The organism is Marinobacter sp. C2H3 (assembly GCF_037080155.1).
GTDB lineage: Bacteria > Pseudomonadota > Gammaproteobacteria > Pseudomonadales > Oleiphilaceae > Marinobacter.
Map to the genome: position 1 here is coordinate 114,451 of NZ_JBBBNZ010000005.1, position 57,504 is coordinate 171,954.

Sequence of the window (57,504 nt, forward strand, 5' to 3'; positions counted from 1 at the left end):
CCGAACAGCCGCTGGCGGAGCGGGATCGGGTGCTTGGGGCCGTGCGCCGTGGCGAGCTGGTGGTCTGGTTTGACCCCGTTGATAACGCGGCCGGCCTTGGTGTTCCCGCCTGAACCGCTCAGGCGCTAGCCACTCGCGGTGAACTGACACGCTGGGTTTGTGAGGTGAATCTTGATCAGGGTCCTGGTGGTTGATGACCACGAACTCGTCCGTTCGGGCATTACCCGTATGCTGGCGGACAACCCGGATATCGACGTGATTGGCCAGGTGGCGTCCGGCGAGGAGGCCATTGAGGCCGTTCGCAAGAACCCGCCGGACATTGTGCTGATGGACATCCGCATGCCCGGCATCGGCGGGCTGGAAGCCACCCGTCGCATCCTCCGGATCGACGACGCCATTCGCGTGATCGTGGTGACCGCCTGCGCGGACGATCCCTATCCCACCCGGGTGATGCAAAGCGGCGCCAGCGCCTACATCACCAAGGGCGCGGACATTAAAGAAATGGTCCGCGCCATCCGCATGGCGCATTCCGGCCAGCGCTACATCAGCCCGGAAATCGCCCAGAAAATGGCGCTCAAGCAGATCAGCGGCGATGGCGCCGAAGACGGCGAGCTGTCGAAGTTCGAGCGGCTGTCCGAGCGGGAAATGCAAATCGCCATGATGGTGGTGGACTGCCAGAAAGTGCAGGACATCTCGGACAAGCTCTGCCTGAGCCCGAAAACCGTCAACAGCTACCGCTATCGCATCTTCGAGAAGCTGGAGATTTCCAGCGACGTGGAACTGGCCCTGATGGCCGTCAGGCTTGGGTTGCTGGATGCCGATAAAGCCTGACGCCGAGCCCCGCAGCGAGGGGACGTTCGACAGCAAACACTTCCTGAAGCAACTGACCGAGCGCCCGGGCGTGTATCGGATGTACGATACCGCCGGCGAGGTGCTGTACGTGGGCAAGGCCCGCAACCTGCGTAATCGGGTCAGCAGCTATTTCCGGAAGTCTGGGCTGGCGCCGAAAACGGAGGCGTTGGTGGCCCGCATTGCGTCCATTGAGGTGACCATCACCGGCAGTGAGACGGAAGCCCTGCTGCTCGAGCAGAACCTGATCAAATCCCTGCGTCCGCCCTACAACATCCTGCTGCGGGACGACAAATCCTATCCCTACATCTATCTGTCCTCCCACACCGATTACCCCTCGCTGACCTTTCGCCGGGGGCGCACCAAAAAAGGCGGAGGCACCTGGTTCGGCCCGTTTCCAAGCTCCGGGGCGGTTAAGGAAAGTCTTAATATTCTGCAGAAGATTTTCCGCATAAGATCCTGTAGCGAAAGCTATTTCCGTAACCGAACTCGCCCGTGCCTGCAGTATCAGATTGGCCGTTGCACGGCGCCCTGCGTGGAGTACATCACGCCGGAGGCCTACCAGCAGGACATCCGCCACGCCACCATGTTTCTTGAGGGCAAGAACCCCGCCATCCTGAAAGACCTGATGGCGGACATGGAGGCCGCGGCGAAAAACCTCGAATTCGAAAAAGCCGCCGCTTACCGGGACCAGATCAATCACCTTCGCCACGTTCAGGAGCAGCAGTCGGTGGACAGCGATGGCGGCGATGCGGATGTGATCGCCATTGCGCAGGACGCGGGCATTGTGTGTATCGTGGTGATCATCGTGCGAGGCGGCCGGGTATTGGGCACCAAGGACTATTTCCCGCGTTACTCCATTGAGCAGACGGAGGGGGAGCTGCTCAGCGCGTTCCTGGGCCAGTACTATTTCGGCGGCGATACCCGGCGGGAGATTCCCCGGGACATTCTGGTACCGGTGGCGGTGGACGGGCAGGAACTGCTGGCCCAGGCGTTGACCGAGGCCGCCAACCGGGAGACCCGGATCCGGGGTAACGTGAGGGGCGAGCGCCGGCGCTGGCTCGAGCTGGCAATGACCAACGCCCAGCAAACACTGCTGACCCACCTGGCCAGCAAGGAGACCGTGTATCGCCGGCTGCTGGCGCTGCGAGATCTGTTGAAGCTGTCGGACACGCCTGCCCGCATGGAATGCTTCGACATCAGCCACAGCCATGGGGAGAATACCGTCGCGTCCTGCGTTGTGTTTGACGAAAGTGGGCCCCTAAAGAGCGATTACCGGCTCTATAATATTGAAGACATCACCGCCGGCGATGATTACGCCGCGATGCGCCAGGTGCTGACCCGCCGCTACCGCCGGATGGTGGCGGGTGAGGGCAAGCGGCCGGATCTGGTGTTCATTGACGGTGGTAAGGGCCAGTTGAACATTGCCCGGGAAGTGTTTGATGAACTGGGGATTTCTGACATACCGCTGATCGGTGTGGCCAAGGGTGTCACCCGTCGGGCGGGGATGGAACAACTGATCAACGCCATGACTGGCACCGTGTTCCGGGTGCCCGCTGACTCACCCGCGCTGCACCTGATCCAGCATATCCGGGACGAATCCCACCGGTTTGCCATCACCGGGCACCGGGCCAGGCGGGACAAGAAGCGTCGCCAGTCGACGCTGGAAGGCATTGAGGGCGTCGGGCCCAAGCGCCGGCGGGAGCTGATCCGGTATTTCGGGGGGCTTCAGGAAATCCGGAAAGCCAGCATTGAGGAAATGACCAAGGTGCAGGGCATCAGCAAAGCTCTGGCCGAATCCATTTACGCAGCACTGCACGACCAATAGGAAACCCATGAACCTGCCGAACCTGCTCACGCTGTCCCGTATCGTTATGATCCCGGTGTTCGTGGTGATTTTCTACCTGCCAGTGGAATCGCGGTACCTGGTGAGCGCGGTGATTTTCGCGCTGGCAGGGATCACGGACTGGCTGGACGGGTACCTGGCCCGCAAGCTCGACCAAAGCACCCCGTTTGGCGCCTTCCTGGATCCGGTGGCGGACAAGTTGATGGTGGCGGTGGCGCTGGCGGTACTGATTGAAGAGCACGCCACGGCGCTGCTGACCATTCCGGCCATCATCATCATTGGCCGGGAGATCGTGATTTCCGCGCTGCGGGAGTGGATGGCGGAGATCGGCAGCCGGGCCAGCGTGGCCGTGTCCTATATCGGCAAGATCAAAACCACCGCCCAGATGTCCGCCATTGTGGGCCTGTTGGCGTTTCCTCCCGGGGTATTCTGGTCTTACGTTGCCATGGTGCTGCTGTACATCGCCGCTGGGCTGACCCTGTGGTCCATGGTCCTCTATCTGCGGGCCGCCTGGCCGGATCTGTTTCCCAAAGGTAGCTGACGCCCGTCAACCGGCGGCGGGCGGTAAACCCATCAGTTGTCCGCCCGGTCAGCCAGGCACTCGGTCAGCCACGGCCGGGTGCTGTTGGCCAGGGTGGCCGCCGCGCCGCCAAAGGCCCTGGCAAGATCGTCGGCACCCTCACCACCGGACCGCTGGGTCGTTCTGAAATCCCGATTGCACAGAATCGACCGGCTGTGATTGTCGATCACCTGGGCGTGCCAGGCGATGACGATCTCGACGCCGTCGCCGGTCTGCACCGCCTCAAATCGGCTCAATTCGCTGATCAGCGTCAGGTCCGTCACGGCCGGGCTGGTGTCCGTCACCAGTGTCTTGATGCCGCTGCGGGCGCGCAGGGATTCGAGCAGATAATCCCGAAGCAGGACCGGCGCCGTGTCCCGCCAGCGGGCATCTGGCAGGGCGCCCAGCTCGGTGTCCTGCGGGCGAATCAGCACGTGGGTGCCGCTGACCGGCTCGGACGCCTGGGGCGTGTCCAGGCGCAGGCTCACCGGCAGCGCATGGGCAGAAGGGGGCGTGCTGCTATTGATCGCCGGCGGCAGGTCCAGAATGCGAGGGGTGTCCGGTGTCGGAAACAGCGTGCAGCCGCCAAGCGACAGCAGGGCGGCCGGGCCGACAAAACGGCGCAGCATGGTCATCATCATGGTTCCATTTCCTTCAGCGCCGGCGTGCCCAACAGGGCCCCGGGCGGATTGGTTTCCAGGCGCTTGGCGAACCGGTTGAGGTTGCGCAGCACGCTGCGCAGCTCCCGTAGCGTGGGCCCCAGCTCACCGAGCCCCTGCATGCCCGCATCCAGCGCGCCTTCGTTGGAGGCGGTCAGGGACTCGAGGCGATCCAGGGTTGGCTGCAGGGTCCCCAGGGCCCGGTCCATGGCGTTCAGCACCGGTGCCACCTTGCCGATCAGAATGCGGTTGGCGTTGTCGGAGGTGGTCGAGACTTTGCGGGCCGCCTGTTCCGCCCGTTGAGCGGCGGCATTGAACTGTTCGAGCAGGTCCAGCAACTGCTGGCGCTGGGACAGCAGGGCGTCGGTGGCCTCCCGGCCGTTGGCCAGAAGTCCCGAGAGGTTGTCCAGATTGTCTTCGCTGAACACCCGGTTGGCCCGCGTCAGGAACTGATCGGCCTTTTCCAGCAGGTTGGAACCGTTACTCAACAGGTTGGTAAACGGCGAGGGGTCCGCCATGATCAGCGGCGGATCGTCCCGGCGGCCTTTGAGCCTGGGGCTGTCCGGGGAGCCTCCCCGGAACTGAACGTTCATGCTGCCGGTGATGTTTGCCAGTACCAGCCCGACGTGGGTGTTTTTCCGAATCGGAATGGTGTCGTCCACCCGGATGCGCACCCGGACATGGCTGGGGTCTTTCGGATCCAGCGTGAGGCCGAGCACTTCGCCCACGGGCACCCCGCTGTATAGCACAGGGTTGCCCTTGGCGAGCCCGGACACCGGGTGGTCAAAGCCGATTTGGTAGTAGGCCCACTCGCGGTCCGAGCTGGATTTGGCCAGCCACAGCGCAAACAGCAGCGCGGCGGCCGCGGCCAGGACGGTAAACAGGCCGATGATCACGTGGTGGGCTCTTGGCTCCATCAGCGATGCGCTCCCTTGTCTGTTGTGTGGGCCGGGTCCGTCGTGGATGCCCGGTTCGCCGCACGGCCCCGGGGACCCTGAAAGTACGCCTGGATCCAGGGGTCGTCCGTGGCGGCCACCCGTTCCAGGGTATCCGCCACCCGCACTTTTTTGTTGGCCAGCACTGCGACCCGGTCGCAGGCGGCAAATAACGTGTCCAGATCGTGGGTGACCAGGAATACCGTCAGGCCCAGGGCGTCCCGCAGGGTGACGATCAGCCGATCAAAGGCCGCCGCACCAATCGGGTCCAGGCCGGCGGTGGGCTCGTCAAGAAACAGGATCTCCGGATCCAGCGCCAGGGCCCGGGCCAGCGCCGCCCGCTTCACCATGCCCCCCGAGAGCTCCGCCGGATACTGGGTGGCCGCTTCCGGTCGCAGCCCGGCGAGGGCAAGCTTTATCCGGGCCAGGTGTTCCGCGTCGGGCCTGGCCAGGCCCGCGTGTTCGATCAGCGGCAGGGCAACGTTCTCCGCCAAAGTCAGCGAGGTAAACAGGGCGCCGCCCTGGAACAGTACGCCAAAACGCTGCTCAAGGGCTGACCGCTGCAGCGGAGAGAGTGCGCCGAGAGCGTTCCCGAGCACTTCAATGGTGCCTCCGGCGGGGGGTTGCAGGCCGATCAGGCTGCGGAGCAGCACCGATTTTCCGGTGCCCGACCCGCCCACCACACCGAGAATCTCGCCCCGGTACAGCTCAAGATCCAGGCCGTCGTGTACGGTCTGGGTGCCGAAGCGGTTGATCAGCCCCGTCACCCGGATGACGGCCTCGGCGGTTTGGCGGGGTTCGGCCTGGCCCAGGTTTTCCGTCCGTTCGCCGCTCACCAGCCCATCTCCATGAAGAACAGCGCACCGACGGCGTCCAGCAGGATGACCGTGAAGATCGACTGCACCACGCTGGCGGTGGTGTGCTCGCCCACCGACTGGGCGCTGCCGGAGACCTTGAAGCCTTCGAGGCAGCCGATGACGGCAATCAGAAACGCGAAAATCGGCGCCTTCGACAGGCCCACCAGGAAGTGGCGAAGGGCAATGTCCCGCTCAACAATCGCCAGAAACTGGGTCACGCTGATGTCCAGCGACACCACGCATACCAGCGCGCCACCCAACAGGCCGGCCATCATCCCGACAAAGGTGAGGATCGGCAGGCTCACCATCATGGCCAGAACCCTTGGCACCACAAGCAACTCGATGGGGCTGAGGCCGAGGGCCCGGAGGGCGTCCAGCTCTTCGTTCACCTTCATGGCACCAATGTGTGCGGTAAACGAACTGGCTGTGCGACCCGCCAGCAGGATGGCGGCCAGCAACACGCCGAACTCACGGAGGAAGGAAAAGGCCACCAGGTTGACGGTGTAGATGGTGGCGCCGAAATCTTCGAGAATCGTAGCCCCCAGAAACGCCACCACCGCGCCCACCATGAACGTGAGCAGCGCGACGATGGGCAGGGCGTTCAGCCCCGTGTCCTGAACCGCCGCCACGAAGGCCGTCACCCGCCACCGGCGTGGGCGCAGCGCGATGGAGCCCAGGGTGGCGAGGGTCAGGCCGATAAAGCCCAGCAGTTGCCACAGCAAACCGCCAAACGCTTCCATCTCACGCCCGACCCGAGCCAGAGCCTCCCGCAGGCGGGATCGTTCGGGCGTGGGCGAGGCGGGATAACGGGCCATCGCATCGGCGACCGCCTGAATCAGCCGCCGGGTCTCGTCCGCCAGCTCCCTGGCCTCTCCGGCCAGACGTCCCAGGGCGTCCGGCCCGAGATACTCCGAGAGCAGGGAAGCGCCAGCGGTATCGATCCTCCCCAGCGATGCCAATGAGAGCGAGCCTGGCGTACGGGCCGGGTTGCCCAGCGCCGCCAGTTGCTGTTCCAGGTGTCGATAATTGGGAAGCGTCCAATCGCCGGAGAGCGTCAGAACGCCGTCCTCATAGGCGGCGTTTCCGGCAGGGGGTGCACCGTCACCGGGTGCCTGGCCGGAAGGCTTGGATGAGGAAGGAGATGGGGTCAAAAACCGGTTCCTTGTACCCGTGAGTCATTACCTTGCAGCTTAGAGACTTCGCCGGTAGTCCGCCAGTGCGCTGATCCGTCGCCTCTGGCTAAAAAACATTCACAAAACGAGGAAAAACAGAAACTTGTAAAAAAGGTATTGACGCGGTAACCGGAATCCGTAGAATACGCAGCCGTTGATGAGGCACGGCCTCGCAACATCGAGCGGGAATAGCTCAGTTGGTAGAGCACAACCTTGCCAAGGTTGGGGTCGCGAGTTCGAATCTCGTTTCCCGCTCCAATTTCTCTCCGGTTCACCGGTTGGAAATCACAATCCAAGTCTCTCAATGCCTCCTGAGAGCAAAAGGCCGATGTTCCCAAGGCTTTCCCGGCGCGGTGGCAGAGTGGTTATGCAGCGGACTGCAACTCCGTGTACGCCGGTTCGATTCCGACCCGCGCCTCCATTATTTCTTGAGTTTTACTCCGTATTTGGCACCCCGTTACCGGTCTGTGCTCGTCGTCCTTTCGTCAAATCCCGCCCTTTTTCCTGAGCCCCCGGTCGTCCGAGTTGTCCACGACCTCTGTAAACTCGCCGCCGGTAGTCTAGAATAACGCGAAAATTCCTCGTTCTCTCAGGACCCTACCATGCCCACGTTTTTGCACACGGCCGACTGGCAGATGGGCCGGGCGTTCAGCCGTTTTGACACCGAAGACGGCGCGGCCCTAGTTGAGGCCCGGTTTGCGGCCATTGAAACCCTCGCGCGGCTGGCCAATGAACATCAGTGCGATGCGGTGTTGGTCGCCGGGGACGTTTTTGATGCACAAGGGGTCTCTGAACGCACCATCCGAAAGGTGTTCAATGCCACCAGGGGCTTCGCCGGCCCCTGGGTGATGCTGCCCGGCAATCACGACGCAGCACTGGCCGAGAGCGTCTGGACCCGGGCCCTGCGCCTTGGCGCGGTGCCGGAAAACGTCCATCTGGCGCTCGAACCGGGCGTTATACACCTGGAACGCCAGCGCCTGAGCATTCTCTGCGCGCCCCTGACTCAGCGCCATACGTACGGTGATCTCACCGAGCCTTTCAGCCGCTACGAGTCACCTGAAGGCTTCCTGCGGATTGGCCTGGCCCACGGCAGCGTCCAGGGCGTGTTGTATGAAGGGATCGACGCCACCAACCCCATCGCACCGGATCGCGCCGAGGCCAGCCAGCTGGATTACCTGGCCCTCGGTGACTGGCACGGCACCAAGCGGATTAGTGATCGCAGCTGGTACAGCGGCACCCCCGAGCCGGAGCGGTTCCGCAACAACGACGCGGGCCAGGCCCTGATCGTCGAGATTGCCGAACCCGGCGCTACACCCAACGTCACCCCGATACCGACGGGGCGTTACCAGTGGCATCAGTGGCGGGAGACGTTGGCCGTCCAGTCGGATCTTGATCAGTTGCTGGCGCGGCTGGAGACCTTGCCCGAGTCCGCCGTGGTAGACCTGCGTTTGGAAGGCTCGATCACTCTGGCTGGCGAAGAAGCCCTCCTGAAGGCCTTGTCCGTCGCTGAAGCCCGGTTTCGCAGCCTTCGCTGCGAGCGCGCCGACCTACAGCTTGCCCCCACGGATGACGACATCGCCGCCCTGAAAGCCGACGGTTATGTAGGCGAGGTGATCGAAACGCTCCGTGAGCGACAGGAGGCCAATCAGGACGATGCCGCCCGGGATGCCCTGGCGATACTCGCCGGCCTGCTCAGGGAACGGGAACAGGGGGCCAGTCAATGAACCTGCAGCGCCTGCGCATCGAGCAGCTCCGCCAGTTCCGCAAACCGTTCGTGCTGGACAACCTGCAACCCGGCCTCAACCTGATTCACGGCCCCAACGAATCCGGCAAAAGCACCCTGGTGCGGGCCATCCGGGCCGCCTTTTTCGAGCGCTACCGCTCAACCGCGGTCGACGACCTGCGCCCCTGGGGCGACTCGGCGGCGGCACCCACCATCGAGCTGGATTTTGAACACGACAGCCGGAACTGGCGACTCATCAAGAGCTTTCTGCAGCGCAAACGCTGCGACCTGACGGTCGGCACCGAGACGTACAGCGAAGACGACGCGGAGGAAAAGCTGGCGGAGTTGCTGGGCTACCAGTATCCGAAACGCGGCGCCAGCAAAGCCGAGCACTGGGGCATACCCGGATTGCTGTGGGTGGAGCAGGGCACCGGGCAGGACGTCGAGCAAGCGATCGAGCATGCCGGAGATCATCTGAAGTCTGCCCTGAACGCCATGGTGGGCGAGGTCGCCAGCTCCGGCGGTGACGACCTGATCGACACCGTCCGCCGCCAGCGGGACATCCTGCTGACCGGCACCGGTAAGCCCCGCGGCGACTACCTGCAACTGGAAAAAGACAAAGCCCTCTGCGAGCAGGACATCGAAGCACTGACGGAGCGGGTGCAGAAATACCAGGAGCAGGTCGATCGCCTCGGCAAGCTGGCGCAGGAGCACGATCAGGCGGAAGCCGAGCGCCCCTGGGAAGAGGCCCAGCGCCAGTTGGAGGAAGCCCGCACCCGCTACCAGCAGGTTGAGCGCCTGGAACAACAGCAATCCCAGGAAAACGCCACGCTTGCCCAGTTGCAGGAGAACCACCGGCTGCTGGCGCAGAACCAGGAACACCTGGAAGGACTGAGCCGCCAGTTACAGGGACGAAAGGCCGACCTGGAGAAGGCCGAAGGGGACCTGCGATCCGCTGAAGCCCAGACCGCGGCGATTGCCGGCCGATTGGCCGAGGCCAAAACGGCCTATGAGCGGGCGGAAACCCAGCGCAAACTCGCCGGACTCCGGCAAACCCGGGAACGGTTGGCCCAGGATGTCCGTCGGCTGGAGCAGCAGGCCCAGGCGCTGAGGCAGAACCTTGGCAAAGCCAGGGATTACCACCAGCAGCTCGAGCAGGCCAGGCAGCAGGTGAGGGACAACCGCATAGAGGCCTCGGCGGTCAACACACTCAAAACGACCGCGAGCCAGCTGAACGAGGAAACCATCCGCTCACGCACCGTTGCTACCCGCCTGAGCTGGCAACTGGACGACAGCGCTTCGCTCACGCTGAACGATGAGCCGCTGATCGGGCAGGGCGAACAGCAGCTTCTGGATGCCTCCACCCTGGTGATTCCCGGCGTGGGCACCCTGGGCATTACGCCCGGCGGCGAGGAACTGGCCAGCACCCGCCGGAAACTCAACGCCCTTCAAGACCGTTTTTCCGAGCAGTTGAAGACCCTGGGCGTGGCCTCGGTCGAGCAGGCGGAAGCGCGCCTCTCCGCTTTTGAACGCGCCGGACAGACCCTGAAACACACGGAAGAGTTGTTCCGATCCGTGGCCCCGGCGGGCATCGAGGCTTTGGCGTCCGAACTGAACGAGGCTGAAAACGAGCTGGAGAAAACAAAAGCCCACCTGGCCGAAACGCCCGAAACGAGCCCCGATGCACAGGTTCCGACCCTGGAAAATGCGGACGCCGCGCTTGCCCACGCAGGCGCAGCACTGGATAAGGCCGAAGCCGACGACCGCACGCATCAAGCCCGCCTGTCTGCGCTAAAACAGGCCAGGGATAGCGCCAACGCCGAGTGGCAGCGGCTGGCGGACGACGCACAGCGCCCGGAACGTCAGCAGCAGCTTCAGCAAATCGCCACAAACCTGGCGAACCTCGCCAAACAGCAGGCCGAACTGGCCGCCCGCCTTGAAAACCGCGAACGGGAAATCCGGGAGGCTCGCCCGGACTTCCTACGGCAGGACATCGAACGCTACCAGAACGCCGTCAACAACCTGCGCCAGGCCCAGGAAAACCGCGCCCGCGAGCTACGAGACATTCGAGTCAGGCTGGAGGCCTGGGGCGCGGAGGGCCTGGAAGAACAGCTCAGCGAGAAGGAAGCCGAGCTGGACCAGTGCAACCGCCGCTATCAGGAACTGCACCGCCGGGCCCAGGCGCTGGACCTGCTGCTGACCCTGCTTACCGAAAAACGCCAGGCCCTCACGCGCCGCCTGCAGGCACCGCTGCAAAAGCACCTCAACCACTACCTGTCGGTACTGTTCCCGGACGCCTCCCTGGAAGTGGACGAACAGCTCCGCCCTGGCACCTTCAGCCGTGGCAGCGAACTGGGGCAAATCACGGAACTGAGCTTCGGCGCCCGGGAACAAATGGGCCTTATCAGCCGCCTGGCCTACGCTGATCTTCTGCGGGAAGCCGGAAGGCCAACGCTGGTTATTCTGGACGACACCCTGGTGCATAGCGACAGCGAGCGACTGGAGGATATGAAGCGGATACTGTTTGATGCGGCCGGTCGGCATCAGGTGCTGCTGTTTACCTGCCATCCGGAGAAGTGGCGGGATCTGGGGGTGGTGCCTTTGGATCTTGAGGCGTTGAAGGGGTGAGCGGATTGGCTCCTGCGCACATGCGCAGGCAACGATTGCAACCAACAAGTCAGTTGGCTGGCTGGTGTCCGGCTGGTAGGCTGACGCAGATAAAGTTTAGGCTTATCATGCGCAAGCAAACTAATTTGCTGGCTTTTTAAAACAATAATTCCGATGCGGGGACCGGCTCACAGTCTTATCGCACTACCCACCTCCAAGCAAAGCAATCATTAGGAATATACATGGAAGGTTCAACCTCAGCCGCTGAAGCTTTTACTGTCATTGTTACACTTCTTATTTTCTTCGCTCCAATCGTGATCGCGTGTCTTTTCTGGCGAAGCCGAAACGCCATGAAGAAGCGATTGTCCGAGGCTATGAGGGCTCAGAAGCATGCTGAGGAAAAGAAGATAAAAGCCGAAAAATACAGTGCCGCCCTCGATGCCAAGTACAGGACCATCACCGATATGGAGCAGCACGCCCAGCTGTTACTTCGTGATGCCGAGACTCAGGCACAGGCAATTAGGAACGATGCCGAACGAGTGTATTCCGAAGCTGAAAAGGGACTGAGTGAGTCCAGAGCAGAAGCAGCTCAAATCGGTGCTGAAGCAAAGGCTGCACTCAAAGAGGCCAGGCTGAAGGCCGATCAGATTGAAGCTGACGGACGGGCTGAGGCTGAAAGGGTGCTCGATTTCGCCAAACGACAGGCGGAAGAAGTTGCTGGTGACGCGCTTGCTGCCAAGGGCAAGGCTGACCTGTATGAAGCCACGGTGGTCGCCATGCGTAACACCATCGAAGGCTATAAAGACGACTATATCATTCCCAATCATGCTGTTCTGGATGAGCTAGCGGATGAGTACAGCCATAAAGAAGCGGGCGAGCAATTGAAGCGAGCAAGAAAGCGCGTTCGCGATATGGTAAAAAATGGCAATGCTGGGGCCTGCGATTATGCCGAGGCGAACCGGCGAGCCTTTGCAATACACTTCGCCGTGGATGCGTTTAACGGTAAAGTCGATTCGGCGTTGGTGAAAGTGAAACATGATAACTTCGGCAAAATTAATCAAGAAATTTTGGACGCTTTCGCCCTAGTGAATCACAACGGTATGCCGTTTCGTAACGCTCGCATTAATCAAGAATACCTTGAGGCTCGTTTGGAGGAGCTTAAGTGGGCGGTCGCCACTCACGAGCTGAGGCAAATTGAACGGGAGGAGCAACGCGCCATTCGGGAGCAAATGCGCGAGGAGGAGAAAGCACGGCGCGAAATCGAAAAGGCGATTAAAGAAGCTGAAAAGGAAGAACGTCTGCTGCAAAAAGCCATGGAAGCTGCACGTAAAGAGCTGGCATCTGCGCACGGTGAGCAGCGTGCTGCATACGAAGCCGAGCTAGCTGACTTAGAGTCAAAGCTTGCAGAAGCTGAGAGCCGGGCTCAAAGGGCGATTTCGATGGCACAGCAAACCAAGCGCGGCCACGTTTATGTCATCAGCAATATTGGCAGCTTTGGTGAGAATGTATTTAAGATCGGTATGACTCGCCGGCTGGAGCCTACAGACCGCGTTAAAGAACTGGGCGATGCTTCTGTTCCGTTCGATTTCGATGTGCATGCAATGATATTCAGTGACGATGCACCAGCTTTGGAGAAGGCTCTGCATCGCCGATTTGATGGTGATTCAGTCAACAAAGTAAATCCCCGCAAAGAGTTCTTCAGCCTGAATCTTGCAGAGATTCGCCAAGCCCTCGAGCAGCAGGGCATGAACGAAATACATTGGACCATGAAAGCAGAGGCTGCAGAGTATCGCGAATCGTTGAGTATCTCTCGAAAACAGGCTTCTGAGACTCCGGTTTCAGCATGAGTTTGAACCACCTCTTTCCGTAGAACTCAGCTTCGGTGATCGCCATCGATCAAGGTGATTGCTGAAGCTGAAACCTGACGATCAGCTATTCACAGGTTCCGTCGGACGATGTCTTGTTCCCAAGAGCCTCCGCTGAACAGAGTGAGGCACAAATCGAGTAACAAAAGCCGCCAGATAAGTCTGCGGCGTCACCAAATACCTAGGCTTGGGCCGTGCCGCCTCAGCAGCCCTGAATATCGCACTGGCAACGTCCGCCGCATTCGCGGTAAAAGGCTTCACCTTGGCACCCGGCGCAAGCGCGGCCGCCATAGCCTCGTATTTTTCCCTGTGTGTAGTGCCCGCCCGGCCAATCACCGGCTTCAACGCCGCCAAAGCATGCTCCCTAAACCGGGTCGCCACGGGCCCCGGAAGCACCAGCGAAACACTGTCCAGGCTTTTGCTGCCCTGTTCATCAAACCAGAAGCTGTCATGGGCCGCGTTCATCGCGGACTTGGCGGCGCAGTAGGCGCCTTTCATGGCCTGGGGGACCAGGGATAAGACCGAGCTAACGGCGATCACCCGTAACGTTACGCCGTGCTGCTCGCACAGCCGGAGGCACACGGCCGCCAACTTGATCGGTCCGAACACGTGGGTGCTGAATTGCTGCTGCCACATAGATTCGGACAGGTCGCGAAGCGCGCCGAACTGCCCGTAGCCGGAGTTGTTCACCAGAATAACCCGCTCCGCGCCCGCGATTTCGCCGTCCAACTCGCCGGCAAGCCCCTCAATCTGCTCAAAGGACTCAAGATCCCGCGGCAGCTCCCGATCGGCGGATGCAACGCCGGTCGGCTGCCGGGAAAGGGCAATCACCCGATAGCCATTCCGGGCAAAGAGGGCGCAGGTTTCATGGCCAATGCCGGCACTGGCGCCGGTGACCAGGGCGAGTTTGGTCATTGCGTGTGTCTCCTTTCCTGGGCTGTCCGTCAGCGTTAAGGCACCCACTGTCGACGATTTTGGGCATTCCGTACACCTCCGGTTATACTCAATCCCGCTCAGGACGAGCCCGGATACACCTACTTCAAGGACTGAAGACATGCCCCAGCCAAACGGACTGCAGTTTACCGCCCGTATTGCCGATTACCCCGCCGATCATTTTGCCGTCGTTGGCTTCTCGTTGACAGAAGGCCTCTCCCAACTGGTTGAAGGCCACCTGGACCTCGCCAGTACCGACCTGGGCGTTTCCGCCGAACAGATGCTGGACCAGCCGGTGGATCTGGTCATCTGGCAGGACGGCGAGCCGCTGCGGCGCTTCACCGGCATCGTCACCGAGATGGCCCAGGACGGCATTGGCAACCGGCTGGCCCGGTATCAGGTGGTGTTCCGGCCGCCTCTGTGGCGGCTATCGCTGATGCACAACAGCCGCATTTTTCAGGCTCAGTCGCCGGAAGCCATCGTGCGGACCCTGCTGGATGAGCGGGGCCTGGTCGGCGTGACGTTCCATTATCGGCGCACACCCGAGACTCGCGAATACGCGGTACAGCACCGGGAAACCGACCTGGCGTTTGTGGAACGGCTGGCGGCGGAGGAGGGCTGGCACTACCGGTATCAGCACGGCAGCGTTGATGGCACCGAGCCGCCGGCGCTGGTGTTCGCGGATCACTACGGTGATGCGCCATCGTTGGCGCCGGTTACCGTTGGGCCCCGGTCTGGCCCCGGGATCCGGGCGCCGCGTGCCTATCGCTTTGAGACCATAGAGCGGGTTGCAGTGGCCTCGGTGGTGACCGCCGATTACACCTTTAAAAATCCCGCGAACACGTTAACCGAGGCTGCCCATGCCGCGGATCTCCCGCACCGCGACGATTACGAGATCTTTGATTACCCAGGCCGTTATAAAGCAGGGGTAAGCGGTCGCGCTTTCACCCAGGCCGCTCTGGATGCCCGGCGGTGCCAGGCTTCGGTCGCGGAGGGCGAGAGCCATCGCTGCGATCTGGTGCCCGGCGCCCGGTTCGCGATGGAGGGCCACAGGGACGCGGCCATGAACCGAGACTGGCGTCTGGTGGCGGTTACCCACGTGGGGGAGCAGCCCCAGGCGCTGGAGGAAGGCGCCACCGACGGTGCCACCCGTTATCACAATCGGTTTGAGGTGATGCCCGCGGACCGGCCCTGGCGCCCGGTGGTGCCGGCCCGGCCGACGATGGATGGCCCCCAGATGGCCGTGGTGACGGGGCCGGCCGGGGAGGACATCCACTGCGATGGGCATGGTCGGGTCAAGGTGCGCTTCCCCTGGGATCGCTACGCCGGAAACGATGAACACAGCAGCGCCTGGCTGCGGGTGAGCCAGGCCTGGGCGGGCGGTCAGTACGGGGTTATGGCGTTGCCCCGGGTCGGCCACGAGGTGATCGTCTCATTCCTGGACGGGGATCCGGACCAGCCCATCATCACGGGGCGTACCTATCACGCCGTCAATACCGCGCCGTACCCGCTGCCTGAGCACAAAACCCGCACGTTGCTGAGAACCCATACCCACAAAGGCGAGGGCAGTAACGAGCTGCGCTTTGAGGACGCGGCAGGAGCAGAGCACGTATTCCTGCAGGCGTGGAAGGATCTGGATCTGGTGACCGGAAAGAACCACACCGAAGTGGTAGGGCAGGATAGCCACCGCGCGGTGGCCAGAGACGCCCTCAGCCACATTCAGGGCGATGAGCATCAAACCACCGATGGCCACGTGCGCCAGCACGTTGGCGGCGATGTCAGCCAGTCGGTGGGCGGGACCCTCCACCAGAGAACCGGTGACCGGTATGCCTCGGAGGCAGGTTCGGACCTGCACCATCGCGCCGGGGACAGCCTGATTCTGGACGCCGGCGCCGAGCTGACACTCGCCGGCGGCGGCAGCTTTATCACGCTGGATGCCGGCGGCGTCACCCTCAGCGGCCCGGCTATCCGCATCAACTCCGGTGGAAGTGCGGGAAGTGGCGGCGGCACGTCGGTCTCAACGCCAACGTTGCCGACTTCCCCAGCGGCGAAGTAGATGCTGTTGATCTGTACCGAATAAGCGAGAACGGTCGCCTTGGCTCGGATCGCTGAGGCGTCGTTAATGCCACGTGCTGTTCCCGGTGGACCGGGTCTAGGTAGAGGTCTCATCTATCCTTTCAGGGCGTTCATACGTATAACATACGGGAGGCGCTGGCCTGTCGCTGGCGCCTGGGGTACGGTGACTTCACACCGGCAGTCTCGAGGCGATACGTTGACCACGGCAAAGAACCATCTGGAGAAGCGGCGGCTTGCCGCCCTGAATCGGCTTGGCATTCTGGATACCCCGCCGGAGGAGCGCTTTGACCGGCTGATTCGGATTGCCCGGGCTCATTACCGGGTGAAGAGCGCGTCGTTTTCGGTGATTGACGAAGAGCGCCAGTGGTTCAAGGCGCGGGAGGGCATGGACCAGACGGAAACGCCCCGGTCCGTGGCCTTCTGCGATTACGCCATCCGCCAGGACAAGGCAATGATCGTGGAAGACGCGCTGCTGGACCCGCGTTTCCGCGACAATCCACTGGTCACCGGCAAACCCTACATCCGGTTCTACGCCGGCATTCCGGTGCGGGAGCCCAGCGGGTTCAAGATCGGCAGCCTGTGCATCATTGATGATAAACCCCACCAGTTGCATGAGGTGGATCTCGATGTGCTCCGCTGCCTGGCGAGCATCATTGAGGACGAGCTGGAACGTTCGTTCCTGTCCGTCAGTTCCGATTACATCGAAGTCTCCCACATCAACCGGGCCATTCAGCGTGCCCAGAACGTGTTCCTGACCAATGAGAACGAGCGGGCGGCCTTTGAAGTTCTCCTGAGCGATCTGCTGGCGCTCACCGGCAGCCAGTTCGGTTTTATCGGCGAGGTCCACCACCGGGACGACGACACCCCCTACCTGAAAGTTCGAGCCATCACCAACATCGCTTGGAACCCGGAAACCCAGGCCCTGTATCAGGAGGTGGAGCGCCGGGGCATGGTGTTTGATCGGCTGGACAACCTGCTGGGCTCTGCCATGGTCTCCGGTGACGTGGTGGTGTCTAACGCCGTCGGTGAGGACCCCCGGCGGGGCGGCCTGCCCAAGGGGCATCCGCCTATCCAGTCCTATATTGGCATACCGGTGTACACCGGCGATGAGATGATCGGCCTGGTGGGCCTGGCCAACCGGTACGATGGCTACCAGGCCGGGCTGGCGGAAGAGCTGTCGCCGTTGCTTCAGACGGTGGGCACGCTGATCGAACGCCGCCGGCTCTACAACGAGAAGCTGGAGCACCAGAAACACCTGGAACGGGCCGCCAATTTCGATGCCCTTACGGGCCTGCCCAATCGCCGCCATATGACCGAGTTGTTCGAGCAGGAGCTGGTTGAAGCACATCAGCGCGGTGGCACGGTGTCGGTCTGCTTCATTGATCTGGATGGATTCAAGGCCATTAATGATACCCATGGCCACGCCGTGGGTGACTCGGTACTTCGGTCGGTGGCCAGCCGTCTCACCTCCATTGTGCGGGAACATGATGTGGTTGGCCGCCTGGGGGGCGATGAGTTTGTGGCGATCCTTCGGGACGTCAAGGATGAGCGGGTCTATGCCCGTATCCTGGAAAGTTTGCGAAAACCCATCAGTTACCGGCACTTTGTGCTGCAGCTCTCCGGCAGCATGGGGGTTACCGTGTACCCGGAGGACGATGCCGGGGCCGACCTGCTGATCCGGCATGCGGACCAGGCCATGTACGCCGCCAAAGAGGCTGGCAAGAACGCCTATGTGATGTTCGATATGGGCGTCCACCAGAACCGGAAAGAGCGGGTTCGGGTGCTCGAGCAGGTGGGCCGGGCACTGCGGGAGCAGCAGTTCGTTCTGCACTACCAGCCGAGAATGAATCTGGCCAGTCGCCGTGTTGAAGGCTTCGAAGCGCTGATCCGGTGGCAGCATCCGGAGGATGGCCTGCTTGGCCCTCATCACTTCCTGGACCATCTGGAATACACCGAATTTGCCCGTGCGGTCGGCCTCTGGGTGATTGCCGAGGGCGTGCAGCGGTTGCAGGCGTTCGAGGCCGCCGGGTTGCCTTACACGGTGAGCGTGAATCTGAGCCCGTCCCACTTCCTGAGTGCCGGCTTTGTATCCGATCTTAAGGGCGCTCTGGCACCGTTGTCCTCCGAGCTGCGCTCTCGGCTGATTCTTGAGGTACTAGAGACCACGGCCCTGGATGACCTGGAGAATGCCATTCACACGGTGCTTGCCTGCCAGAAGCTTGGCGTGGAAGTGGCCCTGGATGACTTTGGCGTGGGCTATTCCTCCCTGGATTATTTTCGGCGGATCCCGGTTCAGGAGATCAAGATTGACCGATCCTTCGTCAGCGACATGCTGGAGGACCACGACGGTGAGATGGTGGTCAACGCGATTGTCGGCCTCAGCCGCAGTTTTAACCGGCGAGTGGTGGCCGAGGGCATTGAATCAGGTCCGGTGGCCGATCGCTTGCTAAGCCTGGGCTGCAGCATCGGCCAGGGCTTCCATTACGCCCGGCCAATGCCGCTGGAAGACGCGCTGGCTTGGGCCGAGGCGACCAACCAGGGAGAGCAACCGGGCGGCGGGGACATTAGCCCGGATAGCCCGTAATCCGCCGGATGTTCCGGTACAAGGGCTGGAGCCGGCGATACATCTGAAGGTAAACCTCCGAGTACAGCCGGTCGTAGAGCGCGTGGGCGGCCGGGTCTGGCTCAAACCGGTCCCTGACCCGGGTCATGGCGCGGGTGGCGGAGGCAAAATCCGGGTGAAGCCCCAGACCAACGGCGGCATCGATGGCGGCCCCCAGGCCTGACGTTTCATACGTGTGGGGCCGTTCGGCGGGCAGGCCGAAGATATCTGCCGTCAGTTGCAGGGCCGCATCGCTCTGAGAGCCGCCGCCGGCCACGCGCAGTCGGGTGATGGCCACGCCGGACCGCCGTTCTATCCGCTCCTTGCCCTCCCTGAGCGCGTACGCCAGCCCCTCCAGGATGGCCCGGTACATGTGGGCCCGGGTATGCACATCCCCAAAACCGATCATGGCGCCCTTGGCTTCCGGGCCCGGCTGCCGAACCCCGGGAGACCAGTAAGGCTGCAACATCAGCCCCATTGAGCCCGGGGGCACGGATCGCACCAGCTCATCGAACAGCGCCTCGGGTTCAATGCCCCGCTCGCGTGCCAGGGACTGCTCCCGCAGGCCGAACTCCCGCTTGAACCAGCTCACCATCCAGAAGCCACGGTAGATCATGACCTCGGTGGCGTAGAACCCGGGGATGGCGGACGGGTAGGGTGGCATCAGGCGCACCGGCTCCACGTAGCGGGGGCTGGTGGTGTTGATGGTGGCGGTGGTGCCGTAGCTGAGGCAGCCAATGTCCGGCGTGAGGCCGCCGGAGCCCAGAATCTCGCAGGCTTTGTCCGAGGCGGCGGCCAGCACCGGGAGCGGGTGCGGCAGCCCGAGGTGGTCCATGGCTTCTGGCGTCAGGTGGCCGACCACGTCGCCGGGGCGAACCAGCTCCGGCAGCATGTCCCGGTGCACCGCCAGGGCCTGCCATTTAAAGTCCCTCGGCCCGGCCCAGCGGTGTCGGCGATAATCGAACGGCAGATAGCCCACCTGGCTGGCGGTGGAGTCCCGAAACTGGCCCGTGAGGCGGTAGTTCAGGTAGCCCGAGAGCAGCAGAAATTTATGGGTTCTGGCCCAGATGTCCGGCTGGTGGCCGGCAATCCAGTTGGCCTGGGCGTTCTCCCGGAACCGGTGCACCGTGTCCTGCAGGCCGGCGACCTTGAACAGCCAGCCCCAGGGGCCGGGCAATGGGCCGTCCACGGTGGCGTGGCGCTGGTCCAGCCAGATGATCGCCGGACGCAGGGGCTGGCCGTGTTCATCCAGATTGATCACAGTGCCCCGCTGGGTGGTTACCGTGACCCCCGCCACCTGATCCGGGCGGGCATCGGTGCTGGCCCAGAGTTGCTGGCAGGCCAGCCGGAGGTTGTCCCAGAAATACTCAGGCCGCTGTTCCGCCCATCCGGGTTGCGTTGAGAAGTAGGGCTCAATCTCCTGCTTGCCTTTGCCCACCAGGTTGCCCTGGGCGTCAAACAGCAGCGCTCGAACGCTCTGGGTGCCGTTGTCGATGGCCAGGATCAGCGGGACGGGCCCGGTGCCGGTGGTCATCCCGTGGCGCCCGAATCGTCGGTGCGCGGATGCGGTGCCTCGTTGGCTGGCACCTGATACGCCTGCTGGTAAATCGTCCGGTAGCGCTCGGTTTCCCGCTGCCATTGGGCATCGGTCCAGCCCAGCGCCGGCTGGCAGTGGCGGCGCAAGTCATCCAGGCAGGCTTCGCCGCCCCGGGGCAGGATCAGCCCCAATCGGCTGCGGCGCAGCATCAGATCGTCCAGGTGGCGCACCTGCTCTTGCTGGCAGGCCCAGACGAGCTCAGCCCAGAGCACGTCCGTGCCTGGTACCGGTGTCATCGGCGCGGTATCAAGCAGGTCCGCCAGGCGGGCCCCGTAGTAGCCCTGCAGACGTTGCCACTGCCGGTGGCCGAGACCTTCCGGGCGCCGAAGTTCGGCGGACGCGGGCCTGAACACCGGCAGCGCCTCGGGCCGGAGCGATTGCGTCGATTCGCTCAGGCTCCCAAAGCCCTTGCGCAGCGCCGCCCGGGCGATGCAGCGGAAGGTGGTGAGCTTGCCGCCGGCAATCGTCACCTGGCCGGGGGAGACCTGCAGCACGTGCTCACGGTTTTCCCGGCTGGGAGCCTTCTGCTGGTCTCCGTGGGCGGACGTCCGAGTGACGACCGGGCGCACGCCGGCCCAAGTGGAGAGGATGTCCCCCGGAGCCACGGGCGGGCCCGGGAACAGACGGTCCGCGATGGCTACCAGGTAGTGCACTTCTTCTGGGGTAATTCTGGGCTCGTGTTCCAGGCTATCGCGGTGGTCCAGATCGGTGGTGCCCAGCACCGTCGTTCCGTGCCATGGGAAGGCAAACACCGGGCGGCGATCGTCCGGGTGCAGCAGGGTAACGGCGCAGGTCACCGGCAGCCGGTGCCAGGGCAATACCAAGTGGCTGCCCCGCAGCGGGCGGATGGTCAGGCCCGGGTTCCCTTGTGGGGGATTCTCCGAATCGTGCGGGAGGCCGCCCCAAGCACCGGTAGCCTTGATGACCAGCCGGGCGGCCACCTCGGTCCTGTCGCCGGTATCGACGTCCTCAAGCACGACCCGTCGACGCCCGTCCGCCCCAGGGGCAGCAACCGACAGGGCCCGGGTGTAATTGCGGGTGCGGGCGCCGTCCTGGCGCGCTTCATCCAGCACCCTCAGGACCAGCCGGGCGTCGTCGGTGACCGCATCGGAAAACACGCTGGCGCCGGCCAGCGCCTCGTCCGCGAGCCCCGGCACCCAGAAGGCGCGGCATTCGGCCGGGGTCAGCCGGCGCCGGGTGCGGGTGTGCCCCAATCGGTCGTACAGGCGCAGCAGCCCCTGAAACAGGCCCGGCCCGGGAAACTCGCCGGCCCGGTGTGCCATCACAAAGGGCAATGGGTCCACCAGCCCCGGTGCTTCCGTCAACAGGCGCTGGCGCTCCCGGACCGCTTCCCGGGCCAGTCGCCACTGTCCACTGCCCAGGTAGCGCAGGCCTCCGTGCACCATTTTCGAGGAGCGGCTGGAGGTGCCCCAGGCAAAGTCGCGCTGTTCCACCAGTAACGTATTCAGGCCGCTTCCTGCCGCTTCCCGGGCGACGCCGGCGCCGGTGATGCCGCCACCAACCACCAGCACGTCCAGAGCCTGGTCGAGAGTGCCCCCGTTGGTGCTCATGGCTGGGCTGCCTCCTCAGTCACCGCGAGCGCTTGGGATTGCCCCAGCAGCGTCCCCGGGTTCAGCCGTTGGTCCGGGTCGAAGTGCCGGAGCAGGGCGTCCAGCGCCGTCATCCCGAGCGGCCCTTTCTCCACCGGAAGGTAAGGCGCGTGGTCCTTACCCACGCCGTGCTGATGGCTGATGGTGCCGCCGTTGTGAACGATGCAGTCCGAGGCCGCGTGCTTGAGCCGCTTCCAGCGATCCAGCGTTTCTTCGTAACTGTCCGCCACCCGGAACACGTAGGTGGTGTAGATGCTGCAGCCTTCGCCGTAGAAGTGCGACAGGTGGGTAAACACGTGGTTGCGCTCATGATCCGGCGCCAGGCCCGAACGCAGGGTGTCCTCAATGCGGTTCATCAGGCGATCCACGTTCGACCAGTCGGTGGCGGTCTCCAGGGTGTCCACCACGTAGCCCATTTGCCAGAGGGCGTCACGCAGGTAGGGCATGGTGAAGCGTTTCTCTGCCCATTTGCGCCCGAGGGCAGCGCCCAAATACACCCCGCCAAAGCGCCGGCTCATGGCCCGTGCCTGGGCCAGGGTCTGGCGGCAGGGCCGGGCGTTGCCGGTAACGCCAAAGGTCATCATGCATTTGCCCTCCGCGGCGCCCCGGGCGGAGAGGTACCGTTCCAGCAGGTGAATCATGCGAGGATGCCCCGCCAACGCAAGCTGGGTCTCGGTTTCCGTAGCGTTGCTCAGGCGCAGCATGGACAGCGGCACCCGCTGCTGGACCAGCTCCCGGCAGGCATCCCGGGCCTGTTGCCACGATGGGAACACCACCACATAAAATCCTTCCTGTTCCGGTAGGCGGCTCACCCGCACCTTGGCTTCGGTAAGAATCCCGAGCCGCCCTTCGGAGCCCAGCACCAGCTCCCGCAGATCCGGCCCGGCGCTGGAGGCGGGAAAGGTGGGTATCGACAGCGTGCCTGCCAGGGTTTCCACCCGGCCGCCGGCGAAGAGCTGTTCAATGCGACCGTAGCGCAGGGACTGTTGGCCGCTGGAACGGGCAGCCACCCAGCCGCCAAGGGTGGACAGTTCGAACGATTGCGGAAAGTGGCCAAGGGTACACCCGTGGGCTCGAAGCTGGGCTTCCACCAGAGGGCCGGGGGTGCCGGCGCCGAACGTCGCAATCTGGCTGTCCCGGTCCAGGTCCAGCAGCCGGTCCATGCGGGACAGGCTGACCGTCAGCACCGGTGCCTCGCCGTCGCCCGGGTTGATATGGCCCGCCACGCTGGTGCCGCCGCCGTAGGGAATCAATTGAACCGGGTGCTCCCGGGCGTAATCCATCAGGCGCCGGACATCCTCTGCGCTGTTGGGGAAAGCGACACCATCCGGCACCCGGCCCAGTTCGCCGCTGCGCAGGGCCAGCCAGTCCGGCAGGCTCTGGCCACGGGCGTGGCGAACGCGGGTTTCCGGATCGGTGCGCACCAGGGGTTCGAGGCCCGGCGTCAGCGATAGTCGGCTGGCGGGCACCCGCGCACAGACCGTGTCCAGGGTGGCGTCCGGGAGGGGCCGGGCCTCGCCGATGCGCGTTTCCAGAAAGGTGGTGCCCTGAGGCGGAAGCGCCAGCGAAAACGCTTCGTCTCCCCATCCGTTCCAGCGTCGTGTCGACATGGTGCCTGTTCCTCTCTGGATGAACCGTGGTATCGATGGTTAGCGGATTGTCTGAGGGCAGTGTAGCGGTGATGGCGCCGTTGGCCGTGTCCCCAGGCGACACGGCCGCTGTCATTTGGCGTCAGCGGGCAGGGCGCGGCCGGCCAGGGTCCGGTCGAGGCGCTGGTTCAGGTCCTTCCAGTGTTCCAGGCCGGCGGCGTCGCCGATGCGTTTGGTTCGCCGGTCGGACTGGTTCAGCCACAGGCCGGCTCCGTTGAAGCTGTAGACCGGTTCCAGGTCCGTGCGTTGGGACGCGGGTTTGATGTCGTTGATCAGGTTGTCGAGGATCAGTGGGTCGGCGTCCGGTTCCCGATACCATGCCAGCACCATATGGGCCTGGTTCAGGGACAGCGCTTTGACGTAGACAATCCGCATCTGGTCGTCGGGGACGCCCATGGATTTGAGGGTGAGGTACTTGGCAATGGCGAAATCTTCGCAGTCTCCGCCATTGGTGGCCAGCAACTCCACCGGCGTTGCCCAGTAGTCCTCCTGGCCCCAGTGTTCCATGTCGCTGACGAAACGGGCCCGGTTAAAGAAGCTGTTGACCAGGGTGAGCTGTCTGTCGATGGGGGCATTTCGGGCCAGATTGGTCAGGCGCTGCCAATCTTCCAGGCGCTGGTAGGCGGCGTTGCCAAAGGCGTCGCGCACGTAGTCCAACAGACGATGGCTGAGTTCGAAGGCGCCGGCCAGGGACACCACCAGCAGCAGCGGCAGCCAGAGCTGGCGGCGGGCGGTGCAGGTCCCGGCCAGCGTCATGGCGGTTTACCCGTTGTTCCGAAGGCGTTCCCGCAGCAGTTCCAGCCGGCGGCGGATTTCCTCTCGACGCTGGTCGTCGTTGAGGTCGCCACCCGAGGCGGCGGGCGAGGGCGTTGGTGCCTCGGCGGCCGGGGCTGGCTCTGAATCTGGCTCACTGGTGGTCATGGCCAGGCCTGAGGTGTCGTCGGTATCCGGGAAGTAGAGATTCTCGAGTTTGCCCGAGCGCTCGATAATGATCCTGTTGGCAAACACCGATTTCAGGGTGGCGTTGCCCGGCAGGGTGTCACCCACCAGAAACACATCGGTTTTACCCTGGGCGTCTTCCACCAGGGCGCTGCCGGGAAAGTCGCCACTGGCGGCCATCACCCCGCGCAGGAACAGCTTCAGGTTGGTTTCCGGAAGGTTCTCGGTGTTCACCGAGGTCTCGCCGCCGGCCTGGCCCGGCTGGCCGAACAGGGTCAGGTCCGCCAGGTTCACCGACGGCGGTGCCTGCCGTTTGCTGACCGGCTCCGCCGATGCCGGGGCGCCGGGCGAGGGCGCGCTGACCGACTGCCAGAACCGGTACCCCTGAAGGCCCGTGATGGCAATCATCAGCAGCCCTGCGAGGAGGGCGAGTAGCGGCGGAAGCCGGTGGGAAGTCGACAGCATGGACGGTCCTGATGGTAATTTCCGAGCGTTGATGTGCCGCGCTGACAGCGACAGGAGCCACAGACTAACAGACAGATGTGGCTAAGTCGCAGTATAGTGCATCGAGTTGTTCAGCGGGGTGTTTTCCTGTGGTAGCCTTCCTGAATTGGTTGAATGGAAAGGATTTTAGACGAGGCCCCCCTTGAGCACCGAGACCGACGTTCAGCAACCGGATGCGCCAGTGGGCCGCCTCCCGTTTACCTTTGCCAAGCGCAACGGCGTGATTCTGACCCGCTCCGAGGACGGCGCGCCGGTCATCCTCGTCCGCCCCGGTGCGCCTCACGCCGCGCTGGCGGAGGCCAATCGCCTGAGCGGCGGCCGTGCCCGGTTCAGCACCATTGATGCCGACCGGTTCAACCAGGCCCTGAACGCCGCCTACCAGAGCGACTCCGCCGAGGCCATGCAGATGGTCGAAGGCATCGGTGACGACATGGACCTTGCCTCCCTGGCGGATTCCGTGCCGGAAACCGAAGACCTGCTGGAGCAGGAAGACGACGCGCCCATCATCCGCCTGATCAACGCCATCCTGACCGAGGCGGTGAAAACCAGCGCCTCCGACGTGCACATCGAAACCTACGAAAAGGCTCTGGTGGTGCGCTTCCGCATCGACGGTGTGCTGCGGGAAGTGGTTCAGCCCAAGCGCGCCCTGGCGCCGTTGCTGGTGTCCCGGATCAAGGTCATGGCCCGCCTGGACATTGCCGAGAAGCGGGTGCCCCAGGACGGGCGCATCGCGCTGCGGGTCGCCGGCCGGGAGGTGGATATCCGGGTCTCCACCATGCCGTCGTCCAGCGGCGAACGGGTGGTGCTGCGTCTGCTGGACAAGCAGGCGGGCACCATCCAGCTGGAATCCCTGGGCATGGCCGGCCGCGACCTGACGATCATGCGCCAGCTGATTAACCGGCCCTACGGCATCCTGCTGGTGACCGGCCCCACCGGTTCCGGTAAGTCCACCACGCTCTACGCCGGCCTGCAGGAAATCAACGACCGCAGCCGCAACATCCTGACGGTGGAAGACCCGATTGAGTACAACCTGCCCGGCATCGGCCAGACCCAGGTGAACCCGAAAGTCGACATGACGTTCGCCCGTGGGCTTCGAGCGATTCTCCGGCAGGACCCGGACGTGGTGATGATCGGTGAAATCCGGGACCTGGAGACTGCTGAGATTTCCGTCCAGGCCAGTCTCACCGGGCACCTGGTGCTTTCAACCCTGCACACCAATACGGCCGTTGGCGCCATTACTCGCCTGATGGACATGGGCATCGAGCCGTTCCTGATTTCCTCCAGCCTGGTGGGCATTGTCGCCCAGCGCCTGGTGCGGGTGCTGTGCACCCATTGTAAAGAGCCGTACACCCCCAGCGAGGAGCATTGCCAGTTCCTGCAACAGGACCCGGCCAACCCGCCCACCATTTACCGGGCGAGGGGCTGCGAACACTGCAACCAGTTGGGCTATCGGGGCCGTATAGGTATCTACGAGGTGGTGGAAGTGACGGAGGCCATCAGCAACCTGATTCACAAACGGGCCGGCGAGCTGGACCTGGAACACGAGGCGCGCACCCGGGGGCCCAGCATTCACGCCGACGGCGTGCAGAAAATCCTGAACGGCGTGACCACAGTGGAAGAGGTACTGCGTGTGACCCATCGGAGCCAGTAAGGAATGCCGGCCTACGAATACAAGGCCCTGGACAGCCGGGGCAAGCAGAAACAGGGCGTGATCGAAGCGGACGCGCCGCGGGCGGTCCGACAGCAGCTCCGGGAGCAGGGGCTGACGCCGCTGTCCGTCGAACCGACGGTGGACAAGCAGCAGCGCAGCAGTCCACTGGGCCGTCGAGGAGGCCTCGCCGCGGCGGACCTGGCACTGATCACCCGTCAGCTCGCGACGCTGATCCAGTCCGGCATCCCGGTGGAACAGGCCATCAGCGCCACCGCCCGCCAGTCCGAAAAGCCCCGGATTCGCAGTATGCTGATTGCCGTGCGCTCCCGGGTGATGGAAGGCTACACCCTGGCCGATAGCCTGGGCGAGTTTCCCCGGGCCTTTCCCCGCCTGTACCGATCAACGGTGGCGGCCGGTGAGCACGCCGGCCACCTGGACCTGGTGCTGAACCGGCTGGCGGATTACACCGAAGGGCGCCAGGAAGCCCGACAGAAAATTCAGCTGGCGGCCATCTACCCGATCATTCTCAGCGTGGTGGCCATCGCCATTGTGGTGTTCCTGCTCACCTACGTGGTGCCGGACATCATCCAGGTGTTTCTCAAACAGGGCCAGGAGCTGCCGGTGCTCACCCGGGCGTTGCTGGCCATGTCGGACTTTCTCACCGCCTACGGTATTTATCTGGCCATCCTGCTGATTGCGGCGGTCGTCGCGTTTCGGGCAGCGCTGGCCAAACCCGGGTTCCGCAAGCGTTTTCATCGCCGTCTGCTGCACCTGCCGCTGGTGTCGGGCATGGTTCGGGGCATCAACACCGCCCGCTACGCCAGTACCCTGAGCATCCTCACCACCAGCGGCGTGCCATTGGTCGAGGCGATGCGCATCGCCGGTGAGGTGCTGTCGAACGACTTCCTCCGGGAGCAGTTGCGGGACGCCGCCCGAAAGGTCAGCGAGGGGGCCTCGCTGCACCGGTCCCTGGACCAGACCGGCTACTTCCCGCCCATGATGCTGCACATGATCGCCAGCGGCGAGGCCAGCGGCGAGCTGGACGACATGCTCGAGCGCACGGCGCGGATGCAGGAAAACACCCTGCAGGCCAAAATTGCCGCCATGGTTGCGCTGTTTGAACCCATGATGCTGCTGGTCATGGGGGGCGTGGTGCTCATCATCGTGATGGCGATCATGCTCCCGATCCTCAATATGAGTAATCTTGTGAAGTGACATTCCTTACGGCAACACCAATGAGAAACCCAATGACGACTCCCACAATGAAACACGCAACCCGCCAACGTGGCTTTACCCTCATCGAGATCATGGTGGTGATGGTCATCCTGGGCCTGCTGGTGGCCATCGTTGCCCCCAACATCATGGGCCGCAGCGACGAGGCCAAGGTCACCATCGCCCGGACCCAACTCAAAAACGTGCAGAGCGCGCTGGACCTGTACCGCCTCGACAACAGCCAGTACCCGTCCACGCAGCAGGGCCTGGAGGCGCTGGTCTCCAAGCCGTCCGGTAGCCCGGAACCCAAGAACTGGAACCCGGACGGCTACCTCAAGAGCGTGCCGGAAGATCCCTGGGGGAACCCCTTCCAGTACGTCAGCCCCGGCACGGAAGGGCCTTACGATCTCTACTCCTACGGCTCTGACGGCCAGGAAGGCGGCGACGGCGATGCCGCGGACATCAGCGTCTGGGCACCCAAGGGCTAATTGGGCGTGAGCCGCGGTACCGCCAATCGGGGGTTTACGCTGATCGAGATCCTGGTGGTCCTGATCATCGTCGGCCTGATGGCCTCCCTGGCGGTACTGACCCTGGGGGGCAACTCCCGGCAGCGTGAGCTGGAAAATACGGTTCGCGAGCTGTACCTGCTGATGCAGACCGCGGCAGACCAGGCGGTTCTGAACAACCAGGAGTTGGGCCTGGCCATTGATGACGACGGTTACCGCTTTCTGGCCTTCGAGCCGCTGGAGCGCACCTGGAAAGCGGAGCCGGAACGCCTGTTCGAGGCGCGGCCGCTGCCGGAATGGATGGTCGTGACGCCCTACATCGAGAACGACGCGCCCCGGCTCGCCAGCGGCGACGACGACCAGAACAGCAAGAACCGGCCGGACATCGTGTTTTTCTCCAGCGGCGAGACCACCCCGTTCCAGCTCGAATTCGTGGCCCGTGGTAACACCGACCGGGTTGAAACCATTGAGTCTGATGGCGTCTCCGGCGTTCACTGGCGGGACGATGAGGGCAAGACTCCGTGAGAAAGCCGCTTAGCCAGCCCCGCAGACAGCCCCGTGGCTTTACCTTGATTGAAGTCCTCGTGGCCCTCCTGGTGTTCGGGCTGATTGCCGCCGCGGCCGTGGGTGCCGGCAGCCAGTACGTGTCTGGTTACGAGCGGGTGCGGGACAAAACCCTGGCGGGCTGGATTGCCGATAACCGCATCAGCGAATTGCGCCTGCAGGACCAACTGCCGTCCATTTCCCGGAACAGCGACGATGAAGATTACGGGCCATTCCGCTGGCGGGTGACCACCGAGGTGAAAGCCACCGCCGAACCCACCATGCGCCGCATCGAGGTGTCCGTGGCGAAATACGCCGCAAACCAGCCGGACCCCATCCCCGTGCACACGCTCACCGCCTTTGTGGGGCAGAAATAGGTATGGGTCGCGTCGCACGCAACCCGGGTTCGGGGCAGTCTGGCTTCACGCTGATGGAAGTGCTGATCGCGGTGACGATCACGGCGGTGATTGGCCTCGGAGTCTGGCAGGTGGTGCACGGCGTGGTGACCTCCCGGGACCGGGTGGATGAACTGGCCGAGCAGTTTGACGGTGTCTGGCGCACCATGCTGCTGATGGAGCGGGACATCACCCAGGTGGTCAATCGGCCCGCCCGGGACCTGTACGGCGATTACCAGCCAGCCCTCACCAGCCGCGCGGATAACGTCCAGTTGATGCTCACCCGCCAGGGCTGGCGAAACCCTCTGGGACTGCGCCGCAGCGAGTTACAGCGGGTCGCCTGGGAGTTCACCGGGGACGAACTGCGCCGTCGCTATTGGCCGACGGTGGATCAGGGCCAGGAAGACAACAGCGAAGACGTGGTGCTCCTGTCCGGCGTCACCGAATTTGAACTGCGGTTTATGGACGGGCAGGGCAACTGGCACGACCAATGGCCCCTGGACGAGGACATGGCCAGCCTGAGCCCGGGCGCCCGGCCGGAGCTTCCGCTGCCCCGGGGCATTGAGATCACGCTGACCCACGAGCGTTTCGGAACCCTGACCCGCACCTTTGTGCTACCGGACTTTGACGCCGCCGAAGCCCAGGGCGACGTGACCCGCACGGGCGAGGCGGCAACCCCGAACTCCGATAACGGAAACCCGGAAACGCCAGCGGCTACGCCGGAGCAAACCGCGCCGACCACCAGTGGAGGCAACCCGGGATGAGGCAGCGCGGCGTCGCTCTGATCATGGTGTTATTGGCGATGGCCCTGGTGGTCATGCTGGCCGCGGGCATGGCCCGAAACCTGAACCTGCGGGTGTTCAAGGCTGGCCATTACCTGGCACAGCAGCAGGGCTACAGCATCGCGCTGGGGGCCGAGGCGTTCGCCCGCCGGATACTGGTTCAGGATTACGAGGACGACAAGGACGAGGGCGCCCAGGTGGATAGCCTGGACGAAGTCTGGGCCAGCAAATCGGCGATTCTGCCGCTGGATGAAAACGGCGTGGTGGAGGTACAGATTGACGACCTTGGCGGCCGTTTCAACCTGAACGATCTGGTCACGCCGGACGGGCAGGTGGATCCGGTCGCCAAGGAGCGCTTCACCCGGCTGCTGCGGGTGTTGGGCATCACCGAGGTGTCCGTTGACACCCTGATTGATTGGATCGACAGCGATGAACAGACCACCAGCGCCTACGGGGCCGAGGACGGCCAGTATCTGATGGAAGACCCGGGGTACCGGGCGGCCAATCAGCCGTTCGCCAGCGTCAGCGAGCTGCGGCTGATTCAGGGCATGACCGAAGAAATCTACCAGGCGCTGCGGCCCTACGTGGCGGCGCTTCCGGTCAGTGGCATTGGTATCAACGTGAACACCGCGCCGGCGCCGGTGCTGCAGGCTCTGCACGATCAGCTCAACGAATCGGCCATCAGCGAGGTGCTCGCCCAGCGGGAACAGGAGGCGTTTGGTACCGTGCAGGACTTCCTGGCGCTGCCACAGTTCGCCGGCCTCGGCCTGAAGACCACCGGGTTGACGGTGCAGACCCGTTTTTTTGAAGTTGTCTCGCGGATTACCTACGATAATCGCGTTGTGACGATGGTAAGCGTCGTGTTTCGCAACAGCGAAGGAGAGGTCCGCACCGTCAGCCGGGATACCAGCCAGACCAACCGGATTACCAAAGAGCCCTACACCCTCTCGGAAGGATGATCATGTCGTACCGCCTATACCTGCGTCCGGTGGCCCCGTTTGCTGCCCCGGGCGATGCAAGCGCCGATGCCGCCGACGGCCAGCTCTACCAGTGGGCGCTTCAGGATGCCTCCGGCGAGGTGCAGGCCCGGGGTGCCGGGGACACCCGCTTTGCCATCGAACAGACCCTGGCCCAGAACGCCCTCGACGACGTTCGTCTGGTGGGTCTGATACCCGGCGGGGACGCCCTGTTCTGCCTGGCGGATATCCCGGCCAAACAGTCCCGGTTCGTTGCGCAGGCTCTGCCGTATGCGGTGGAGGAGCAGGTCGCCCAGGACATCGACACCGTGCACCTGGCCCTTGGTACCCACACTCCGGACGGCTTCCGGGTGGCCGCCATTGATCGCACCGCCATGGCCCGCTGGTATGACACGTTCTCCGGGTGGTCCGGTGCGCGGCTGGAGGCGATCTATCCCGATGCGGCGCTGCTGCCCGTCACCGAGGGCGGCTGGACCCTGGCCCTGGACGGCGAGCAGGCGCTGATGCTCAGCGACCGGGGCGAATGGCTGTCGATGGTGTCCGATAACCTGTCCCTGTTTGCCAGCACCCTGGCGTTGCCCGGGGAGGATACCGTCGCGGCCGAGGTTCCGGTCACCGTTTATGGCCGCCAGCCGGAGCTGGACCAGCAGCAGACGCTGATTTCCGATTTGGCGGGGCAGGGCCGGCTGGCCGTGCAGGCTTCCGCGTTGGACATCTCTGTGGTTGAGCTTCTGGCGGAAGCTTTTCACCATCACCGCTGCCAGCCGGTCAACCTGTGCCAGGGCGCGTTCTCGCCCGCCGGTACCGGTGTCAGCCCGCTGCGCCCCTGGCGGCCGCTGGTGGCCGTGCTGGCGGTCTGGTTTGTGATTCAGTTGGGGCTGGACATCGGGTTCGGGCTGTACGACCAGTCACGGGCCCAACAGCTCAACGCCCAGGCGCTGTCCGTCTACCGCCAGGCCTTTCCCCAGGATACCCGGACCCACGCCGGTAACCTGCGCCGCGTCGTTGAGGGCCAGCTGCGCCTGGCCGGCAGCCAGACCCAGGATCTGGGCTTTATTCCGCTGATGAAGTACACCGGTGAACAGTACGGCGCGCTGCCGGCGGGCAGCGACGTCACCTTCAACTCCATCAACTACAGCCAGACCCGGGGCGAGCTGGTGGTGGATCTGCGCGCGGACAGCTATGACCGGCTGAGCAAGCTGCGCAACGGCCTGTCCGCCAAAGGGCTGAACGCCGAGATTGGCTCGGTGGTGAACGAATCCAACGGTGCCCGTGGGCGCCTGACCGTGTCCGGAGGCTAACCCGTGTTTCAACGTCTCAAAGAACAGCCCACCGTTGGCCGGCTTATCGCCCTGTACGACCAATTGCCCAAGCGTGACCGGCAGGCTCTGCAGGTGCTGGCCCTCGCTCTGGCCCTGGCCTTCGTGTATTTCGCCCTGTGGCGGCCGGTTAGCGGATTCCGCGCCCAGGCCGCCGACGACCGGGCGCAGGCCGCCGAGTTGCTGGCCTGGGTCCAGGCCAACCAATCGACCATTCAGGGTTTGTCCGGTAAGGGCGCGGCGGCTTCTGCCGCCGTCGACAAGCCGGCGGATGGCCGGGCGCTGATGGCGCTGGTTACCCGTTCGGCCGGCGAATCCAAACTGACCCTGCAGCGGTTTGAGCCCAGCGGCGACGGAGCAATCCGGGTGTGGCTGGACGACGTACCCTACGCTTCCCTGGCGGCCTGGCTGGAGAATCTCAGTGTGCAACACGGCGTTGTGATTGATCAGGCCGCCATGGATCGGGCCAACGCACCGGGCCGCGTATCGGCTCGCCTGACCCTGGCCCTGTAAACCGTGAATCCTGTTCCGGCGGCGCTTCACACCGCCACAGGGGCTTATCCGAACATGAGGAAAGACAGTGTCCGAACACGACCAACCGTTTGATCTGATTGTGATTGGTGCGGGATCCGGTGGCGTTCGCCTGGCCCGGATGAGCGCCCAGCGCGGCGCGCGCGTGGCCATTGTGGAGTCGCGCTACCTGGGCGGCACCTGCGTGAACGTAGGCTGCGTGCCGAAGAAACTGTTTGTCTACGGCGCCCATGCCGGCGAGGACATCGAAGACGCCGCCGGCTACGGCTGGTCCGTGCCCCATGACAAGGTATCGTTCGACTGGTGCCGGCTGGTGGCGAACAAGAACGCGGAAATCGAACGCCTCAACGGCATCTACCGTCGACTGCTCGAGAACGCCGGCGTCACCCTGATTGAAGGGTCAGCAACGCTTCGGGACGCCCGTACCGTGGTGGTGAACGACCGCGCCTACCGTACTGAGCGAGTCACCATCGCCACCGGCGGCTGGCCGTCCGTGCCGGACATCCCCGGCAAAGAGCTGGTGCTCACCTCCAACGACATGTTTTATCTGCCCCAGTTGCCCAAGCACGCGGTGATCTGGGGCGGGGGGTACATTGCGGTGGAGTTCGCGGGCATTCTCGCCGGACTGGGTGTGGAGACGACCCTGATCTACCGCGGAGACCGATTCCTGCGGGGGTTTGACGATGATGTCCGCCGATTTGTTGAGCAGGAAATGACCAAAAAGGGCGTTATCCTGCGCTTTAACACCAATATCGACGCGGTCACCGCGACCGGTAGCCACTACACCGTGCAGCTGAATACCGGTGAGACGCTGGAAACCGGCCTGGTGATGGCCGCGACCGGGCGTCGGCCGCTGGTGGACGGGCTCGGCCTCGACACCGCGGGTGTCGAGCTGGACGAGTCCGGCCACATTCGTGTGAACGATCGATTTGAAACCTCGGTGCCGAGCATCACCGCCCTCGGCGACGTCATTGGTACGCCCCAACTGACGCCGGTCGCGATCGCCCAGGCCATGGTACTGTCCCGGCAGCTGTTCGGGGACGGGAAGGGCGCCATGGACTACCGGGACATTCCCACCGCCGTCTTCTGCCAGCCCAACATCGGAACCGTCGGGCGAACCGAACAGGAAGCCCGTAGCGAGGGCGTGGACGTGGTGATTTACCGGACCGAGTTCCGGCCCATGAAGCACACCCTGAGCGGCCGCGATGAACGGTGCCTGATGAAGCTGGTGGTGGATCGGGCGTCGGACCGGGTTCTGGGTGCTCACATGGTGGGGCCTGAGGCCGGAGAAGTCATCCAGGCGCTGGCGGTGGCCATCAAGGCCGGTGCGACCAAAGCCGATTTCGACGCCACCGTGGCGATTCATCCCACGTCGGCGGAAGAGTTTGTCACCATGCGCGAGCCGGTCGCCTGATCAGGTCGTTCTGCGGCTGATCGCAGCTGCGCCGCCGGGCCGCGCCCGGCGAGTCTCACAAATGTATCCAGCGGCTCAGTAATTCCCTGAGCCGCTCTTTCCGCACCGGCTTGGCCAGATAACCGTTCATGCCGTTTTCCAGGCAGGTGGCCTCTGTGCCCGGCAGCACATCGGCGGTCAACGCGATGATCGGGATACCGGCCTGGCCGTTTCGCTGCTCCCACTCGCGAATGTGTCGGGTGGCCTCATAGCCGCTCATCACTGGCATCTGGCAATCCATGAGAATCACGTCATACCCGTTGTGGTTGCGACGGACCATGTCCACCGCCTGTTGCCCGTTTTCGGCGGTTTCGGTACGAAAGCCCAGCCGCGTCAATAGGGCGGACGCCACTCGCTGATTCACCGGGTTGTCTTCAACCACCAGTGCCCGTGCGGTCTCGTTATCGGCCAGGCGGGCTTCGGCCGGCCAGGCGCTGTGCTCGGCCGGGCCAACGGGCGCCAGCTCAAAGGGCAGCTCGAACCGGAAAGAGGAGCCCCGACCCAGGTCCGTTTCCACCTGAATATGCCCGCCCATGAGCTCGACCAACCGCTGCACCAGGGCCAGGCCCATGCCGGTGCCGCCGTATCCCCGGCTGTCACCGCTTTCCAACTGCTCGAAGGAGTTGAAGATATCTGGCAATCGCTCGGTCGGGATGCCCTTGCCAGAGTCGTTGACCGAGCAGGTGAGGGTCACGCAGTTGTCGTCCAGCGGCAGGCAACTGGCCTGGATGTTGATGTAGCCGTCTCCGGTAAACTTGATGGCGTTGTCCAGCAGCCCGGCCAGCACTCGGCGCAGCCGCCCTGAGTCACCGATCACCAGGGTGGGCTCCGGCCAGTCGCCAAAGAAGCTGATGTTCAGAAGCAAGCCGTGCTGTTCCGCCATATGACGGTAGGAGGCGGTGCAGTTGGAAATCACCGTGCGGAGGTCGAATTCCCGATGCTCCAGCTCCAGGTTGCCGCTGTCCATGCGGGCGTAATCGAGGATGTCGGTAATCACCGTCAGCAAATCCTCCGTGGATTGCCGGGCGGTCACCAGGTAATCCCGCTGCCGCTGGGACAGGGGTTCCTCCTGGATGAGGTCGACCATGCCGAGCACGCCGCTCAGGGGCGTGCGCAGCTCGTGGCTCATGGTAGCCAGGAATTCAGACTTGGCCTGGCTGGCCTGTTCCGCCCGCTGGCGGGCCGTCTCCGAAGCGGACAGCACCCGGTCCCGGCCATCCCTCAGCTCGGCCAATTGTTCAGACAAACTATTAAGATTTGTTTCTATCTCTATGATTTCGCGGGAGCTTCCACGCTGATGGACCGGTGCCAACTGGTAGTTCCGCTGCATCAGCTGGCGAATGCGCTCGGACAGGCCGTACACGGGCGCCAGAACGCCGCCCAGGAAATGCCGTATCAGGATCATGGTAAACGCCAGCAGGGCGAGGCCGACGGTGACGGAGGTCCAGAGCACGTCCTGCCGCTTGGTTTCCAGGGTGGCCGGGTCCACACCAACCTCAACCGTGCCAACCCGCAGGGCGCCAGACTCAAAACCATACTCCAGTTCAAACCACTCGTTCGGCTGCCCGGCCCCCAGTTCGAGGGGTTGCTGCAGAATTTCGGCGCGAAAGGTCAAATACCGGTCGTCGGGGATGCCCGGCGTTATGCCGGGAGCGCTTACCCGGCCGATCTCATGGCCAAGCACATCCGTTACCCGCACCCAGTCGGCGTTACTGTGTTTCAACGACTGGTTCAGGATTTTTTCCAGCGCCGCGCGGTTCCCGGCCACCACTGGGTACTCCAGGGCGGGGGCGAGGTTATCGGCCTGCATCTGGCCGCTGTCCAGAAGGTTTTGCCGGGCGTCGTCGAGACGAGCTGATGTGAAAAAGCCCATCAGCACGATGAACATCACCACGGACGGCAGGGCGCCCAGCAGCAGAAGTTTTCGGGAGAGGGGTGCCTGACGGACCGAAGGTTCAGTCATGCCCGGCCTCCGCATCTGCCTTCAGGGTGTCGTTCACCCATTGGTTGATGTCCTCCGGTTCCGGTATCGGGATGTTCAGTGACCGCGCCACCTGACGGTTGATGGTCACGCTGAAACGGGGCGGGTAGCCCGCCGGAGGCAGGCGACCGGTGGTGTAGAACTGATCAACGGCCTCGGCGGCGCCCTGGATCATTTCGCCAAAGGGAGCGTACCCCGACGCAATCGAGCCTGCCTTGACGTACGCCTGATTCGGGCCGATTACAATCCGGTCCCGGCGGTAGGCGGTGAGCAGAATGTGCTTGATGGTGCGGGGGTTGTAGATGGTTTCGTCGTTCGAAGCCAGCAGAAAGTCCCCGTAGTTCAGCGCCCGGATGACGGTGGGAATCAGTTCGTCCAGGGAGTCGACGACGAATACCCGGGCTTTCAGGTCATAGGCCGGCAACTGGTCAAGCAGTGGCTCGTAATCCGACGCAGAGGCGGCAGAGGCGAGGATGGCGATGTGGTTGGCGTGGGGCAGTATGGCCTTGCCGATCAACGCCTGGCGCAGCAGCGGGACGTCGTAATAAATGGCAGAAAGCTGGCCAGGGTAGCCGGTAACGTAGGGCTGCATGAGTTCCTGCCGTACCAGTAACGCCAGCACATAGGCATCCCGGTTGCTCTGGCGGACATTGGAAAACGCGGTGGGCCCGACGGCGATAATGGGGGAGCGGTTAATCATCGCGGCCTGGTCGCTGGCAATGCGCCGTATCTCGGTTCGCTCACCCATTGTCTGGCCGAGCATGCGGACCACCTGATCATCCAGCGCCGCGTTGCCGGAGCCGGCGAGGTAGACCACACGGTCTGCCGCCGTGGCCAGAAGGGGCGCCATCACGAGCAGAACGATCATGAGCGGCCACCACGACCGCCTGTAACCTCTGACTGCCTTCATACCTTCCCGGGTATTGTTCACATCCTGTTACTCAGAAACGGACACCGGCCTCAACAAAAAACTGGTTCGGGTCCTCGATGTTGTTGTCGTCCCGCAGCACTGGCTCGTCGTTCACGTAGTGCTGCATGGTAAACGCCACCTCAGCTGTATATTGGGGAATGTAGAAATTCTTCGCCAACCGGAAATCAATCCGCTGGGAGAGGGTGCCGTTAATGCGGTCGGCCCAGTACATGGCGCTGGAAAAGGTAAAGCTGTGGGGCAGGTCCTGAATCGCCATCACGCTGCCGGTGTGCTGCGCCGACAGCCGGCTGAGCAACGTTACCCGGTAGGACGCTTCATCGGCATCGACCTGCTGTTTGCCGGTGTACCACCCATCCTGGTCCAGATAGCCGTAGGTGGCTCGCAGGGTAGTGCCGGGGTATTGCAGTTCGGCCTCCACTTCGAAGCCCTCCTGGTCCAGTGCAACCGAGTTGTCGATGGTCCAGGTATCGAAGGCGATAACGCCGCTGATCATGTCTCGCATCTTGTCCTGAAACGCTCGAACTTCCAGCTGTAACAGCGCGTCATCCAAAGGAAATTGTCCAAAATAACTGATTTCCCGGGAGACAATGCGCTCAGCGTCCAGTGGTTGTCCGATGGTGGTCAGTGACGGCTCCATCTGAAAGTCCGCGCTGCGGGCGCGGAAGCCTTCCATGACGGCCGCGTAGCCGGGCGAGACATCGTGCAGGGTGTAGCCATAGTCCGGAAACTGTTCGAAGGCGTCCGGGGTGCGAACCGCCTCGGAGTACACAAAGCGCAACGCATGATTGTTGCTGAAGACCAGGTTCGCGGCGACCCGTGGTGAGAAGTAACCCTCGTCCGTGGTTGTGGTGTGCTCATAGTTGCCGCCGGCGTTCAGCGTCAGCCAATGAATGGGCGTGTATTCCACGTTACCGAAGACCCGGCTTTGATAGTCCGCGCCGTCGCCGTTGAAGTAGGTCTCGGAGGTGTAGCGGTCCTCCCGGTAGCCAAGTCCGGACACCAGTTTGAGCTGCTCGCTGAACAGCCGTGTGTCCTGCAGTTCAAACTCGAGCCGTGAGTCAAAGAGGTCGGCGTTGACGTTGGCGCGGAACGGGGGATCGCCAGCGGCGTTGGGCACAAAGCACGAGCCGTAGTTGCTCAGCAGGTCGAGGCCGGCTTTGACACAGTCCACCACGCCGGAGGGTTGTTCGGTCTTCCACCGCTGGCGCCGATTGAAGCGCTGGTAGTAGGCCTGCAAGTGATAGAAATGATCGTCCGAGGGCGTGAAATTCAGGCGGGTCTGGAGGTAGTAGTCCCGGACATCAATGTCCGGACTGGTGATGGGGTTCAGGTCCCCGTCTTCACGCTTGTCCTCTTCATTCAGGCCGTCAACGACACCACCGCGAAGCTCAAGGTTGTAATCACTGCTCGGGCTCCAGCGGGAATCGTAGTTGAACACGTTCATGTTAAGCCCGTTGCGATACGGGTTCTTTTCTTTCACGCCGGTGACAGGGTTGCGCTTGTACGCGAAATCGTAGCCGTCAAACTTCCGCTTTTCGAAATCCAGCCGCCAGTCGTAGTCGCCGCTGGCGTCGCCCACCGCGGCGAAGGTCCGCAGGTAGCCCCGGGAGCCGGACATGGCGTGCACTTCCGTGCCAGCGGTGTCGGCCGGGTCCCGGGTGATGAAGTTAATGGTGCCGAGAAACGCGTTGATGCCATAGGCCGCGGCATTCGGGCCCCGGGCCACTTCCACCCGCTCGATCATTTCCAGGGGCACCGGCATACTCTGCCAGTCCATGTCCGCCAGGGCCGTCCGGTACGCAGTGCGGCCATCCACCAGCACCTGCATGCGCCGCTGCTCGTAATGGGACGTGCCGTGATAGGTCACCACCGGATTCGAATTGCCCACCGACGTCACCACCATGCCGGGCACCAGTTGGAAAATGTCCGGCAGGTTGTTGATGCCCAGTTTCCGAATGGTGTCGCCATCAATCACCGTGGTAGTGCCCGGCGTTCGAACCTTGGACTGACGAAGCCGGGTGGTGGTCAGCACCTCTGGCACGTCGTCGCTGAAACCGTAGTAGTTATCCTGGCTGTCGTCGGCCGCCCGGGCGGCGGTTGCAGGTAGCCATAGAACGGGCACGGTGCAGAGGGCAGCGACGATCAGAAACGATCCGGAGCGGCGATTGACCGCAATGGCGCTGACCTGGGAAGAGGGCGTCGGAGGGGTCATGGATCTCGGCGGTGTGGGTTACATGAAGTTCATGTGCTTATCCTAAGTGAACCGCCCCATTTTGTCTTTCAAATAATGGTATTGTGGCAACAAATTCTGAACCGGAGTGAACACCATGAGCTGTTGGGATTTGCTGGGCATTGCACCCACCCGGAACCCCGACGAGATCCGCGCGGCCTACGAGCGGCAACGGAAATTCGCCTCGGACGACGAGGCCCGTGCGCTGGATCAGGCCTACCGGGAAGCCTTGGGGGAAGATCCATCCGCATCGATGTCGTCGGCTGCGGCCAGCGAGGATTCAGGCCGGCCCGTTGACCTGGAGCCGATGCCCGTGTCCGGCGCATCAGGCCGGGCGGCGGATGATCAGCCGCTGGACGCGGCCGACGATCAGGTGGCTCGGGAAGTGGTTATCCAGATTCGGGCGCTGCTGAACGACGCCCGCCGAAGCCAGGATCTGGGCGTCTGGAAAGCGATTGTCTGTGAACCCCCGGCGGATCGCCCCGACGTGCGCCGCGCCATCGCCGAGCGGGTGGAGGGGGAGTTACGCCCCCTGGCGGAAAACGGCGCCCTGGAGGCACCCGTGGCCCGTTTCCTGGGGGACTGGTTTGGCTGGTTCAGCGTGCGCGAGGCGGTTGCCGGGCCGGAGGAAGAGAACGCCGCCGAGCCGGCCCGGTCTGACGGGTTTGGCGAGGCTCAACCGCCGCAGCTGGCCAACTTCTGGCCGGCGGTGATCGGGTGGATTGTCGCCCTAGCCATTCTGGCCGCCATCTTCGGCGGCATGGGCGGTGGCCAGTGACGGCGCCGCCGCGGCGTTTTTCGCCTCGATCTTGACCCGGTACCGCTGCGCAAGGATCGCGCCGATAATGACCTGAACCTGGTTGTAGCACATGATCGGCAGCACGATCATGCCAAAGCCGGGATGCCCGGAAAACAGTACTTTCGCCATGGGCAGCCCGGACGCCAGGCTCTTCTTGGATCCGCAGAACACCACCGCCGTCTCGTCCTCCAGGCTGAACCCCAGCCAGCGCACCATCAGCCGTGCGATCAGCATGAACAACCCCAGCAGGGTAATGCACAGGACGACGGTGAACACGATCGCCTGCACCGGCAGGTGCTGCCAGAGTCCGCTCTCCACCGAGTGTGAAAACGCCGAGTACACAATCAGCCAGATCACCGCCCGGTCGTAGCGCGCCATGAGCCGCTCGTTGCGTTCCATGAACCCGCCGATCAGTGGCCGCATCCCATGCCCCACTGCGAACGGCAGCAGCAGTTGCAGCACGATATCCTTCAGGGCTTCGCCCACGGAAAACTCGCCGGTGCCGGCGGTACTCACCAGCAGCAGCAACAGGAATGGGGTCAGCATCATTCCAAACACGTTGGACGCCGCCGCGCTGCAGATGGCCGCCGGGACGTTGCCCCGGGCCATGGCGGTGTAGGCAATGGAGGAAGATACGGCGGACGGAAGAACGCCAAGGTACAGGAAGCCCAGCCCTAGGTCTTTGGGCATCCAGGAGGGAATCAGGTCGGAAAGGCCGTTGATCGGCAACACGATCAGCGGAAAGAACACAAAGGTCAGGCTGGTGATCAGAATGTGCAGGCGCCAATGGGTGGCGCCTTCGACGATCTGCTGCCGGGACAGCGCAGCCCCGTGGAAGAAGAAGAGCAGGGCAACGGCCACGGTACCCGCGCTTGCCAGAACGTCGCCGGCAGTGCCGGTAGCGGGCAGGAACGTGGCCAGGACGATGGCGCCGAGCAGCAGCAGGGTGAACGTATCAATGCGAAGCTTCATCGGGGTTGCTCTCCGGTCGGCGCGTGGGGGAGGTTGGTGCTGTTGAGGGCCTGAAGGCTCGGTTCGAGCAGTTCCCGGGCCAGGGTTCCGGCGCGGGCCGCGTCACCGCGTCGGATGGCCGCGAGCAGCAGTTCGTGCTGTTCCTGGGTGGGCTCTGGCAGGTCGGCGTCCATTTCCGTGCGCTCGATGGTTTCCCCGATGCCGTGGGAGAAATAATCGTACAGTTCAATCAACGCCGGATTGTGGGAGGCCAGCACCACGGCATGGTGGAAACTCTGGTCGTGCAGGATTCGGTCGTCCAGCGCGTCGCCAGCCCTGGCCCGGGCGTCGAGGGCGCCGGACATGGCGCGCAGATCGTCGTCGGTGCGCCGCTGTGCGGCCAGCTTGGCCGCTTCCGATTCCAGCATGATGCGCACTTCAAGTTGGTCCGCCAGGCGGGTGCGGCTGATGCGCCGCAGGGTTTCGCCCGCGTCCCGGGTGGCGCGCACATAGGTGCCGTCACCCTGGCGGGTGTCCAGCATGCCCACGTGCACCAGCACGCGCACGGCTTCGCGGACGGTGTTGCGGCTGACGCCCAGGTGGTCGCAGAGGACGGATTCTACGGGCAGCTTGTCACCGACCTGCCAGTCGCCGTTTTCAATGGATTCCCGAAGGCTGTCGATGGCGGTCTCCACGAGGGAGCCCTTGCGAATTCGTTCCAGCATGATTGGATCATCCTCTTATCAGATGATCCAATCATCCTATGAATTTCCGGCCAGCGCAATCCCGGCGTCCGGGAGGTAAGAGAGCAGCTCACCGGCGGGCTGGTTCAGCAGTTGGGTTACCAGCTCCCGGGGGAACTGCCGTTTGATGGAAATGGCGTAGAATTCCTCAAACACGCCGGGCAGGGCGCCGTAATGCTGCAGCACCCCGGAGTTCAGCTCGTCCCGCACCACCACTGGCGGCAGGACGGCCACCTGGCCGGAGTCCCGGGTCAGCAGGCGCATCATGGCCATGTCATCCACCTCGGCGATGATGTTCGGGTAGATATCGTAGTATTCGCACAGCTGGTCAAAGCCCTGGCGAATGTGACTGTCCGGGCCGGGGACAATCAGGTTGCGTTCGTGCAGGCAGCCCGGCACGTCTTCCATGTCCGGCAGGCCAGGGGGGCCGATCACGCTGACCGGCTGGCGGGCGAGCCGCTTGGAGCGCCAGGGATTGTGCTCGTCGCCCTGGACCGGCTGGTTTGAGAGAATCAGATCAAGCCGATGGGCGGACAGGCGCCGGAGCAGGTCCTCCAGAGAGCCGCTGGCAAGCTTGAGATCGAGGTCCCGTCTGCCCATCAACGGCTTCAGGAAAGCCTCCTGGAAGTTACGGGAGAGGGTGGCCACGGAGCCGACGCGCAGGATGTCCCGCTGTGCCTGGGTGCCGGAGCGAAACAGGGCGTGCAGTTCCTCGCCCTGTCGGAAGATCTCCTCGGCGTAGGAAAAGGCCAGGCGCCCGGCCTCGGTAAGCTTCAACCGGCGGCCTTCCCGCGTAAACAGCTCGTGTCCGAGGTTCTCCTCCAGTTTCTTGATCTGCCCGGACAGGGCCGACTGGGATACGTGTAGGGACTCCGCCGCGCGGGTCAGGTGTCCCAGCCGTGCCACCGTCCAGAAGTAATAGAGGTGGTGGTAATTCAGGCGCATACGAGTGTTCTCTTTAAGTGAACGGTTTGTTAGTTATAAACCATTTTTAATGATGAGTCATTCCCGGCAAAGTAATTGTGACGATCAACCGGGAGACCATCATGACCGAACACCTGAGCCTTATCTCACTGCTGTCCACCGGCGCCCTGGCCGCCTGGCTGGCGGTGCCCCTGTCGTTCCTGGCGTTCGCGCTCTACAGCCATGGCAAAGGCGGACGGGAAGGCCTCCAGCAACGCTGGCATCGGGCAGAGACGCTGCTGGTGGCCGGCCTCGGCGTGTCCATGCTGGTGGGCCTGCTGATGATGGCCGGCCACTGGTTGCCGGGCCTGTCCATGGTGGACGCCGGGCGCCCGCTCGGCCTGTATGCCACCGGTTTTTCCGGCTGGATGGCGGTGATGGTTTCCTTCATCGGCTGGGTGATTCTTCGCTACGCCCGGGATTACCTGCGCGGCGATCCGGTGCAAGTGACGTTTTTGCCCTGGTTCCTGACCACGCTGGCCTGTGTGCTTATTCTGGTCTTCACCAGCCACCTGCTGGTCCTGGCGGCGGCGTGGATTGGGGTGAGCCTGTCGCTGCATCAGCTTCTGACCCTGTACCCGGATCGTCCCCAGGCTCGTCTGGCCGCCGCCCAGAAATTCATCGCCAGCCGCCTGGGTGACGCCTGTGTGATCGGCGGGGTCTGGCTGATCGGCCGCCATTACGGCACCTTCAACCTGCAGGACATTGCCCAGGCCGGCGCCGCCGCCGTCAGCGGCAACCCAGGCCTGCAGCTGGCCTCCGTCCTGCTCGCCATTGCCGCCGCACTGAAGTGCGCACAGCTGCCGTTCCACGGCTGGCTGCTGCGGGTGATGGAGGCACCGACCCCGGTGTCGGCTCTGTTGCACGCGGGCATCATCAATCTGGGTGGCTTCCTCTGGCTGCGCCTGAACCCGATGTTTGACGGCTTTACCCTGGGCCACGGTGTGCTGCTGGTCGTGGGCGGTGCCACGGCGGTGGTCGCGGTCCTGACCATGATGACCCAGGCCTCCGTGAAGCACGCGCTGGCCTGGTCCACCATCGCACAGATGGGCTTCATGTTGTTCGAGATCGGCCTGGGCGCCTACACCCTGGCCGCGCTGCACCTGCTGGCCCACTCCCTGTACAAGGCCCATTCGTTCCTGGCCGCCGGCCGCACCGTTCGTGTAGCGGCGTCCCTCCCGGTCGGCCCGCGCAAGCCCTGGCTGGCGATCAGTCACGCCCTGGTGACCGGCGTGGTGGCCGCGGCACTGCTGGCCCTGTTCCCGTCGCTGACCGGCGGCTCCGCGGTGCTCTCCGGGCTGCTGGTGCTGGCCATCGTCAACGGCGTCTGGGGTATTCCGCTGGCCATCAGCCGCAAACGTCGTGCGGTACTGAGCCTGCTGGCGCTGGCCCTGATCCCGCTCTACGGTCTGCTCCACCTGCTGCTCGGGCCCGCCCTTGGCGACGTGCAGGCGCTGCCGCTGCCGGCGCCCCTGGCCGTCTTTGCCTGGATGGTGCCGGTCGCACTGGCGCTGCTGTCCTGGCCGCTGCTGCAGGCCGGTGACCGCCCGGCGGCCCTGCGCCTGAGGGTGCTGTTTGCCCAGGGCCTGTACCTGGACCGTCCGTTTGAACAACTGACCCGCCGCCTGGCGAGCCGCGCCCTGAATGCGCCGACCTCTGGCCGCCATTACCTGACTGGACACCGTCTGACCACAGGAGAACCGTCATGACCGCCCCGTTAGCCATTCACCTCCCAGGCCAGCAGCGCGCGCTGCTGGCGCAGACCTGCGAGCGCCTGGCGCCGGTCTGGCCGCTGGATCGCTGGATTGCTGTAAATCCCTGGTGGGGGCTGCGCCAGATGGACGCGCCGGCCGCCGAAGCACTGCTGCGCCGGAACCTGGGACACCACCTGCTGATGCCGGCGGAATTCTACCGGGACGCCTGGAAGCGCGAGCGGATTACCCGCGCTCACCTCGACCAGGCCCTGGCCGAGGCCGGCGATAGCGGGCTGACCCATCAGGAGGTGCTGGAGCGTCTGAATGAACCGGAACCGCAGGGCTGCCAGGTGGTCTCGGCCCTGAAATGTCTGCCGGATCCGGCCTTTGAGGAAAGCGCCATCAACCGGGCCTACGATCAGGTTGGCCGGTTGTGCGCCAGCTATTTCGACGTCCGCCAAAGCCGCTGGCCGGTCACCGAAGGCCCGCGCCTCGGTCTGTTCAGCTTCTGGCGGGAGCAGTCCGGCATGGACCCGATGCTGGGTGCCACCACCGGCCTGAGCGGGTTGTCCCAGTGGGTGCGCAACCTGCCGGAGCCCTGGGAAGAGGCGGCGGATCGTATCCTGGAAACCCTCAACTTGTCGGATGGGCACCTGACCGCCCTCGGCCACCGCCATCTTGGCGGCCTGATTGGCTGGGCGTCCTGGTGCCGGGGTGAGGACTGGCGCGCGGCCCTGGAAGGGCAGCCGTCGGATCTGGGCGCTCAACTGCTGACGATCTTACTGGCCTTTGAGGCATACGCCCGCATCCAGCTATCCGTAGAGGGCAGAACCCGCCTGCAGAAAGCCTGGCAGCGTTACGAACAGCGACAGGAGGCACCTGCCGATGATCGACTGTGGGTGTGGCAGCGGGCTTATGAGCTGGGCTGGCAGGAAGCCCTGGGCAAGCGGCTGAAAGCGGTGGCCGAGCAACCGGCCGCGCAAGACACGCCGCCGGCCGTGCAGGCGGTGTTCTGTATTGATGTGCGTTCCGAGGTGTTCCGTCGCCACCTGGAAGATGGCCGCCCGGGCGTCCAGACCCTGGGCTTCGCCGGCTTTTTCGGTATGCCCATTGCCCACCTGCGCCCCGGTGCGATGGACGATGAACCACGCCTGCCGGGCCTGCTGGCGCCCGCCTACCGGTTCAATGAATCCACCGGCAGCCGCGCTGGGGATGTCGAGCTGAACCGGGAACTGGACCAGCGGGAAATGAACCGTGAGAGCATCCGCCGGGCCAAATACACCAGCCTGTCCGCGTTCACCCTGGTGGAAACCACCGGGCTCGCCTGGGCGTGGAAGCTGGTGCGTGACAGCCTCAACCGCAATCCGGAGCGCAAGCCGCCGGAAAGCTATCCGGAAGCCCGCCTGGTGCACCGCCATGGCGGCGATCCGCTGAGCGACGCCGAGCGAGTTGATCTGGCTGAGAATCTGCTGCGGGGCATGTCTCTGACCAAGAACTTCGCCAGCCTGCTGGTGCTGGTGGGCCACGGCAGCCACACGGACAACAACCCGAACGAGGCGGGCCTGGCCTGCGGCGCTTGCGGCGGCAAGAACGGCGGTATCAACGCCCGGGCGGCGGCGTCGCTGCTCAACGACCGCCTGGTGCGGGCGGGCCTGGCCGAGCGGGACATCCGCATCCCGGATTTCTGCCACGCGGTCGCGGCGGAGCACTGCACGGTGACCGACAGGGTACGTATCCTGAACCGGGAATCGGTGCCAGACACGCACCTGCTGCGCCTGGAAGAACTGGAACAGGCCCTGACGGATGCCGGGCGTGCCACCCGCCGGGAGCGGGCGGAGGCCCTGGGCCTGACCGACATGGACGACGACGGGCTGATGGACGCCACCCGCCTGCGCACCGTGAACTGGGCGGAAGTGCGCCCGGAGTGGGGCCTGGCCAACAACGCCGCACTGATACTGGCCAAGCGCAGCCGCAGCCGCGGCGCCGATCTGGGCGGCCGCTGTTTCCTGCACGATTACGACCCTGAGCTGGACCCCGAGGGCGCCATTCTCACCGCGCTGATGTCGGCGCCCATGGTGGTGGCCAACTGGATCAACCTGCAGTATTTCGCCTCGGTGACGTCACCCACGGTGTACGGTGCCGGCAACAAGCTGCTGCACTCGGTGGTGGGCGGCCAGATCGGTGTGATTGAGGGCAATGGCACCGACCTGCGGATCGGCCTGCCGATCCAGTCGGTGCACGATGGCGAGAACTGGCGCCACGAACCGGTGCGCCTGACGGTGGTGATCGATGCGCCGGAGGAGCGTATCCGGAAGGTGATGAGCCAGCAGGTTGATGTTGCCGCGCTGATCAACCACCAGTGGCTTTGGGTATATCGCCTGGCCCCGGACGGGAAACTGCTGCCGGTTCGGCCTCAGTAACGGATGAGCGCGGAGCCCCAGGTGAACCCGCCGCCGAAGGCTTCGAGCAGCAGCACATCGTCCCTCTGGATGCGGCCGTCCCGAACGGCCGCATCCAGGGCCAGCGGGATGGACGCGGCGGAGGTGTTGCCGTGCTTGTTGACGGTGACCACCACTCGGTCCATGCCCATCTTCAGTTTGCGGGCGGTGGCGGCGATGATCCTCAGGTTGGCCTGGTGCGGCACTAGCCAGTCCACGTCGGATTTCTTCATGCGGTTGGCGGCCAGCGTCTCATCCACGATCTTGCCCAGGGTGTTGACCGCCACCTTGAACACCTCATTGCCCTTCATTTCCACGAACGCCTCGCCCGCCTTGACCCGATCAAAGCCGTCGGCAATGCCGCAGGGCACGTGCAGTAGCTCTTCGTACTGGCCATCCGCGTGAAGGTGGGTGGACAGAATGCCCGTCTCCTCGTTGGCCTCGAGCACCACCGCACCGGCGCCGTCGCCGAACAGCACGCAGGTGCCCCGGTCCTGCCAATTGATGATGCGGGAGAACACTTCGGCGCCGATCACCAGCGCGCGCTTGCTGCTGCCGGTTTTGACGAACTTGTCCGCCACCGAGAGCGCGTAGACAAACCCGCTGCACACCGCCTGGATGTCGAACGCCGGGCAGCCGTGAATGCCGAGCCGGGCCTGAAGGATGCAGGCAGAGGAGGGGAAGATCTTGTCCGGGGTGGAGGTGGCGAACACGATCAGATCAATGTCCGCCGGCTTCAGGCCAGCGGCGTCGATCGCCTGGCGGGCGGCGTGCTCGGCCAGGTCCACCGTGGTCTGGCCGTCAGCGGCAATGTGTCGTTGCTCAATCCCTGTGCGCTCGCGAATCCATTCATCCGACGTCTCCACCAGAGATTCCAGGTCCTGATTGGTCAGGACTTTCTCCGGGAGATAGGCGCCGGTGCCGGCGATGCGGGCGTAGGTCATGGGACACATTCCTCAGGTCAAGCTCATTTTGAGCCATGCTATCCAAGTTGGACCTGAAGGGGTTATTAGCGATTTGTCAAAGGCCTGCCGGATCAGGCAGTGTGAACTATGCTGAGAAAGCCGCCCTGGAAGCCATTTGGGCGGCACTCAATGCAACACTGCATGCACCCGAAAGGAGGTTTGTCACCATGGGAATTACCAGTCACCAGCTGTACACCGAATTCCCCGAGTTCCGGGAGCGCATTGATGCGCTGCGCGAGGGCGACCCAAAATTCAGTGAAAAGCTGACCCGCTACACGGAACTGGACCAGGAAATCGAGGGCCTGGAAAAGCGGGAAGCGCCCATTGGTGACGACAAGATGCATCGGCTCAAGCAGTGGCGCGCCCAGCTCAAGGATGAGCTGTACGCCGAGATTTCCAGGCCATCGTGAAAATCACCAGGCCGGCCACCGCGGTGGCCGCCCCCACATAGCCGGTGACGTCCCAGCCAAAGCCGGCGCCAATGGCCACGCCGCCCAGCCAGGGCCCCAGCGCGTTGGCGGTGTTGAAGGCGGCATGGTGAGAGGCGGCCGCCAGAGTCTGGGCCCCGGCGGCCACGTCCATCAGATGGGTCTGGAGCGCCGGCCCCAGGCCCACCATCAGCGATACCAGGAAACACATACCCAGCAGCAGCGGCAGATTGCCGGTGGTGGAGGGGAACACTGCCAGGGTGACGGCGGCCCAGGCCAGCAACCAGCCCACACCCTTGAAGCCCAGCCGGTCAAACACCCAGCCCCCCAACAGATTGCCCACGAATCCGCCCAGGCCAAACACCAACAGAGCCACCGGGATCCAGTTTCGCGACACCCCGGTGACGTTCAGCAAGGTGGGTGCCAGATAGCTGAACACGCAGAACATGCCGGCAAATCCGATGGCACCAATGGCCAGCGGGTACCAGATGGCCGGCTGGTTGAACGCGCGAACTTCGGCCAGCGGCGCCTGGCGCTCCTCGGTGCGATCCACGGGCAGGAACAGCGCCACCGACGCCAGGGTGACCACCGCCACCAACCCCACAAAGGCAAACGCGTAGCGCCATTCCACGTACTGGCCGAGCAGGGTGGCCAGCGGGTTCCCGATCAGCAGCGCCAGGGTCAGGCCCACCATCACCCGGCTGACCGCCTTGGCGCGCTGGTCCGCCGGCACCAGGGACGCCGCCACCAGCGCGGCAACACCAAAGTAGGCGCCGTGGGGCAGGCCGGCGATAAACCGGAACACCATCAGGCTGTCGTAGTCGGGGGCGAGGGCGCTGGCCAGGTTGCCCAGGGCGTAAAAGCCCATCAGGCCGATCAGCAGGTGCTGCCGGAAGAACCGGGCGCCGAGAATGGCCAGCAGCGGCGCGCCCACCACCACGCCCAGGGCATAGGCGCTGATCAGGTGGCCCACCTGCGGCTCGGTGACGTTGAGATCACTGGCCACATTGGGCATGAGGCCCATCAGGGCAAACTCCCCGGTGCCGATGGCGAAGCCACCCAGCGCCAAGGCAATCTGGATCCACAGCGCCCGGGCCGGGCTGTGGCTCACCGACGCGCTGGCAGCATCGATCTCGTCGGCAAGGCCTGTGGTGTCACAAGAGGTCTCGGGCATGGCTGGTCCATTGATTAGCTTGCGAAAAACCGGAGAGTGTGCAAAAACAGACGACGTTTGTTGATAAGCAATTACGCCCATTTACCGTTTGGATACGCACCATGACTGACACCTCTCTGCACCCACTGGACAACGCCATCAAGCTTGAGCCCCAGGGCGGGCACCGGTTTCGCGGACGTTTCCCGGCCAGCCATTTCAATATGGTTGGGCCCTATGGGGGCGCCATTGGCGCGGCGCTGATGAATGCGGTGCTTCTGCATCCGGAGCGGATGGGCAACCCGGTGGCCATGACCGTCAACTTCGCCGGCCCAGTTCAGGACGCGGACTACGAGATCATCGCCCGGCCCGCCCGCACCAACCGCTCCACCCAGCACTGGATGCTGGAACTGGTGCAGGGCGGTGAGACCGCGGTCACCGGTACCCTGTTCATGGCCGTGCGGCGGGAAACCTGGGAAGATCAGGAACTGACCATGCCTGACGTTCCGCCCGCCGACGACATTCCACCGCTGAACACCGATGGCTACCTGACCTGGTTACAGAATTACCGGTTTCGCGTCATTGACGGCCATTTCGATCCTTCCGGCCGCATTCCGCCTCAGGAAGACTCCACCACGCGCCTCTGGATGCAGGATAACCCGCCCCGAAAGCTGGATTTTCCGGCACTGATGGCCTTGAGCGACGGATTCTTCCCCCGGGTGTTCGTGCGCCAGCAGGAGCGCTCACCGGCAGGCACCGTCTCCCTGACCACCTATTTCCACACCGATGACGACCGCCTGGCCGCCAGCGGCGACCGGCCCATTCTCGGCATCGCCCGGGGCCAGAAATACTTCCGCAACTACTTTGACCAGGTGGCGGAACTCTGGAGCGAGCAGGGTGAACTGCTGGCGACGTCCCACCAGGTGGTGTATTTCAAGGCCTGAACCGGACGTCGCCGGCGGCTTGACCCTGTAGTGGCTTCAGGCTTTAGTGTGCGGTGAACGTAATGCATTGGAGGGAGTAGCCGGTGGATTCCTGCTGTGAAAACAAAGCGGACGAACTCGCCCAACTGAAAGGCCAGCAGAGCAAGGTGCTGTACATCGTGCTGGCCATCAACGCCCTGATGTTCCTGGTGGAGTTCTTCGGCGGCCTGCTGACCAACTCCACCGCACTTCTGGCCGATTCCCTCGACATGTTCGGCGACGCCTCGGTGTACGCGCTGACCCTCTACACCCTGCACCGAAGCGCCCAGGCCAGGGCAGGAGCGGCCATGGCCAAGGGCGTGCTGATGCTGCTGTTCGGCCTGATGGTCATTGCCGAAGCCATCCAGAAAAGCCTGCTGGGGATTGTGCCGGATGCCGTACCCATGGGCGGCATCGCCGCACTCGCGCTGGTCGCCAACGGCGCCTGCTTCGCGTTGTTGCACCGCCACCGCCGCGACGATTTGAACATGCGCTCTACCTGGCTGTGTTCCCGCAACGATCTGATTGCCAACAGCTCGGTGATCGTCGCCGCCGTTGCCGTTGGCGCCACCGGCTCGCTATGGCCGGACGTGGTCATCGGCCTCGCCATCGCCGCGCTGTTCCTGCGCACGGCCTGGCAGGTGCTGCGGGAAGCCTGGGCGGCCCTGGCCTCAAACGGCGACCCCGAACAGAGCGCCGACGCCTGCGGTGACGGCCATGGCGGCGGCGCCCCAGAAGGTCACCCGGGCGCTGGCTCGACCGATGGGTGCGCCACCGGCGCGGGCAGCCAGGGCACCCAATGCGGCGAGAAAGACAAGGGATAACGCCCCCACCGCCGGAATCAGCATGACCGGTGTAACCAGCCACGCCACCAGAAGTGGCAATAGAGCGCCTACGGAGAAGGTTGTGGCAGAGGCAACGGCGGCCTGAAGCGGGCGGGCGGTAACCGTATCGGTAATCCCGATTTCATCCCGGGCGTGGGCGCCCAGGGCATCGTGAGCCATCAGTTGATCCGCTACCTGGGAGGCCAGGGCGGGTTCGACGCCCCGCTCAACGTAGATCTCCGCCAGTTCATCCCGTTCCACCTCGTACTCGTGCTCCAGCGCGTGGCGTTCCAGCGCCAAATCCGCTTCTTCGGTGTCAGATTGGGAGCGCACGGACACATACTCACCGGCCGCCATGGACATGGCGCCGGCCACCCAGCCAGCGAGACCGGCCAGCAGGATCTCATGCTGACCGGTGCGGGCGGCGGCCACGCCAATGATCAGGCTGGCAGTGGACACAATGCCGTCATTGGCGCCAAGAACGGCGGCGCGCAGCCAGCCGGTGCGATGGGATCGATGGTGTTCGTTGTGGCTCACGGACAGCTCCATAGGTGAGGGCGCCGCCGGCTACCGGCCGGTGCGCAAAACGGGCGAAACCGGCAGAATGCTATCACACGGTTTTCAAAAACAACCCCAAGGAATCCATCGAATGACCTGGCTGATTACCAAATACGCCATCACCGCGGCCATCATCGTACTTGTCTCGGAGGCGGCCAAGCGCAGCGACAAACTCGGCGCGCTCATTGCCGCCCTGCCGATGGTCACGGTACTGGCCATGATCTGGCTCTACGTGGAGCAGCAGCCGGCGGAGAAAATCAGCAACCACGCCTGGTACACCTTCTGGTACGTGCTGCCGACGCTGCCCATGTTCCTGGTGTTTCCCTTCCTGATGGCCCGTTTCGGGTTCTGGCCTTCCCTGGCGATCAGCGCCGTTCTCACCATGGTGTGCTTTGGCGCGCTGGCGCTGGCGATGCGACGCTTCGGGATTCACCTACTTTGATCCGCCGGAAAAATTGATGTCCGTCAGTGGTTTTTAAGACTGCGAGCGTAGCCTGAACTCTCTGACTCAGCCATGACGCACAGGAGGCTATGATGAGCAGGACAATGTTATCCATGGTGTTACTGGGTTCCCTGACGGTGTTGCAGGCAGGTTCGGTGGTGGCCGCGGACCAGCAACAGGATCAGGATCGGGACAGAACGCAGCTGCAGGACCAGGACCAGGATCAGGACAGAACGCAGCTTCAGGACCGGGATCAGGACCGCGACCGCATTTTCGGACACGAAATGATGACGGACGAAGAGCGGAACGAGTACATGAACCGGATGCATTCGGCGACCACCGCTCAGGAGCGTGAGCGTATCCGCGAGGAAAATCACGAGCGCATGGTCGAACGTGCCCGTGAGCGCGGCATCACGCTGCCAGACGAACCCATGGGTGGGCCGATGGGCTCCGGAAAAGGCATGGGGAGTGGTATGGGTGGTGGCACCGGTGGCGGCGGCGGAATGGGCGGAGGCATGGGCCGCGATAACGACCGCGGTAATAAGAAGTAAATCGCTGACAGGTAGAGAAGTCGACACACACCGGGCGCCAATGCGCCCGGTGTGTGTTCAGGCCCGACGTTATGACTCCGCGTCGGCGGTTTCCAACGCTGGATAGTCCACGTAGCCCTCGGCACCCTGGCTGTAGAAGGTGCTGGTGTCCGGCTCGTTCAGCGGTGCGCCGGCTTTCAGCCGGGCCGGCAGGTCCGGGTTGGCCAGGAACGGCACACCAAATGCCACGGCGTCCGCTTTGCCATCGGCAATCACGGCATTGCCTTCCTCACCGGTGTAACCCATGTTCACCACCAGCGTGCCGCGATAGGCCGCCCGGGCAGCGGAAACCACATCGGCCTTCTGCTTGCCGTGGAAGTCGCTGCGCATCAGGTGCAGGAAGGCCAGGTTCCGGGCGTTGAACTGCTCGCCGAGGTAGGTCACCAGGCCCACCGGATCACTGTCTTCCATGCTGTTGAAGCTGTTCAGGGGCGACAGACGCACACCCACGCGTTCGCTGCCAAACACCTCACTGACGGCATCAATCACTTCCAGCAGCAGTCGCGCGCGGTTTTCCAGCGGGCCGCCGTAGGGGCCTTCCCGATGGTTGGCGCTTTCCCGCAGGAACTCGTCCAGCAGGTAACCGTTGGCGCCGTGCACTTCCACGCCGTCAAAGCCGGCCCGCTTGGCGTTTTCCGCCGCTTTCCGGAAACCCTCGATGATGCCGGGAATCTCGTCGTCCCGCAGAGCCCGGGGCGTGGTGTAGTCCTTTTTGCCTTCCGGGGTGTGAACATCATCGCTGGTGATGGCGATGGCGCTCGGGGCCACCGGGTCCTTGCCGTCATTCAGCAGCGGGTGGCAGGCGCGACCGCCGTGCCAGATCTGCAGGTAGATGTGGCCGCCCTTGGCGTGTACGGCATCCGTGACCTTTTTCCAACCGGCAATTTGCGCCTCGGAATAGATGCCCGGCTCGCGCCAGAACGCGGAATTGCCTTCCATCGCCATGGTCGCCTCGGCAATGATCAGCCCGGCTGAGGCTCGCTGTGCGTAGTAGGTGGCCATCATGTCCGTGGGCACGTGGTCCGCATCGGCCCGGCAGCGGGTCAGCGGCGCCATGAAAATCCGGTTGGGCAATTCGGTGTTTCCGAGCGTAATAGGGCTGAACAGGTCTGTCATAGAATCTCCCACAATAGCGATATGAGGATGAGCGCGATGATACGCATGCTTACCGTAATTGGCCTACTCGTCTTAATGGGGTTAACCGGCTGTGCTTCAACCGGCAACGTGCCCCAAGCCGGCACAAACTTCACCCTCGACGGCTGCGCGCCGCTGCTGAACTGCGTTTCGAGCGAATCGGACACGGGTATGTACCACGTGGATCCCATCGCCCTCAGGGAACCTCTGACCCCGGACACCTGGGACCGGATCGTGGACGTGGCGCTCACGCTGCCCGGTGCAACCCTGAAAGAATCCCGATACGGCTACGCCCGGATTACCTGCTACAGTGAGGTTTTCAACTTCCCCGACTATCTGGAGATTCTGGTGACGGACGATGGCCGGCATCTGGCCGTCCGCTCCCAGTCCCAGTTTGGTCTCTACGATCTTGGCGTGAACCGTAGCCGCGTGGAGAAACTCAGAAAAGCGTTGATAGACCAAAAGCTTGCAACAATAACGTCGACGGAGTCTTAAATATGGTCATGGTGGTACAGGTCACCCAGAACGGCGGGCCCGAGGTGCTCAACATTGTGGAACAGGCGACGGCGGAGCCCGGCCCAGGACAGGTATGGATTGAGCAGAAAGCCATTGGCGTGAACCCGCTGGACCTGCTGCAGCGCAAAGGGGTTGTGCCGCTGCCGTTGCCATCGCCCCTGGGCCTGGAAGGCGCCGGCGAGGTGAGGGCGGTCGGGCCGGATGTGACCGGCGTGCGAGTCGGTGACCGGGTTGCTTACGCCACCGGCCCCATCGGCGCCTACGCCAGTGGCCGTATTTACCCCGCCGACCGACTGGTAAAACTGCCGGATGCCCTGGGGTTCGACGAAGCCGCCGTGCTCCTGTTCAAAGGCATCACCGCCCAATACCTATTAAAAACCACCTATCCCGTCGGCCGGGGCTCCAGAGTGCTGATCTATGGCGCTTCCGGCGGCGTCGGCCAGTTGATGGCGGCGTGGGCGAAACACCTCGGGGCGCAGGTGCTAGGGGTGGTGAAGCGCCCGGGCAGCGTTCAGCGTGCCCTGGACGCCGGCTGTGACCAGGCCTTCGACTTTGATGCGGCGACGCTGCCGGAGCAGGTCGCCAAAGCGACCGACGGCCACAAGGTGGACGTGGTCTACGACGGCGTCGGTAAAATATCGTTCGATGCCTCCCTGGATTGCCTGCGCCCCCGGGGCGTGATGGTGTCCTACGGCGCCACCTCCGGCGCGCCGGACCCGGTCAGCGTCGCCACCCTGAACGCGAAGGGCTCGCTCTACCTCACTCGCCCGTCCCTGGCCGCCCACACCGCCACCGCGGAGGAATACCAGCAGCGGGCCGCGGACGTGATTGCCGCCTGGAGCGCCGGGTTGATCAAGCCGCAGGTGGCCCATCGCTTTGCCTTGGCGGACGTGGCGCAGGCTCACGCGCTGATGGAGAGCGGCCGGAACGATGGGGCGATGGTTCTGGTGCCGTAACTCAACCCTAGGGGCGCGGCGCCCAAGCGCCGCCGCCTGACCCTGGGCCAATCTTCGGGTGCCCCCGGAACATGGTTGCGAAAGTCACACGTTAAACCACTATACTGAACAAAACGCGAGGCGAATTCTGGCGTAATACGGGCAAAGCAACGCAGTGTGGCAAGTCGGCGTCGTGCCGAATCGGTGGGGCGAGTTCCCCTGACGAGCGACCCATTATGAGCCCAGGCTCTCTGACTTCGGATTCCGCGCTTTTCTGGCTGGGTGATGAACAGCACCTGGCGCTGGTACGCCTGGACGACACCGGTGCTATCGTGGCCATCAGCCCGGCTGCCGAGCGGCTTCTGGGTTACACCAACGAAGCCGCCCGCTCCGCCGGCCTCGCCGGTCTCGGCATTGCCGGTGACGCCAGGCTCCGAGGTCTTCTCGATCAGCCGCCGGGGCCCGCGAGTGGCACCTGTCAACTCCCGATTCTTTGTGCGAATGGCCGCCAGCTTGGGGTTTCGGTCACGGCGTTTCACCTTCCCGGCGCCGGCCACGTGTTGGCTATTAAGCCCATCGGCGAGCAGTGTGCGCCGGAGGAAAGCATCCGCCAGGACGAAGAACGTTACCGGCTGGCACTCCAGGCCGCCGGTATTGGCACCTGGGATATGGACATCCAGAAGAACGAGACCCGGCGATCGCTGCTTCACGACCAATGCTTTGGCTACAGCACGCTCCAGCCCAGTTGGGGTTACGACACCTTCCTCAGCCACCTGGTGGAAGAGGATCGGGCGAGGGTGGACACCGCCTACCGGAACGCCATGGTGGGTGGTGAGGAATACGACCTGAGGTTCCGTGTTCGGTGGCCGGACCAGAGCATCCACTGGCTGTGGTCCAAGGGGCGCTTCTACCTGGACGAGCAGGGCCAGCCCATTCGGGTGGCCGGTATCCAGGCCGACGTCACCGAAGAGGTAACCCTCCGGGAAGCGCTGCGCTACAAGGCCACCCACGATCACCTGACGGGCCTGTGGAACCGGGACTATTTCGAAAGCCGCCTGACCCGTCTGCTCGACAGCGGCGGCGTGAGCAACCGGACGCTGGCCGTTCTGCTCATCGATATCGACCACTTCAAACGCTACAACGACGCGTTCAATCACGCCGGCGGCGATGCCGTGCTCAAAGCGGTCGCCCGGCGGATCCGCGCGAACGTCCCGAAGAACGCCCTGGTTGCTCGCTTCGGCGGCGACGAGTTCATCGCAGCCCTTCCTGAGCCACCCCCGGGCGTGGTCACGGGCGACTGGATCGCGGCGCTGAACGAACGGCTCGCCCAGCCGCTGAACCTGGAGCAGGGGCGCGTCAAACCGACGGTGAGTATTGGCGTGGCGCTCTGTCCCGACGACGGCGAGACCACCGCTGATCTTTTGATTGCGGCCGACTCCGCCATGTACGAAGCGAAACGCCAGGGCCGGGCAACCTATCGGCGGTTCGACCGACAGGTTCATCAGGCCCGGGCGAACACACTTCAGCTTGCGGATCGGCTGCCGGCAGCGTTGGCGGCAGGCGAGATTCAGCTTTTCTACCAGCCCCAGTTTGATATTTCCGGCCAGCAGCTCGTGGGTATGGAAGCGCTGCTGCGCTGGTTCCCACCGGGAGGACCGCCGGTGCCTCCCGATGTGTTTGTCGCAGCAGCCGAGCAGTCCGGGTTTATTTCGGTCCTGGGCGACTGGGTGATCCAGCAGGCCTGCCGCCAGATCCGAGCCTGGAAGTCCGCCGGCTATGAGACGGTTCCGGTTGCCATCAACGTATCCAGTCTCCAGTTCATGCGGGGCGACCTGATGCGCAGTATTCCCCGATACCTGGAAGAGTTCGGGTTGCCCGGCCGCTGTCTCGAGCTGGAGCTCACCGAAAGCATTGCGTTG

General features: G+C 63.8%; 49 protein-coding genes, 2 tRNA genes and 1 pseudogene (2 of these 52 cut by a window edge). 32 read left to right on the plus strand and 20 right to left on the minus strand.

Features of this window, described 5'->3' with window-relative positions; all coding sequences use genetic code 11:
- The 4 genes in view from V3388_RS14215 to pgsA are tightly spaced (at most 58 nt apart) and all read left to right on the plus strand, a layout consistent with a single transcriptional unit that may run on beyond the window.
- A protein-coding gene (locus tag V3388_RS14215; protein ID WP_336368238.1) for a hypothetical protein crosses the window boundary here: on the plus strand, positions 1-113 show its 3' end. The gene continues 139 nt to the left of window position 1, outside the view; the window shows 113 of its 252 coding nt (coding positions 140-252); its start codon lies off the left edge, out of view; the stop codon is at positions 111-113.
- A gap of 58 nt (positions 114-171) precedes the next feature.
- Entirely contained in the window at positions 172-831 is a 660-nt protein-coding gene (gene uvrY / locus V3388_RS14220; protein ID WP_336368239.1) for a UvrY/SirA/GacA family response regulator transcription factor, read from the plus strand.
- Positions 815-2,677, plus strand: coding sequence for an excinuclease ABC subunit UvrC (gene uvrC, locus V3388_RS14225; RefSeq protein ID WP_336368240.1), 1,863 nt, complete (start codon positions 815-817; stop codon positions 2,675-2,677). The genes uvrY and uvrC overlap by 17 nt, the downstream gene beginning before the upstream one ends.
- A 7-nt stretch (positions 2,678-2,684) precedes the next feature.
- Positions 2,685-3,236 carry a CDP-diacylglycerol--glycerol-3-phosphate 3-phosphatidyltransferase gene (pgsA, locus tag V3388_RS14230; protein ID WP_336368241.1) on the plus strand — a complete coding sequence of 184 codons (552 nt, stop codon included), beginning with the start codon at positions 2,685-2,687 and terminating at the stop codon, positions 3,234-3,236.
- 32 nt (positions 3,237-3,268) lie between these two features.
- On the opposite strand, the gene V3388_RS14235 is transcribed toward pgsA, so the two are convergent.
- From V3388_RS14235 to V3388_RS14250, 4 genes are read right to left on the minus strand one after another with little or no spacing between them, the layout of a single operon-like run.
- Positions 3,269-3,895, minus strand: a complete 627-nt coding sequence (locus tag V3388_RS14235; protein WP_336368242.1) for an ABC-type transport auxiliary lipoprotein family protein — start codon at positions 3,893-3,895, stop codon at positions 3,269-3,271.
- Positions 3,892-4,830, minus strand: a complete 939-nt coding sequence (locus V3388_RS14240; RefSeq protein ID WP_336368243.1) for an MlaD family protein — start codon at positions 4,828-4,830, stop codon at positions 3,892-3,894. Before V3388_RS14240 ends, V3388_RS14235 begins: the two co-directional genes overlap by 4 nt.
- A complete protein-coding gene (locus V3388_RS14245; protein ID WP_336368244.1) occupies positions 4,830-5,684 on the minus strand; it encodes an ABC transporter ATP-binding protein in 855 nt (284 codons plus the stop codon). The genes V3388_RS14240 and V3388_RS14245 overlap by 1 nt, the downstream gene beginning before the upstream one ends.
- The gene (locus V3388_RS14250) at positions 5,681-6,856 is read right to left on the minus strand and encodes an MlaE family ABC transporter permease (protein ID WP_442915655.1); all 1,176 of its coding nucleotides are present in this window, start codon (positions 6,854-6,856) and stop codon (positions 5,681-5,683) included. The genes V3388_RS14245 and V3388_RS14250 overlap by 4 nt, the downstream gene beginning before the upstream one ends.
- Before the next feature lie 203 nt (positions 6,857-7,059).
- Between V3388_RS14250 and V3388_RS14255 the strand changes: the two genes are divergently transcribed.
- From V3388_RS14255 to V3388_RS14275, 5 genes are all read left to right on the plus strand, one after another.
- Positions 7,060-7,135: transfer RNA gene (locus V3388_RS14255), tRNA-Gly, on the plus strand.
- A gap of 89 nt (positions 7,136-7,224) precedes the next feature.
- A tRNA-Cys gene (locus tag V3388_RS14260) sits at positions 7,225-7,298 on the plus strand.
- Between the two features lie 181 nt (positions 7,299-7,479).
- Complete coding sequence (locus tag V3388_RS14265; protein WP_336368245.1) at positions 7,480-8,601, plus strand: metallophosphoesterase family protein; 1,122 nt, start codon at positions 7,480-7,482, stop codon at positions 8,599-8,601.
- Positions 8,598-11,228, plus strand: coding sequence for an AAA family ATPase (locus V3388_RS14270; RefSeq protein WP_336368246.1), 2,631 nt, complete (start codon positions 8,598-8,600; stop codon positions 11,226-11,228). The genes V3388_RS14265 and V3388_RS14270 overlap by 4 nt, the downstream gene beginning before the upstream one ends.
- Before the next feature lie 221 nt (positions 11,229-11,449).
- Complete coding sequence (locus V3388_RS14275) at positions 11,450-13,054, plus strand: DUF4041 domain-containing protein (RefSeq protein WP_336368247.1); 1,605 nt, start codon at positions 11,450-11,452, stop codon at positions 13,052-13,054.
- Positions 13,055-13,135: 81 nt separating this feature from the next.
- Here the strand turns inward: V3388_RS14275 and V3388_RS14280 are convergent, their stop codons facing one another.
- Complete coding sequence (locus tag V3388_RS14280) at positions 13,136-13,987, minus strand: SDR family NAD(P)-dependent oxidoreductase (RefSeq protein ID WP_336368248.1); 852 nt, start codon at positions 13,985-13,987, stop codon at positions 13,136-13,138.
- A gap of 139 nt (positions 13,988-14,126) precedes the next feature.
- Here V3388_RS14280 and V3388_RS14285 point away from each other — a divergent pair, with 139 nt between their 5' ends.
- Together V3388_RS14285 and V3388_RS14290 are read left to right on the plus strand one after the other, a co-directional pair.
- Positions 14,127-16,061, plus strand: coding sequence for a type VI secretion system Vgr family protein (locus V3388_RS14285; RefSeq protein WP_336368249.1), 1,935 nt, complete (start codon positions 14,127-14,129; stop codon positions 16,059-16,061).
- Between the two features lie 216 nt (positions 16,062-16,277).
- Positions 16,278-18,665 carry a sensor domain-containing phosphodiesterase gene (locus tag V3388_RS14290; RefSeq protein ID WP_336368250.1) on the plus strand — a complete coding sequence of 796 codons (2,388 nt, stop codon included), beginning with the start codon at positions 16,278-16,280 and terminating at the stop codon, positions 18,663-18,665.
- Here the strand turns inward: V3388_RS14290 and V3388_RS14295 are convergent.
- The 5 genes from V3388_RS14295 to V3388_RS14315 all read right to left on the minus strand — a co-directional run bounded on the left by V3388_RS14295 (position 18,646) and on the right by V3388_RS14315 (position 24,943).
- Positions 18,646-20,217, minus strand: coding sequence for an FGGY-family carbohydrate kinase (locus V3388_RS14295; protein ID WP_336368251.1), 1,572 nt, complete (start codon positions 20,215-20,217; stop codon positions 18,646-18,648). The two genes, V3388_RS14290 and V3388_RS14295, sit on opposite strands and share 20 nt — an antisense overlap.
- Positions 20,214-21,851 carry a glycerol-3-phosphate dehydrogenase/oxidase gene (locus V3388_RS14300; RefSeq protein WP_336368252.1) on the minus strand — a complete coding sequence of 546 codons (1,638 nt, stop codon included), beginning with the start codon at positions 21,849-21,851 and terminating at the stop codon, positions 20,214-20,216. Before V3388_RS14300 ends, V3388_RS14295 begins: the two co-directional genes overlap by 4 nt.
- Positions 21,848-23,500, minus strand: coding sequence for an FAD-binding oxidoreductase (locus V3388_RS14305; protein ID WP_336368253.1), 1,653 nt, complete (start codon positions 23,498-23,500; stop codon positions 21,848-21,850). The genes V3388_RS14300 and V3388_RS14305 overlap by 4 nt, the downstream gene beginning before the upstream one ends.
- Before the next feature lie 111 nt (positions 23,501-23,611).
- A complete protein-coding gene (locus V3388_RS14310) occupies positions 23,612-24,295 on the minus strand; it encodes a transglutaminase-like cysteine peptidase (RefSeq protein ID WP_336368254.1) in 684 nt (227 codons plus the stop codon).
- Positions 24,296-24,301: 6 nt separating this feature from the next.
- On the minus strand, positions 24,302-24,943 hold the full coding sequence (locus tag V3388_RS14315; protein ID WP_336368255.1) for a type II secretion system protein N: 642 nt from the start codon (positions 24,941-24,943) through the stop codon (positions 24,302-24,304).
- A gap of 181 nt (positions 24,944-25,124) precedes the next feature.
- Here V3388_RS14315 and gspE point away from each other — a divergent pair, with 181 nt between their 5' ends.
- The 10 genes from gspE to gorA all read left to right on the plus strand — a co-directional run bounded on the left by gspE (position 25,125) and on the right by gorA (position 34,312).
- Complete coding sequence (gene gspE, locus V3388_RS14320; protein ID WP_336368256.1) at positions 25,125-26,633, plus strand: type II secretion system ATPase GspE; 1,509 nt, start codon at positions 25,125-25,127, stop codon at positions 26,631-26,633.
- Positions 26,634-26,636: 3 nt separating this feature from the next.
- The gene (gspF, locus tag V3388_RS14325; RefSeq protein WP_336368257.1) at positions 26,637-27,848 is read left to right on the plus strand and encodes a type II secretion system inner membrane protein GspF; all 1,212 of its coding nucleotides are present in this window, start codon (positions 26,637-26,639) and stop codon (positions 27,846-27,848) included.
- A 47-nt stretch (positions 27,849-27,895) separates the two neighbouring features.
- On the plus strand, positions 27,896-28,333 hold the full coding sequence (gene gspG / locus V3388_RS14330; RefSeq protein ID WP_336368258.1) for a type II secretion system major pseudopilin GspG: 438 nt from the start codon (positions 27,896-27,898) through the stop codon (positions 28,331-28,333).
- Between the two features lie 6 nt (positions 28,334-28,339).
- Entirely contained in the window at positions 28,340-28,876 is a 537-nt protein-coding gene (gene gspH, locus V3388_RS14335; protein WP_336368259.1) for a type II secretion system minor pseudopilin GspH, read from the plus strand.
- Positions 28,873-29,271: a type II secretion system minor pseudopilin GspI gene (gene gspI / locus V3388_RS14340; protein ID WP_336368260.1), complete on the plus strand. Its 399-nt coding sequence runs from the start codon at positions 28,873-28,875 to the stop codon at positions 29,269-29,271. Before gspH ends, gspI begins: the two co-directional genes overlap by 4 nt.
- A 2-nt stretch (positions 29,272-29,273) precedes the next feature.
- The gene (gene gspJ / locus V3388_RS14345) at positions 29,274-30,053 is read left to right on the plus strand and encodes a type II secretion system minor pseudopilin GspJ (protein ID WP_336368261.1); all 780 of its coding nucleotides are present in this window, start codon (positions 29,274-29,276) and stop codon (positions 30,051-30,053) included.
- Entirely contained in the window at positions 30,050-31,030 is a 981-nt protein-coding gene (gene gspK, locus V3388_RS14350) for a type II secretion system minor pseudopilin GspK (RefSeq protein ID WP_336368262.1), read from the plus strand. The genes gspJ and gspK overlap by 4 nt, the downstream gene beginning before the upstream one ends.
- 2 nt (positions 31,031-31,032) lie before the next feature.
- A complete protein-coding gene (gene gspL / locus V3388_RS14355; RefSeq protein WP_336368263.1) occupies positions 31,033-32,349 on the plus strand; it encodes a type II secretion system protein GspL in 1,317 nt (438 codons plus the stop codon).
- Between the two features lie 3 nt (positions 32,350-32,352).
- Positions 32,353-32,880 carry a type II secretion system protein M gene (locus tag V3388_RS14360; RefSeq protein ID WP_336368264.1) on the plus strand — a complete coding sequence of 176 codons (528 nt, stop codon included), beginning with the start codon at positions 32,353-32,355 and terminating at the stop codon, positions 32,878-32,880.
- A 67-nt stretch (positions 32,881-32,947) separates the two neighbouring features.
- The gene (gorA, locus tag V3388_RS14365; protein ID WP_336368265.1) at positions 32,948-34,312 is read left to right on the plus strand and encodes a glutathione-disulfide reductase; all 1,365 of its coding nucleotides are present in this window, start codon (positions 32,948-32,950) and stop codon (positions 34,310-34,312) included.
- Positions 34,313-34,367: 55 nt separating this feature from the next.
- On the opposite strand, the gene V3388_RS14370 is transcribed toward gorA, so the two are convergent.
- The 3 genes from V3388_RS14370 to V3388_RS14380 all read right to left on the minus strand — a co-directional run bounded on the left by V3388_RS14370 (position 34,368) and on the right by V3388_RS14380 (position 39,475).
- A complete protein-coding gene (locus V3388_RS14370; RefSeq protein ID WP_336368266.1) occupies positions 34,368-36,314 on the minus strand; it encodes an ATP-binding protein in 1,947 nt (648 codons plus the stop codon).
- Complete coding sequence (locus V3388_RS14375) at positions 36,307-37,200, minus strand: ABC transporter substrate-binding protein (protein WP_336368267.1); 894 nt, start codon at positions 37,198-37,200, stop codon at positions 36,307-36,309. The genes V3388_RS14370 and V3388_RS14375 overlap by 8 nt, the downstream gene beginning before the upstream one ends.
- 73 nt (positions 37,201-37,273) lie before the next feature.
- Positions 37,274-39,475, minus strand: a complete 2,202-nt coding sequence (locus V3388_RS14380) for a TonB-dependent receptor plug domain-containing protein (protein WP_336368268.1) — start codon at positions 39,473-39,475, stop codon at positions 37,274-37,276.
- A 115-nt stretch (positions 39,476-39,590) separates the two neighbouring features.
- Between V3388_RS14380 and V3388_RS14385 the strand changes: the two genes are divergently transcribed.
- The gene (locus V3388_RS14385) at positions 39,591-40,271 is read left to right on the plus strand and encodes a J domain-containing protein (protein ID WP_336368269.1); all 681 of its coding nucleotides are present in this window, start codon (positions 39,591-39,593) and stop codon (positions 40,269-40,271) included.
- Here V3388_RS14385 and V3388_RS14390 read toward each other — a convergent pair.
- Genes V3388_RS14390 through V3388_RS14400 form a run of 3 tightly spaced genes read right to left on the minus strand, consistent with a single transcriptional unit; the run spans position 40,224 to position 42,931 of the window.
- A complete protein-coding gene (locus V3388_RS14390; RefSeq protein WP_336368270.1) occupies positions 40,224-41,264 on the minus strand; it encodes a bile acid:sodium symporter family protein in 1,041 nt (346 codons plus the stop codon). The genes V3388_RS14385 and V3388_RS14390 overlap by 48 nt on opposite strands.
- The gene (locus V3388_RS14395) at positions 41,261-41,968 is read right to left on the minus strand and encodes a FadR/GntR family transcriptional regulator (protein ID WP_336368271.1); all 708 of its coding nucleotides are present in this window, start codon (positions 41,966-41,968) and stop codon (positions 41,261-41,263) included. The genes V3388_RS14390 and V3388_RS14395 overlap by 4 nt, the downstream gene beginning before the upstream one ends.
- Before the next feature lie 36 nt (positions 41,969-42,004).
- Complete coding sequence (locus tag V3388_RS14400; RefSeq protein ID WP_336368272.1) at positions 42,005-42,931, minus strand: LysR family transcriptional regulator; 927 nt, start codon at positions 42,929-42,931, stop codon at positions 42,005-42,007.
- A gap of 101 nt (positions 42,932-43,032) precedes the next feature.
- On the opposite strand from V3388_RS14400, the gene V3388_RS14405 reads away from it, so the two are divergent.
- Positions 43,033-44,658 carry an NADH-quinone oxidoreductase subunit L gene (locus V3388_RS14405; protein ID WP_336368273.1) on the plus strand — a complete coding sequence of 542 codons (1,626 nt, stop codon included), beginning with the start codon at positions 43,033-43,035 and terminating at the stop codon, positions 44,656-44,658.
- Entirely contained in the window at positions 44,655-47,063 is a 2,409-nt protein-coding gene (locus V3388_RS14410) for a YbcC family protein (RefSeq protein WP_336368274.1), read from the plus strand. Before V3388_RS14405 ends, V3388_RS14410 begins: the two co-directional genes overlap by 4 nt.
- On the opposite strand, the gene V3388_RS14415 is transcribed toward V3388_RS14410, so the two are convergent.
- Positions 47,057-48,025 carry a beta-ketoacyl-ACP synthase III gene (locus V3388_RS14415; protein ID WP_336368275.1) on the minus strand — a complete coding sequence of 323 codons (969 nt, stop codon included), beginning with the start codon at positions 48,023-48,025 and terminating at the stop codon, positions 47,057-47,059. The two genes, V3388_RS14410 and V3388_RS14415, sit on opposite strands and share 7 nt — an antisense overlap.
- Before the next feature lie 188 nt (positions 48,026-48,213).
- Here V3388_RS14415 and V3388_RS14420 point away from each other — a divergent pair, with 188 nt between their 5' ends.
- Positions 48,214-48,456, plus strand: coding sequence for a YdcH family protein (locus tag V3388_RS14420; RefSeq protein WP_336368276.1), 243 nt, complete (start codon positions 48,214-48,216; stop codon positions 48,454-48,456).
- Here the strand turns inward: V3388_RS14420 and V3388_RS14425 are convergent.
- On the minus strand, positions 48,416-49,648 hold the full coding sequence (locus V3388_RS14425) for an MFS transporter (protein WP_336368277.1): 1,233 nt from the start codon (positions 49,646-49,648) through the stop codon (positions 48,416-48,418). The two genes, V3388_RS14420 and V3388_RS14425, sit on opposite strands and share 41 nt — an antisense overlap.
- A gap of 101 nt (positions 49,649-49,749) precedes the next feature.
- Here V3388_RS14425 and V3388_RS14430 point away from each other — a divergent pair, with 101 nt between their 5' ends.
- The gene (locus V3388_RS14430; RefSeq protein WP_336368278.1) at positions 49,750-50,568 is read left to right on the plus strand and encodes an acyl-CoA thioesterase; all 819 of its coding nucleotides are present in this window, start codon (positions 49,750-49,752) and stop codon (positions 50,566-50,568) included.
- 179 nt (positions 50,569-50,747) lie between these two features.
- Positions 50,748-51,203 (plus strand): annotated as a pseudogene (locus V3388_RS14435) (cation transporter); the annotation flags it as partial.
- A 54-nt stretch (positions 51,204-51,257) separates the two neighbouring features.
- Here the strand turns inward: V3388_RS14435 and V3388_RS14440 are convergent.
- Complete coding sequence (locus tag V3388_RS14440) at positions 51,258-51,959, minus strand: VIT1/CCC1 transporter family protein (RefSeq protein WP_442915656.1); 702 nt, start codon at positions 51,957-51,959, stop codon at positions 51,258-51,260.
- A 100-nt stretch (positions 51,960-52,059) separates the two neighbouring features.
- Here V3388_RS14440 and V3388_RS14445 point away from each other — a divergent pair, with 100 nt between their 5' ends.
- The gene (locus V3388_RS14445; protein ID WP_336368280.1) at positions 52,060-52,410 is read left to right on the plus strand and encodes a DUF3147 family protein; all 351 of its coding nucleotides are present in this window, start codon (positions 52,060-52,062) and stop codon (positions 52,408-52,410) included.
- Positions 52,411-52,523: 113 nt separating this feature from the next.
- Entirely contained in the window at positions 52,524-52,961 is a 438-nt protein-coding gene (locus V3388_RS14450) for a hypothetical protein (protein WP_336368281.1), read from the plus strand.
- A gap of 69 nt (positions 52,962-53,030) precedes the next feature.
- Here V3388_RS14450 and V3388_RS14455 read toward each other — a convergent pair whose 3' ends face one another.
- The gene (locus tag V3388_RS14455) at positions 53,031-54,116 is read right to left on the minus strand and encodes an alkene reductase (RefSeq protein ID WP_336368282.1); all 1,086 of its coding nucleotides are present in this window, start codon (positions 54,114-54,116) and stop codon (positions 53,031-53,033) included.
- Between the two features lie 75 nt (positions 54,117-54,191).
- Here V3388_RS14455 and V3388_RS14460 point away from each other — a divergent pair, with 75 nt between their 5' ends.
- The 3 genes from V3388_RS14460 to V3388_RS14470 form a co-directional block, all read left to right on the plus strand.
- Positions 54,192-54,629 carry a DUF1499 domain-containing protein gene (locus V3388_RS14460; RefSeq protein WP_336368316.1) on the plus strand — a complete coding sequence of 146 codons (438 nt, stop codon included), beginning with the start codon at positions 54,192-54,194 and terminating at the stop codon, positions 54,627-54,629.
- A gap of 2 nt (positions 54,630-54,631) precedes the next feature.
- The gene (locus tag V3388_RS14465) at positions 54,632-55,606 is read left to right on the plus strand and encodes a quinone oxidoreductase family protein (RefSeq protein WP_336368283.1); all 975 of its coding nucleotides are present in this window, start codon (positions 54,632-54,634) and stop codon (positions 55,604-55,606) included.
- Positions 55,607-55,821: 215 nt separating this feature from the next.
- On the plus strand, positions 55,822-57,504 hold the 5' portion of the coding sequence (locus V3388_RS14470; protein ID WP_336368284.1) for an EAL domain-containing protein. It continues 1,416 nt past the right edge of the window; the window shows 1,683 of its 3,099 coding nt (coding positions 1-1,683); its start codon is at positions 55,822-55,824; its stop codon lies beyond the right edge, outside the window.

Coding starts and splice junctions, on each gene's coding strand:
- uvrC (WP_336368240.1), top strand. CDS start 815: ATGCCGATAAAGCCTGACGCCGAGCCCCGCAGCGAGGGGACGTTCGAC.
- pgsA (WP_336368241.1), top strand. CDS start 2,685: ATGAACCTGCCGAACCTGCTCACGCTGTCCCGTATCGTTATGATCCCG.
- V3388_RS14235 (WP_336368242.1), bottom strand. CDS start 3,895: ATGATGATGACCATGCTGCGCCGTTTTGTCGGCCCGGCCGCCCTGCTG.
- V3388_RS14240 (WP_336368243.1), bottom strand. CDS start 4,830: ATGGAGCCAAGAGCCCACCACGTGATCATCGGCCTGTTTACCGTCCTG.
- V3388_RS14265 (WP_336368245.1), top strand. CDS start 7,480: ATGCCCACGTTTTTGCACACGGCCGACTGGCAGATGGGCCGGGCGTTC.
- V3388_RS14270 (WP_336368246.1), top strand. CDS start 8,598: ATGAACCTGCAGCGCCTGCGCATCGAGCAGCTCCGCCAGTTCCGCAAA.
- V3388_RS14275 (WP_336368247.1), top strand. CDS start 11,450: ATGGAAGGTTCAACCTCAGCCGCTGAAGCTTTTACTGTCATTGTTACA.
- V3388_RS14280 (WP_336368248.1), bottom strand. CDS start 13,987: ATGACCAAACTCGCCCTGGTCACCGGCGCCAGTGCCGGCATTGGCCAT.
- V3388_RS14285 (WP_336368249.1), top strand. CDS start 14,127: ATGCCCCAGCCAAACGGACTGCAGTTTACCGCCCGTATTGCCGATTAC.
- V3388_RS14295 (WP_336368251.1), bottom strand. CDS start 20,217: ATGACCACCGGCACCGGGCCCGTCCCGCTGATCCTGGCCATCGACAAC.
- V3388_RS14300 (WP_336368252.1), bottom strand. CDS start 21,851: ATGAGCACCAACGGGGGCACTCTCGACCAGGCTCTGGACGTGCTGGTG.
- V3388_RS14305 (WP_336368253.1), bottom strand. CDS start 23,500: ATGTCGACACGACGCTGGAACGGATGGGGAGACGAAGCGTTTTCGCTG.
- V3388_RS14310 (WP_336368254.1), bottom strand. CDS start 24,295: ATGACGCTGGCCGGGACCTGCACCGCCCGCCGCCAGCTCTGGCTGCCG.
- V3388_RS14315 (WP_336368255.1), bottom strand. CDS start 24,943: ATGCTGTCGACTTCCCACCGGCTTCCGCCGCTACTCGCCCTCCTCGCA.
- gspF (WP_336368257.1), top strand. CDS start 26,637: ATGCCGGCCTACGAATACAAGGCCCTGGACAGCCGGGGCAAGCAGAAA.
- gspG (WP_336368258.1), top strand. CDS start 27,896: ATGAAACACGCAACCCGCCAACGTGGCTTTACCCTCATCGAGATCATG.
- gspJ (WP_336368261.1), top strand. CDS start 29,274: ATGGGTCGCGTCGCACGCAACCCGGGTTCGGGGCAGTCTGGCTTCACG.
- gspK (WP_336368262.1), top strand. CDS start 30,050: ATGAGGCAGCGCGGCGTCGCTCTGATCATGGTGTTATTGGCGATGGCC.
- gspL (WP_336368263.1), top strand. CDS start 31,033: ATGTCGTACCGCCTATACCTGCGTCCGGTGGCCCCGTTTGCTGCCCCG.
- V3388_RS14370 (WP_336368266.1), bottom strand. CDS start 36,314: ATGACTGAACCTTCGGTCCGTCAGGCACCCCTCTCCCGAAAACTTCTG.
- V3388_RS14375 (WP_336368267.1), bottom strand. CDS start 37,200: ATGATCGTTCTGCTCGTGATGGCGCCCCTTCTGGCCACGGCGGCAGAC.
- V3388_RS14380 (WP_336368268.1), bottom strand. CDS start 39,475: ATGACCCCTCCGACGCCCTCTTCCCAGGTCAGCGCCATTGCGGTCAAT.
- V3388_RS14385 (WP_336368269.1), top strand. CDS start 39,591: ATGAGCTGTTGGGATTTGCTGGGCATTGCACCCACCCGGAACCCCGAC.
- V3388_RS14390 (WP_336368270.1), bottom strand. CDS start 41,264: ATGAAGCTTCGCATTGATACGTTCACCCTGCTGCTGCTCGGCGCCATC.
- V3388_RS14395 (WP_336368271.1), bottom strand. CDS start 41,968: ATGCTGGAACGAATTCGCAAGGGCTCCCTCGTGGAGACCGCCATCGAC.
- V3388_RS14400 (WP_336368272.1), bottom strand. CDS start 42,931: ATGCGCCTGAATTACCACCACCTCTATTACTTCTGGACGGTGGCACGG.
- V3388_RS14405 (WP_336368273.1), top strand. CDS start 43,033: ATGACCGAACACCTGAGCCTTATCTCACTGCTGTCCACCGGCGCCCTG.
- V3388_RS14410 (WP_336368274.1), top strand. CDS start 44,655: ATGACCGCCCCGTTAGCCATTCACCTCCCAGGCCAGCAGCGCGCGCTG.
- V3388_RS14415 (WP_336368275.1), bottom strand. CDS start 48,025: ATGACCTACGCCCGCATCGCCGGCACCGGCGCCTATCTCCCGGAGAAA.
- V3388_RS14420 (WP_336368276.1), top strand. CDS start 48,214: ATGGGAATTACCAGTCACCAGCTGTACACCGAATTCCCCGAGTTCCGG.
- V3388_RS14425 (WP_336368277.1), bottom strand. CDS start 49,648: ATGCCCGAGACCTCTTGTGACACCACAGGCCTTGCCGACGAGATCGAT.
- V3388_RS14430 (WP_336368278.1), top strand. CDS start 49,750: ATGACTGACACCTCTCTGCACCCACTGGACAACGCCATCAAGCTTGAG.
- V3388_RS14440 (WP_442915656.1), bottom strand. CDS start 51,959: ATGGAGCTGTCCGTGAGCCACAACGAACACCATCGATCCCATCGCACC.
- V3388_RS14445 (WP_336368280.1), top strand. CDS start 52,060: ATGACCTGGCTGATTACCAAATACGCCATCACCGCGGCCATCATCGTA.
- V3388_RS14450 (WP_336368281.1), top strand. CDS start 52,524: ATGGTGTTACTGGGTTCCCTGACGGTGTTGCAGGCAGGTTCGGTGGTG.
- V3388_RS14455 (WP_336368282.1), bottom strand. CDS start 54,116: ATGACAGACCTGTTCAGCCCTATTACGCTCGGAAACACCGAATTGCCC.
- V3388_RS14460 (WP_336368316.1), top strand. CDS start 54,192: ATGGGGTTAACCGGCTGTGCTTCAACCGGCAACGTGCCCCAAGCCGGC.
- V3388_RS14465 (WP_336368283.1), top strand. CDS start 54,632: ATGGTCATGGTGGTACAGGTCACCCAGAACGGCGGGCCCGAGGTGCTC.